The organism is Micromonospora sp. WMMD730 (assembly GCF_049178955.1).
Classification (GTDB): Bacteria; Actinomycetota; Actinomycetes; order Mycobacteriales; family Micromonosporaceae; genus Micromonospora; species Micromonospora wenchangensis.
The window spans coordinates 6,813,719-6,871,389 of sequence record NZ_JBMHML010000002.1; the positions used below are offsets into that span (position 1 = coordinate 6,813,719).

Below are 57,671 nucleotides of genomic sequence, written 5' to 3' on the forward strand. Positions count from 1 at the left end.
GCACCGGGAACGTCCCGAGATCGACCTGCGCGGCCAGGGCGGGGCACCGGTCTGCGTGGTGGAGGCGTCCACGGGGCGGCTGCTCGGCACCGTCGACGGTGGCTCGGCGCACTTCCTCGTCCACCCGGGGGCGGTCTACCTGCACCAGGGCGTCTCGTACGTGGTCGACGCGTTGGACCTCGACGACGGGTGCGCGCTGGTGCACGCCGAGGAGCCGGACTGGTCCACCCACGCCCGGGACGTCACCTCGCTCTCGGTGGTGTCGGTCCGCTCGTACCGGGACGCCGGCCCGGTCGGGCTCTTCCTCGGCGAGGTGGACGTCACCAGTCAGGTGGTCTCCTACCAGCGTCGCCGGATCGCCTCCGGCGAGGTGATCGACACCCGCCCGCTGGACCTGCCGGCCCGGGAGCTGCGGACCGTCGCGGTCTGGTTCACGCTCTCCCCGCAGTCGTTGGCGGCGGCCGGGGTCGAGCCGGCGGACGTGCCGGGGGCGTTGCACGCCGCCGAGCACGCCGCGATCGGGCTGCTGCCGCTGATGGCCACCTGCGACCGGTGGGACATCGGCGGGCTGTCCACCGCCCTGCATCCGGACACCGAGGCACCCACCGTGTTCGTCTACGACGGCCATCCCGGCGGGGCCGGCTTCGCCGAGCGGGCCTACCGGACGGCGGCGGCCTGGCTGGGTGCCACCCGGGACGCCGTCGTCGAGTGCGGCTGCGAGTCGGGCTGCCCGTCCTGCGTCCAGTCCCCGAAGTGCGGCAACGGCAACAACCCGCTGTCCAAGTCGGGCGCGGTCCGGGTCCTCGACGTGGTCCTGGCCAACCTGTCCACCACCACCGCGCCCGCCCAGCCCGGCCCGGCCGACCGGTAGCGGAGACCCGGCCGGCGGTCTCACTGCGTGGGGCGGGCCGCCATTGACTCCCGGGATCGTGCTTGAGCGGAACGACATCTGGGCATTGATGCATGGGAGCGCTTCCATCGATAATCGGAAGTGCCCCTCACCGCCGACCCTGCCGTTCATGCCGACCCGGAGGAGAAGCCGTGGCCGACACCATCGCCGAGACCGTCGACCTGCTCTACACGATCGACCAGGACAATCTCACCCCCGACCAGTTGATCGCGCTGGGTGCCGCCCTGGCCGGCCTGGCCCAGGCGGAACGCCTGGACCAGATCAACGAGCGGCTGCGGGGAATCCACCAGGTGCTCAACACCTGGGCGCTCAAGGCGACCGCCGACGGACGCTGACGGCGGGCGCTCTGCTCGTGGGGCGGCCGCCCGGCGACGCCGGGCGCTGACGGGGGTGGCCGACCGGCGACAGCGGGCGCTGGTCGTGGGGTTGTGCGAGACTCCGGCGCACCCTTCGGAGGAGTTCTCATGCAGTTGGACAGTTTGCAGGCACAGCACCAGTTCCACGTCCGGCAGCGGATCCGGATGATGGTCAACCAGTACGAGGTCCGGGCGGTGGCGGCGGACGGCACCGAGGGCGAGTTGCTGGCGTTCGCGCAGCAGAAGCGGCTCGCCTTCAAGGAGCAGGTCACGATCTACTCCGACGACTCCAAGCAGCACCCGCTGCTCGGTTTCAAGGCCCGTCAGCGGCTCGACCTCGGTGCCACGTACGACGTGACCGATCACGCCGGCACACCGATCGGGCTGTTCCGCAAGGACTTCGCCCAGTCGCTGCTCCGCTCGACCTGGCACGTCGAGCAGGCCGGCCTGCCGCCGATGACCGGCCAGGAGCGCAGCATGCCGGTGGCCCTGCTCCGCCGGTTCGTCGACTCGCTGTCCTGGCTGCCGTACCACTTCGACTTCACCGCCGGTGGTCAGCCGGTGTTCTCGGTGATCAAGAAGTGGGGGCTGCGGGACCGTTACGTCGTCGAGGTGCCGCACCCGCAGATCGACAGGCGACTGGTGATCGCCATGGCCATCGGTCTGGACGCGCTCCAGGGCCGCTGAGCCACCCGCCGCCCGGTTGCGGGTCGGGCCGGTCCATCCTGCTTCCAGGTTGGCCGGCCCGACCTGCTTCGGGGCGGCCCGCCTTGTTCCGGGGTTGGCCGCCCGCCCTTGTTCCGGGGCCGGGCGGCCCGCCCTTGTTGCGGGGCAGGCCGGCACGCCTTGTTGCGGGGCGGGCCGGCACGATCCGACCGGCCTCAGCACCGGACCGCGCTCAGACCAATCAACCACGGACCGGTCAGCCCCGGACCGGGCCAGCGCGGGCGGTGGTGGTGGCGTACCGCCGCAGCCCTGGCAGCGGGGTGACCGCCACCTCGACCGTCACCACCACGTCGAGCCCGTCCGCCCGGCAGGTGACCAGCCGGGCGGCATTGGCGCGGACGAACTCGTCGGCGGTCGCACAGGCCACCCCGGCACCCTGCGGCGCAACGCCGGCCCCCGCGAGGGCGCCGAAGTCGGCAGCGACCCGGGCCTGGTGCCGCGCCAGCCGGGCCGCGCCGATCGCCGCCCCGAACAGCCCGACCAGGACGAAGACCAGGCCGATGGCGAGCACCAGCACGGTGGCCCCACCCCGGTCGGCGACGCCACCGGGCCTCTCCCCTCCGGGACCCGTCACCCCGACTCGGCGAGTAGCGCGCTGGGGCCGGCAGTCGCGGCTCACGGGCCGGTTCCCCACTCGCCCGCCCCGGGTCCACCCTCATCCGGGACGGGCATATCCGGGGTTCGCGCGTCCAGGACTGGTACGGCCGGTTCCCCTACGCCACGTTGCGGCATTCCGGGCTGGGGTGCGCCAGGTCTCGGCGGGCCTTGCTGGGGTGCCTCCGGTTGCGGTGGGCCCAGTTCCGGCGTGGGCAGTTCCCACATGCCCGGCCGTGGTGCACCGGGCTGCGGTGCCCCGGGTTCGACGGCGGCGACCGTGCCTGCCTCGACGGTGAGTCGGGGCAGCCGGGCACCGAGCGCGCGGACCGGGGCGCGGACCGTCGCGGTGACCCGCCCCTCGCGCACCACGATCGACACGTCCGCCGCCTCCGGTGCGATCCGGGTGCCCGCGCCGGTCCCGTCCTCGCCCCGGGAGGCAGCGAGCGCCGCCTCCCGGGCCGCATCCAGGCAGGCCGCCTTCGTGGTGACCGCGTCGACGGCGGTGATTCCGGCGAACAGGAGCAGGAGCAGCGCCGGCAGACCGGTCGCCAGTTCGGCGGTGAACGAGCCCCGGTCCCGACCGGCCGGCCGGCGCGGTCTCACTTCAACGCCCGGTCGATGACCGCCGTCAGTGCCGCCTGCACGTTGCCCGAGGTGAGCACCTTGAGCAGGATGCCCGCGAAGGCGACGGCGGCGAGGGTGCCCACGGCGTACTCGGCGGTGTTCATCCCCGCGTCCCCACGCAGCCGGCTGAGGAGTTTGCGCATCGTTCGTTCCTTTCTCGATGTTGGGTCACAGCACATCGCCGAGGACGGCGACGATCACCGGCACCAGGCCGGCGAGAATGAAGGCCGGCAGGAAGCACAGGCCCAGCGGCAACACGATCAGCACGCCGGCCCGCCGGGCGGACGCTTCCGCCGCCGTGGAGCGGTCGGCCCGGAGATCGTCGGCGACGCGACCGAGGGCACCGGCCAACGCCGCCCCGCTGCGGGACGAGCGCAGTGCGGCGGCCACCATCCGGTCCGCCCCGGGCACCGGTGCCAGGTGGGCCCACGCCTCCGACGGCTCGCCGCCGAGCAGCAGCGTCCGCCCGATCCGAGCGAGGCGGGCGGCCAGTGGGCCGTCCAACGCATCGGCCACCGCGAGCACCGACCGGTCCACCGGGGCGCCGGCCCGCATCGCCGCCGCCAGCAGGTCAGCGGCGAGCGGCAGGTCAGCGGCCTCCCGAAACCGGCGCTTCCGCACTGCGGGCGGGGTGATCCGTCGCAGTAACCGGTCCGCCACCGGGGCGGTCACCGTGCCGCCCAGCACACCGGGCCAACCGCCCACCAGCAGCAGGACCGCCACACCCGCCAGGGCGGCCCCGAGCCGTATCCGGTCCGGCCACCAGCCCGGCCGGCTCCGGTCGGCACGCCGCCCGGTCAGGCCGTTCCACCGCCGGCCGGCCCGGTTGCCGCGCACCGCGACCAGTAACGCGGCCAGGACCAGGCAACCGGCCGACAGGTGATTCGGAGACATCACCCGCCTCCGCCGGGGACGGTGCCCAGCCGCTCGGCCCAGAGCAACCCGCCGGCCTGCAGACCCATCGCGACGAGGGCACAGCCGGCCCCGACCGGGGTGTGCAGCAGCACCGCCAGCGGATCGACGCCGATGCCGTAGCCGAGGGCGATGCCGCCGAGCGGAAGCGCGGCCAGCAGCAGCGCGGTGGCGTTGGCCCCTGCCGCCTGGGCGGCGGCACCGGCCAGGCCCCGGTCGAACGCCCGCGCGTCGGCCTCGACGCGTTCGAGGAGTTCGGCCAGGGGCGCTCCGGTCCGGTCGGCGAGCCGGACCGCCGACCGGGTCAGCCGGGCGAGCCGGTCCGTCCCGGCCGGGTCGTCGTTTGGACCCGCCGCCCCGGGTTCCGGGCTCGGCGCGGCTTCACGGGGAACGGGCAGGCCGGCCCGCAGGTCGGCGGCGAGCGCCCCGAGCCGGTCCAGGTGGCGGCGACGTTCCCGGCCGACCTGCCCGGCGAGCCGCCGCCGGTGCACGGCACGTGCCCCGAGCATCCCGTAGCCGGCCAGGAGGAGCGCGGCGACCGGCCCGGCTGCGAGGCCACCCGTACCGGCACCGACGAGACCGGCCAACAGCAGGATCCGCCTCGGCGGGCCGGACACCAGCCGGGTCAGCAGCCGTCGACCGGTTGCGGGCCGGTGGGGGCCGACAGGCTCCGCCACTGGGTGTCGCGGTGCGGGGAGCACGCTGCGGCGGCGGCGTCGGCTGCTGCGTACCGGCCAGGCGACCACCAGGGCCGCGCCGGTCAGTAGTGCCGCGACCAGCCACAACGACGACGTCATGCCCGCCCCGTCGCATCGGGTCGGGGTGCCCGCAGCAGGGGTGGCACCGACACTCCCCGGTCGCGGAGCAGGATCGCCAGACCGGGCCCGGCCGGACCGACGCCCTGCCCGCGTACCCAGGCGGGCACCACCGTCACCAGCCGGTCGGGGCCGTCGGCCAGCAGCAGGCAGATCGACTCCAGCAGCCGGCCGTCAGCGCCCCGACGTACCTGGACCAGCACCTGGAGCGCGGCGGTGACCTGTGCGTGCAGTGCCGCCCGGGGGAGTCCACCGAGCAACCCGAGCGCCTCCAGCCGGGCCGGCACGTCGGCCGGGGTGTTGGCGTGCAGGGTCCCCGCCCCTCCGTCGTGGCCTGTGTTGAGCGCGGCCAACAAGTCGACCACCTCGGCACCCCGGCACTCGCCGACGACCAGCCGGTCGGGACGCATCCGCAGTGCCTGCCGGACCAGCTCGCTCAACCCGATCACGCCCGCGCCCTCCACGTTGGCCGTCCGGGCCTGGAGACCGACCACGTGCGGGTGCACCGGGTGCAGTTCGGCGGCGTCCTCGACCAGCACGATGCGTTCCGTCGTCGGCACCAGGCCGAGCATCGTGTTGAGCAGGGTGGTCTTGCCCGATCCGGTGCCGCCGGTGACCAGGTAGGCCAGTCGGGCGGCCACCACCGCGGCGAGGACCGGGGCGACCTGCTGCGGCACGGTGCCCTGCCGGACCAGTTCGTCGAGGGTGAACGGCCGGTGCCGGAAGGTGCGCAGCGACAGGTAGGGCCCGTCGGTCGCCACCGGCGGCAGCACGGCGTGCAGCCGGGTGCCGTCGGGCAGTCGGGCGTCCGCGCAGGGCGAGCCGTCGTCGAGCCGACGCCCGGCCGCGGCGGTGAGCCGTTGGGCCAGCCGGCGTACGTCGTCGACCGTGCCGAGCGGCACCGCCACCTGGTGCAGTCCGGCACCCCGGTCGACCCAGACCCGGAGCCCGTTCACGAGCACGTCGGTGACGTCTGGATCGGCGAGCAGCGGGGCGAGTGGCCCGGCACCCACCAGGTCGTCGTGCACCCGGTCGGCGATCCGCAGCACGGCGGTGTCACCGAGGACGGCGGCGGACGGTTCGGCGCGTACGGCGGAGACGATCGCCGCCGGGGTGACAGGTGTCGTCGTGTCGGCCATTCGCTGCCGGACCCGGGCGGCGAACTCCTCGGGTCGCCCGGTCACGCCGCACCCGGCACGGGCAGCCCGGTCAGGTCGGTGACCAGTTGACGGCAGAGCGCGGCGAGCGGTCCCCGACCGGCGGCGGCCGGTGCCTCGCCGCGTTCCAGCCCCCGGCACAGGGCCGGCTCGGGGCGCAGCGTGCCGGCCAGCGGCAGCCCGAGGGCACGGGCCACCTCGGCCGCCCGCAGCCGGCCGGGGGCGGGACCCCGGACGATCACCCCCAGGGCGGCGCAGTGCGGAGCCGTCGCCGCGACCACCCGGGCTGCCGCGGCGGTCGCCCGCAGTTCGGCCGGCACCACCACGTACGTCTGGTCGGCGGCCTGGAGGGCGAGCACGGCCGCGTCGTCGAGCTGGCGCGGCAGGTCGACGACGACGAAGTCCCGACCCCGGCGGGCGGCGTCGAGGGTGGCGGCCATCGCCGGGGCGGGCAGGGCCAGCGGCTCGCCCCGGTCCCAGGAGAGGACGACCAGGTCGCCCCGGTGCGGCAGGGCACGGACCAGGGCCGGCGGGTCGACCCGACCGTCGGCGTCGGTGAGCGACGGCCAGCGCAGTCCGTCCAGGTCCTCCCAGCCGAGCACCAGGTCGAGCCCGCCGCCGAGCGGGTCCGCGTCGACCAGCAGGGTCCGCAGCTGGGCGCGGGCGGCGGTGACGGCCAGGCCACCCGCGAGGACGCTCGCCCCGGCCCCTCCCCGGCCGCCGAGCACGGCGACCGTCCGGGCCGGGGCCGCCGGTTCGCCGCCGGGCGCGCACTCGGTGAACCGGTCGACCAGCCATGGTTCGGCGGCGGGCAGGGTGGCGACGTGCTCGGCACCGATCAACTCGGCGATCTCCCAGCCCGGGTCGAGTTCCCCCGACCGTCCGACCAGCACCGTCCGGGGCCGTCGGGGCAACCGGGCCCGCAGGCAGGCCTGAGCCTGGTCACTGCCGATGAGGACCAGGGGCGCGGGGAGCCAACGGGACCGGGCGGCGGCCGGATCGGCAGCCACCTCCACCTCGGTGCCGCCCGCCGCGGCGAGCCGCAGCAACTCGTCGAGGAGGTCACCGTCTGACGTGACCAGCAGCGGCAGTCGTCGGTACGGCGGAAGGGAGGTACGGGGTGGCATCACGGCCTCCAGCGCTCGGGGTTGCTGGGACAGACCCTGCGCCGTCGTCGCCGGTGCGCGCCGCCGATGCCGCCTCACCTGTGGACGACGGGGCGGCCTGTGGACAACCCCCGCCACCGTCGGTGATCTGTTATGCGGCCCCGGTGGCGGGATGGCGGGTCATGCTGGTCGTCGGGGTGTCCCGGTCAGCCGTTCGACGTCTCCGTCGACCCGGCAGGAGGGGGTGACCTGCACCGGAGGCATGTCCAGCGCACCGCCCGGAGCGCCGGGACGACCGAACGACGCCGGCGGCAGCGGGACCGTCCGGGTGAAGAACGCGAAAAAATGTCCCGTTCACCCCGCCGGAGTGATTGACGGCATACCGCCTCGTACGCCGATAATCGTGACCGCCACCGCGAAGGTGGCATCCGCCGCTCTCGGAAACGGGGCCATGGCCGACTCATCCGACGACACACCCCCCACCCTGCGCATCGGTGGCTGGCTGCCGGCACCCCGGTACCGCCAGACGCTGCCGCCCTACCTCGTCCCCCCGGCCGGTCGGCATCTGATCGACGTCCCGGCGTCCGGGTCACCGGGCAACCCGTTGCCGTCCCCCGTGCACGCCGTCGAGCCCGCCGGCATCGGACGGACCCTGCTGTTGGCCGGAGTGGCGTTCGGCCTCGTCACCAGCCTCGTCCTGGCGCTGTCGCCGTTGTGGTCCGGGCCGAAGCGGAACGACGCCGCCCTCCCGATGACACCCTCGTGGGTCGCCGACCGCCCGGATCTCGCGGCCGTGGAGAGCCCCACCCCGGTCGCCGACTACTCGCCCGCCCCGGCCTCGATGGCCACCCGCGCCGCGACCCCGGCCGCACCGCCGCCGGCACCGCCCCGTCAGCCACACCAACCCGCCACGGGTACGACGTCCCGTCCCGCCGCGACCACCACGCCACCCCGGCCGACCCCGACGACCGCCGCGCCCCGCCCCACGCCGAAGCCGCCGACGAACCCGCCCGAACCGGCCGAGTTGACCCCGCTGCCGGGCTGGCAGGAACACTCGCTGCGGTCCACTTCGAACGGCCCCTCGACGTACGTCGAGTTCGTCAACGCCCGTAGTTCGCGGGTCGTCGTCTACTGGCTCGACCACCAGGGGCAGCGCCGTCAGTACAAGGTGCTCGACGCGGGCCGGTCCTACCGCCAGCAGACGTACGTGGGGCACCCGTGGGTGGTCACCGACCGGCACGGCCGGGCCCTGGCCTGCTTCCTGCCCGCCCGGACCACGATGCGGGCGGTCGTGCGGTAGCCAGGCCTGCTCCCACATCCCCTTATGGACGGCCGCCGAGCAGGGACTCTTCAGTTGAGCGGGTGTCAGCCACCCGACAGACAAATCGCGGGCCTTGTGCTATGCCGCCGCACGCGGGATGCTTGACCGGTCGATCGGCACAGCGCCGCCACAGCACAGCGGCGCCCGGCTGCAACCGGACGCCGCATTCGACTCGACCGCGTGCAACGGAAGGAGTCGGCTTGACTGTAACCCGTCGGGGCCGGGACTTTGAAGGGCCGGACAGCGGGGACGACGAGGGCCACGGCCACGTCGTCCCGGCGTACGCGCCGGAGCCCGACCGCGCACCCATCGTCTCCGGATTCGCCACCACCACCGGACCGGCAATTCGCTAGCGAAGCAGCCCCGTGCCCCGTTCCCGCGACAGGGACGGGGCTGTTTTCATCAGGTCGACCGGCCACGCACGGATATTTGCCGTCGACCAGCCACCCGGAGTCCTCGTGAAAAGGGACGACCCCCGTCGGGGGGAGACGGGGGTCGTCGAATGGTTCGGCTCCGGGGGGGTTGAGCCGAACCGGCCCGGCGGTCACGGGGGGTGCGACCGCCGAGGGTCTCTCAGCTTTCCGGTACATGAATCGTTGTCGTGGGGACAAGTCTGCCCGAGCGGACTGTTCACGTCGAGTGCTGTCGACCCCACTCATTGCGAAATTATGATCGGAGCGTGTGACTGCGATCACGTTGAGCATTCGCCGCCGGAGTGCTCCCGCAGGTCGAGGGGGTATTCACCCCAGGGCACCCGCCGACCCCGGAGCATCGGACTAGACTTGCGCGCCGTGGGCCGAAGTGCCGCTTTTTTCGATCTGGACAAGACCGTCATCGCCAAGTCGAGCGCCTTGGCATTCGGTCGGCCGTTCTACCGGGACGGGCTGATCACGCGACGGGACGTCGTGAAGTCGGCGTACGCGCAGCTGATGTTCCGGCTGGGCGGCACCGACGAGCAGACCATGGCCAGGACCAGGGATTACCTCGCCGCACTCTGCAAGGGTTGGCGGGTGGAACAGGTCCGTCAGATCGTCGCGGAGACGCTCCACGAGCTGATCAACCCCTACGTGTACGCCGAGGCCGCCGCGCTGATCGAGGAGCACCAGGCGGCCGGCCGGGACGTCGTGCTGGTCTCCGCCTCCGGCGAGGAGATGGTCCGGCCGATCGGCGCGCTGCTCGGGGTGACCGACGTGATCGCCACCCGGATGAGCGTGCAGGACGGCCGCTACAGCGGCGAGGTGGAGTTCTACGCGGCCGGGCCGAGCAAGGTCGAGGCGGTCAACGAGCTGGCCGCCGTCCGGGGTTACGACCTGGCCGACTCGTACGCCTACTCCGACTCGTACAGTGACCGGCCGTTGCTGGAGTGCGTGGGGCACCCGAGCGTGGTCAACCCGGACCGGGCACTGCGCCGGCTCGCGGTGGAGAACGCCTGGCCGGTGCTGGAGTTCCGGCACCCGATCCCGCTGGGCCGGCGGCTGCGGGAGCGCCCGGCCGTCCCGGTGGCCGCGGCGGCGCTCGGCGTCGGCGTCGGGGTGGCGATCGGCATCGCCTGGTACGGCCGGCACCGCCGCACCCGCGCCGTCCAGGCCGCCTGACGCCCCCGCCCCTTCGGGCCTCCCGACCCACCGCGACCGACTCCGCCCCTTCGGCACGCCTCCCGCTCACCGCGACCGGCTCCGGTCCCTCGGCCTCCTGACCCACCGCGACCAACCCGGGGCCACCCGGCACACCTCCTGCGTACCCCCCGATTGAGCGATCGCTCAAATCGCCTATGCTCGCTTTTGAGCATGTGCTCAAAATTGGGAGGTAGCGATGAACGAGCAGGATCGACCGCCCCGACGGACCGCCGCGAACTGGGTGCTCGCCGGCCTGATCTCGGCCTTCGGCATGATGGTGTTCGTCGCCACCGTGCTCGACGGGCGGGCCGACAGCGCCCTGCTCTTCGTGCTGCTCCCGACGGCCCTCGCCGCCACCCTCGCCCTGCTGCCCGGTCGCACCGCGCACGGCCGGGTCTTCGTGATCACCACGATCGCCCTGCTGCTGGCGGCGGTCGCGTTGCACGAGGGGGCGATCTGCGTCATCCTCGCCGCCCCACTTGTCTACGCGGTGTCCCACGGGACCACCGCCCTGATCCGCGCGCTGCGCGACGCCTCCCGCCCGTACGCCGTCATCGCGGTGCCGTTGCTGCTCCTGCCGGGGTTGGAGGGCAGCGGACCGGCACCCCGGATCGCACCCGACCAGTCCGTCGAGGTGGTCCGGGTGGTGGCCCTGCCGGCCGACCAGGTGGCCACCCGGCTCGCCGCCGGCCCCCGCCCCGTACCGGTGCGCTCGGTCCCGCTGCGGCTGCTCGGCGTGCCCACGCCCGGCCAGGTCAGCGGGGACGGGCTCGACGCGGGCGACAGGTGGATGTTCGGCTACCACGGCAGCGCGCACGGCCCCGGTGGTCACCTCCTCGCCGAGGTGGAGACGGTGGGGGTGCAGCGGGTCGGGTTCCGGTTCGTCGAGGACAGTTCGATCACCGCGCGCTGGTTCCGGTGGCGGCACGCCACGCTGAGCTGGCGGGCCGTCGACGGGCGGCACACCGAGGTGCGCATCCGGGTGGACTACACCCGGGGGCTCGACCCCTCCTGGTACTTCGGGCCGATCCAGCAGGTCCTGCTCGGCGCGGGAACGGGACACCTGCTGGACATGATGGCGCTGCGATGATCGTCGCCCGCTACCTCAGCCTGGCGGTGCCGTTGCTGGCCCTGCTCGCCGCCGCCCGGGTCGACCGGAGCCGCGCCGGGCGGGCGGGGGCGCTGCTGGCCTTCATCGCCACCGGCATCGGCATCGCCGCCCTCGACGAGGTGGCCCGGCGCACCGGCTGGTACACGTTCACCCCGGTCCGGGGAAGCTACCGGGGCATGCCGGTCGACCTGTGGATCGGCTGGGCCGTGCTCTGGGGTCCGCTGCCCGTGCTGCTGCGCCGGAGCCTCCCGTTGCCGGTGGCGCTGGGCCTGCTGCTCTGGGTCGACGCGGTGGCCATGCCCGCGCTGCACCCGCTGGTCCGGCTCGGCCCGGACTGGCTGGTCGGCGAACTGGTCGGGCTGCTCGTGGTGGCCCTGCCGGCGCAACTGCTCGGTCGCTGGTGTGCCGACCGGCGGCACCTGGCGGCCCGCACGCTGCTCCAGGTCGGGGTCTTCACCGCCCTGCTGCTGTGGTTCGTCCCCAGCCTGGCCTTCGAGGTCGGCGACGGGTCGTGGGCGACGGTGACCGAACTGCCCCGGCCCGTCCTGCTGCTCCTCGCCCAGGTGGCGCTGGTGCTGGCCGCCCCGGCGCTCGCCGCGGTCCGCGAGTTCGTCACCCACGGTGGCGGCACGCCGTACCCGTGGGACCCGCCCGTGCGGCTGGTCACCACCGGGCCGTACGCCTATCTGGCCAATCCGATGCAGACCTGCGCGGTGGCCCTGGTGCTGCTCACCGCCGCGCTCACCCGCAGTTCCGCGCTGGTGCTGGCGGCGGTGGTGGCGGTCGCCTTCAGTGTGGCGGTGGCCCGCCCGCACGAGGAACACGACCTGGCCGACCGGCACGGCGGGGCGTGGCGCGCGTACCGGCGGCAGGTCCGGGACTGGTGGCCGCGTCGGCGGCCGTACCACGTGGGGCCGGCGGCGGTCCTGTTCCTCGACGACGCCTGCGGTCCGTGCGCCGCGACCTGGCGGTTCGTCGCCCGTCGCCGCCCGGTGGGTCTGCTGGTACGTCCCGCCGCCGAGGCCGACGGGGTGCTGTGGCGGGCGGCGTACACCGACGGCGGCCGGTCGGAACGGGGGGTGGCCGCCGTCGCCCGCGCCCTCGGGCACCTGCACCTCGGGTGGGCGGTGGTCGGCTGGATCCTGCGGCTGCCCGGGGTCGGTTGGCTGGCGCAGCTGGTGACCGATGCGATGATCACACCGCCGCATCCGGCGGGCCCACGAGGAGGACGATGTCCGGCACCAAGCAGCGCCTCCTGGACGGCGCCATCACCGCCATCCGTACGCACGGCATCGCCGGTGTGTCCGCCCGCACCATCGCTGCGGCCGCCGGGGTGAACCAGGCGCTGGTCTTCTACCACTTCGGCACGGTCGACGACCTGCTGACGGCGGCCTGCCGGGCCAGCACGGCCGACCGGCTCGCGCACTGGTCGGACCGGCTGGCCGGGGTGGGCTCGCTGCGGGAACTGCTCGCCGTCGGGCAGGAGTTGCACGAGCAGGAACGCGAGCTGGGCAACGTCTCCTTCCTGGCCCAGATGCTGGCCGGGGCGCAGACCGACGAGCGGCTGGCCGGGCCCACCGCCGCCGCGCTGAAGCTCTGGGTGGACGAGATCGAGTCGGTGCTGCGCCGGCTGCTCGCCGGGTCACCCTTCGCCGAGATCGCGGACGTGCCCGGCCTGGCCCGGGCCGTCTGCGCCGCGTTCGTCGGGCTGGAACTCTACGACGGGGTGGACCGGGCGGGCGTACGGCAGGCGATGTCGGCGCTCGACCAGCTCGCCGTGCTCATCGAGATCGTCGACGACCTCGGACCGGTCGCCCGGCGGGCGCTGCGCTCGCGGGTGAACCGGGCCGCCCGCCGGGACTGACCGCACACCCGGCACCGGTCGGGGTCGGGTACGCGGACGGCCCCGGTCAGGCGGCGGCGATGATCTCGTCGCCGACGACGGTGAGCTGGTCCGCGCCGACCTCGACGGCGGTCAGGTAGTGCCGCAGCCAGGAGCGCAGGCCGTCGGGGGTGCCGGTGGCGAAGGCCCCGGCCGCGCCGACGTACTCGGGTTGCCGTTCCCGGTGGCCCACGTCGACGGCGACCAGGCCGCGCGGGTCGAACCCCCGGGACATCAGCACCAGCCGGGTGGCGGCGCGGGCCACCACCCCGGACGGGCCGGCGAACGGCCGTAGGTTGAGCAGTTCGCCGTGCACCACGGCGGCGAGGACCAGCGGGGAGACCGTCGTCCCGCCGGCGACCAGCCCGGCCAGCCCGTCGAGCCGGGCGGCCACCACCGGGTCGGCGACCGGACGCCCCAGCTCGGCCTCGGCGACCACGTCCCGGGCGGCGAGCACGTGCAGCCGGGCCAGCGCCTGCCGGGGGGCCTTCGGCCACAGCTCGGTCAACCCGGGCAGCGCCCCGGCCACCCGCAGCGACCCCTGGAGCACCGGTTCGGTGACGGTGCCGGCGCGGACCGCCTCGCGCTCGTGGTCGTACCCCTCCAGGGCGGCACTGGCCACCGCGCTGCGCAGGCCGACCTCGGCCGCGACCTGGCCGCCGTGGCGGCGCAGCGCGCGGTGCCGCATCGCCTGGTCGACCCGCTCGCGGGCCCGCTCGACGGCGGGGGCGATGTCGGCGAGCGCGAGCAGCGGGGCGAGCGGATCGGTGGTCACCCCGCCACGCTAACGACCGGGTGACTGCGGGGCGGACGCCACCCACCACCGGGGTGTCGGGTCCGATCCTGATCAGGGCGGCAGGGGTGGGCCGCCGAGCGCGCCGGGACGGCCGCTGAGCGCGCCGGACGGCATCGGGGGTGTCGCGGTCCCGCGCGGCCCGGACTAACCTCGGCCGGGTAGAGACGCAGGTCACCGACGAAGGAGTCACCGCATGAGCGAGGCCTTGGCCAACCTGCTGAACGAGACGCGCCAGTTCCCGCCGCCGGCCGCACTCGCCGCCCAGGCCAACGTCACCGCCGGCGCGTACGACGAGGCCGGCGCGGACCGGCTCGCCTTCTGGGAGCGGCAGGCCGGCCGGTTGGCCTGGGCCAGGCCGTGGGACGAGGTGCTCGACTGGTCGAACCCGCCGTTCGCGAAGTGGTTCGTCGGTGGCCAGCTCAACGTGGCGTACAACTGCCTGGACCGGCACGTGGAGGCGGGCCGGGGCGACAAGGTGGCGATCCACTGGGAGGGTGAGCCGGGCGACACCCGCACCCTCACCTACGCCGACCTGCACCGGCTGACCTGTCAGGCGGCGAACGCGCTGACCGACCTGGGGGTGGTCGCCGGGGACCGGGTGGCGATCTACCTGCCGATGGTCCCCGAGGCGGCGGTGGCGATGCTGGCCTGCGCCCGGATCGGCGCGACCCACAGCGTGGTCTTCGGCGGCTTCTCCGCCGACGCGTTGAGCAACCGGATCCAGGATGCCAGCGCCAAGGTGGTGATCACCGCCGACGGCGGCTACCGGCGGGGCAAGCCGTCGGCGTTGAAGCCGACGGTGGACGAGGCGGTGGCGAACTGCCCGTCGATCGAGCACGTGCTGGTGGTCCGGCGCACCGGCGAGGAGGTCGACTGGTCGGCGAAGGACCACTGGTGGCACGAGACCGTCGAGACGGCGTCGGCCGAGCACGTCGCGCAGCCGTTCGACGCCGAGCACCCGCTGTTCATCCTCTACACCAGCGGCACCACCGCCCGCCCGAAGGGCATCCTGCACACCACCGGCGGCTACCTCACCCAGGCCGCGTGGACGACGCACGCGGTGTTCGACCTGAAGCCCGACAGTGACGTCTACTGGTGCACCGCCGACATCGGCTGGGTCACCGGGCACTCCTACATCGTGTACGGGCCGCTGGCCAACGGCGCCACCCAGGTGATGTACGAGGGCACCCCGGACACCCCGCACAAGGGCCGGTTCTGGGAGATCGTCGACAAGTACAAGGTCAGCATCCTCTACACCGCGCCGACGCTGATCCGCACCATGATGAAGTGGGGCGAGGACATCCCGGCGGGCTTCGACCTGTCGTCGCTGCGCCTGCTGGGCAGCGTCGGCGAGCCGATCAACCCGGAGGCGTGGATGTGGTACCGCCAGCACGTCGGCCGGGATGAGCTGCCGATCGTGGACACCTGGTGGCAGACCGAGACCGGCGCGATCATGATCTCCCCGTTGCCGGGGGTGACCGCGGCCAAGCCGGGTTCGGCGATGACCCCGCTGCCCGGCATCGTCGCCGACGTGGTGGACGACCAGGGCCAGTCGGTGCCCAACGGCGGGGGCGGCTACCTGGTGCTGCGCGAGCCGTGGCCGTCGATGCTGCGCACCATCTGGGGCGACGACAACCGGTTCATCGAGACGTACTGGTCCCGGTTCGAGGGGATGTACTTCGCCGGGGACGGCGCGAAGAAGGACGACGACGGGCACATCTGGCTGCTCGGCCGGGTCGACGACGTGATGCTGGTGTCCGGGCACAACATCTCCACCACCGAGGTGGAGTCGGCGCTGGTGTCGCATCCGGCGGTGGCCGAGGCGGCGGTGGTCGGCGCGACCGACCCGACCACCGGGCAGGCGATCGTCGCGTTCGCCATCCCGCGTGGCACCGCCGACACCGCGGGCGAGGCGGGTGAGCAGCTCATCGCCGAGCTGCGCAACCACGTCGCGAAGACGCTCGGCCCGATCGCCAAGCCCCGGCAGATCATGCTGGTGCCGGAGCTGCCGAAGACCCGCTCCGGCAAGATCATGCGCCGGTTGCTGCGGGACGTGGCGGAGAACCGGTCGCTGGGTGACGTGACGACGCTCCAGGACTCCTCGGTGATGGAGTTGATCTCCTCCGGGCTCAGCGGTGGGAAGTCCGACGAGGACTGACGACAGCCGTACCCGACGGTGGGTGCCGGTCCGTGAGGGCCGGCACCCACCGTCTTTTTAGGGGTACGAATCGGTCGGTAGGCCGAGCCGACTCGGGCTGAACGGGCAGAGGCACCGTCGCCCCCTTCCGGGTGAGAACCCTTCTCATTTAGGTTCAGCGATATCGACTGGGTTCGACAGAGGTCTCACCGGCGATCCCTTTCCCATGCCCGAGAAACGGAGTGGCATGAACATTCTCCCGTCCACCAGGGCACGTCGACGGCTCCTCGTCGCGTTGCCCGCCCTCGCTCTCGTCGCCTCGTCACTGACCGTGACCGGCAGTGCGGCGGCCCAACCTGCCGGGCCGGCCACACCGACCCGGATCGGGGCCGACGAGCATTACCTCAACTACGCCGAGCCGGAGGTGCAGCCGGACACCGCGGGTAAGGAGGTCCGGGGCGCCGACGGGATCCGCACCCCGGCGGCGGACGAGGCCCGCGCGTACGACCGTAAGTTCGCCGGCGGCAACCCGGTGGCCGCCCGGGAGCTGGCCCGCAACGAGGCGCGGGCGATCCGGACCGGGCAGAGCCCGCGCGCGTTCAAGAAGGCCAAGAGCACCCAGACGGCCAAGCTGCTCACCCTGCTGGTCGAGTTCAACGACCAGGCCAACGACGACTTCACCGGGGTGATGGTCCCCAAGACGGTCTTCGAGGACCGTACCTGCGTGCCCGGCACCGTCCAGAACGGACCGAAGCACAACAACATCCCCAACCCGGCGACCCTGCCGCACGAGGACAACAACTCGATGTGGGTGCCGGACTTCTCCCCCGCCCACTTCGACAAGATGCTCTACACCAAGCAGGGCATCACCGAGCGGGTGCGTAAGGACCTCAAGGGACCGGACGGCAAGAAGGGCATCGACCTGTCCGGCCGCACCATGCACAACATGTACCTGGAGATGTCCAAGGGTGCGTACACGGTGGACGGGCAGGCCAGCCCGTGGATCACCGTGCCACACTCGGAGGGCTGGTACGCGGCCTCGCGCTGCTTCCAGGACGAGACCGGCGCCTGGGTCGCCGGCCGGCAGCAGGCGATGAACGGCCACCCGGACAACCCGCAGGGTGCGGGGCGACTCGCCACCGACGCGATCGACGCGCTGGCCGCGAGCGACCCCAACTTCCCGTGGGCCGACTACGACATCGAGGACCAGGGCGACCGCGACGGTGACGGCAACGTCAACGAGCCCGACGGCGTGATCGACCACCTGGTGCTGGTGCACGCCGGTCAGGGCAAGTCCCGGGGCGGCGGCGACCAGGGCGTGTACGCGGTCTGGGCGCACTCCTCGACGGTCGCCGGCGGCTACACCATCCCCGGCACCAACCTGAAGGTGTCCAACTACATCGTGCAGCCGGAGGACGCCGGGGTCGGCGTCTTCGCCCACGAGTTCGGTCACGACCTGGGCCTGCCGGACCTCTACGACACCTCGGGCAACGCCGACTCGGACGTCGACTTCTGGGACCTGATGGCGTCCGGCTCGCACACCGGTGAGATCTTCCAGGCCCTGCCCACCCACATGGGCATCTGGGACAAGTGGGTGCTGGGCTGGGCCGATCCGCTGACCATCGCCCCCGGCACCCGGACCCGGACGGCATCGCTCGGGCAGACCTCGCGGACCCCGGTGGGCACCCAGGACGGCATCAAGATCGACCTGCCGGACAAGGTGGTCACCCTCGCCCAGCCGCACAGCGGCACCGGCATGTGGTACAGCGGCGCCGACCAGGCGTGGGCGGACGTCAAGCTCAGCCGGCAGGTGGCCGTCCCGGCCGCCGGTGACGCGAAGTTCTGGATGTGGAACAACTACGTCATCGAGGAGGACTGGGACTACGGGTTCGTGGAGGTCTCCACCGACGGCGGGGCCACCTGGGCCGAGCAGAAGGTCTACGACGCGGCCGGCGCGCTGGTCTCCACCAACGACGGTTACGCCGACCCGAACGGCCGTATGGTCGACTTCGGCAACAAGAAGTACGGCCTGACCGGCAGCACCGACGGCTGGCGGCACGACTGGGTCGACCTGTCGGCGTACGCCGGGACGACCGTGCAGGTGCGGCTGCGGTACGCCACCGACGAGGCGTTCCAGGAGCGGGGCTGGTTCGTCGACGACCTGTCGGTCACCGGCGGCGGGGCCACCACGTTCAGCGACGACGTGGAGGGCGGCACGAACGGCTGGACGCAGACCGTCGGCACCTTCACCGACACCACGGGCGCGGGCTGGCACATCGACCCGGGCACCCAGGTCAAGGCGCAGTACTACCTGGCGGAATGGCGCAACTTCGACGGCTTCGACATGGGCCTGAAGTACGCCTACGACACCATCTACTCGCACGAGGCGTGGAAGGTGGACCGGATCTCGTACAACGCTCCGGGCATGCTGGTCTGGTACCGGGACACGATGCTGGGCGACGTCAACCACGTCACCGGGCAGATGACCGCGCTGCCCAGCTACGGGGCCAAGGGCGGGTTGCTGATCGTGGACTCGCACTACGACCCGCTGCGGCGTACCGGTGAGGCGGCGGCGAAGGACCCGTCGGTGCTGGACAACCTGCCGAGCCGGCCGCAGTCGGCGAACGCGGCGTTCTCGCTGAACCCGACGTACCCGTTCACCGAGTGCCTGGAGGCGGCCGACGAGCCGTACAGCGCGTACTGCACCAAGTTCCCGCGGCAGCACCCGGTGTCGGGCTTCAACGACGCCAAGGGCTGGTACCCGGGCATCGAGATCCGCGACGGCTCGCCGTACGCCCGGGACAACGACGCCTCGGTGGTCGTCCCGTCGCGGGGCAACAAGCCGTACACCACCCGGGTGGTGAACCCGGACGGCACGCCGGCCACCGAGTTCTACGGCGTGACGCTGGGCGGTGGGGCGATCGTGCTCGGCACCGGCAACCCGTCGGACTCGAAGGTCCGCAACGGGGTCTCCATCAAGATCGAGTCGGCCGCGCCGGACAACTCGTACGCGGTCGTCCGGATCACTCCGGCGAAGTACTGAAGTCACGCGCCGGGTACGCCCGGCGATGCGGTGGTAAGGGTCAGTAACTGACTGATTCGGTGAACGGTGGGCCGTCGGCGGACAAGCCGGCGGCCCACTGTTTCCCGCATCCCGGCAACGGAATCGAAATACATCACTACGATTCTCCGCCGGGTCGTCCGCGCTGCTCATGACCGTTGGTGAACATCCGGTGTGTGACGGTGAAAAGCGTTCCCATCAAAATCTTGCAACAAATCGACGCGGACATCTTCCCACCCGTCCCGGCAGTGTCTATGTTCACCATGGGTCCCACTAGTGGGACGTCCATGCCGGCCCGTACCCCCGTTGGGCCGGTTCCCTCACACCGGAGGTACCACGTGCGCAAAGTCGCAGTGGGTCTGCTCGGGCTCTCGCTGACGGCGACAGGTCTGGTGACGGGTACGTCCGCCAGCGCCGCGCCGACGCCGAAGCTCCCGTCGGCGGCCCCGTCGGTCGCGGAGCCCGCTAACGCGGACCACGATCTGCCCAACCCGCTCGAAACCAAGCGGCGGGCGCTGCGTCAGGAGGGCCTCAGCGAGGTCCTCTCCGGCAAGGCCAAGGCGCAGAAGATCAACGGCAGCACGGTCGTCAAGGTCGGCAAGACCCAGGCTGCGGGCAAGAACGCCCGGACGACGGCCTCGGGCGTCGCCCAGACGCAGGACCAGTACGTCGAGCTCGGCCGCGAGCGGACCGACAAGATCTTCGTCATCCTCGCGGAGTTCGGCAACGAGCGGCACCCGAGCTACCCGGACCAGGACACGGCCCCGGCCGTCCCCGGCCCGACCCGGTTCGACGGGCCGCTGCACAACGAGATCCCGGCCCCCAACCGGGCGGTGGACAACTCCACCGTCTGGCAGGCCGACTACAACGCCGACCACTTCCGGAAGCTGTACTTCGGCACCGGGCAGGGTGACGAGTCGCTGAAGCAGTACTACGAGGCCCAGTCCTCGGGTCGCTACAGCGTCGAGGGCGAGGTCACCGACTGGGTCAAGGTGAAGTACAACGAGGCCCGGTACGGCCGTTCCAACGGCTACCCCTGCGCCTCGAACGTCTGCAACAACACCTGGGCCCTGGTCCGGGACGCCGCCAACCAGTGGGTTGCCGACCAGAAGGCCGCCGGCCGCACCGACGCCCAGATCGCCGCCGACGTCAAGTCGATGGACGAGTGGGACCGGTACGACTTCGACGGCGACGGCAACTTCAACGAGCCGGACGGCTACATCGACCACTTCCAGATCGTCCACTCCGGCGGCGACCAGGCCGACGGCGACCCGATCCAGGGTGAGGACGCCATCTGGAGCCACCGGTGGTACGCCTTCGCCAGCGACCAGGGCAACACCGGCCCGGCGAACTTCCCGGCCGGCGGCACCCAGATCGGCAACACCGGCGTCTGGATCGGCGACTACACGATCCAGCCGGAAAACGGCGGCCGGAGCGTCTTCTACCACGAGTACGGTCACGACCTCGGTCTGCCGGACGACTACAACGTCATCAACAGCGGTGACAACAACAACGAGCACTGGACCCTGATGGCCCAGAGCCGGCTCGGTGCCAAGAACGACCAGGGCATCGGCGACCGGGGCGGCGACCTCGGCGCGTGGAACAAGCTCCAGCTCGGCTGGCTCGACTACGAGGTCGTGGTGGCCGGCCAGCAGAAGACCCTCAACCTGGGCCCGCAGGAGTACAACTCCGACAAGGCGCAGGGTGCCGTGGTCGTGCTGCCGCAGCGGGAGTACAGCTTCCAGAACGGCAAGCCGTTCGAGGGGACGAAGCAGTTCTTCTCCGGCAACGACGACGACCTGAACACCACGATGACGCGGACGATCGACCTCACCGGGAAGACCAGCGCCGCGCTCACCATGAAGGGTCGTTACTCGATCGAGGCGGACTACGACTACCTCTTCTTCGAGGCCAGCACCGACGGCGGCCAGACCTGGGCCACCCTGCCGGGTACCGCCAACGGCAAGGCCCTCAAGGAGATCTCCCCCGGGCGCTTCGCCCTGGACGGCTCCAGCAACGGCCAGTGGGTCGACGTCAACATCCCGATGAACGCGGCCGCCGGCAAGGTGGTGCAGTTCCGGCTGCGCTACCAGACCGACGGTGGCGTCTCCGAGGGCGGCTTCTACGGTGACGCGATCACCATCACCGCCGACGGGCAGACCGTGCTCACCGACGGTGCGGAGGCCGGTGCCGCCGGTTGGACCCTGAACGGGTTCAGCGTGGTCGCCGAGACCTACATCCGCAAGTTCGACAACTACTACATCGCCGGCAACCGGTCGTACGTGTCGTACGACCAGTACCTCAAGACCGGCCCGTACTACTTCGGTTACGCGAACAGCCGCCCGGACTACGTGGACCACTACGCGTACCAGGAGGGTCTGCTGATCTCCTACTGGAACCTCCGGTGGGCCGACAACGACACCTTCGACCACCCGGGCGAGGGTCGGAACATGATCATCGACGCGCACCCGGAGCCGCTGTACAACCTGACCGGCGCCCCGTGGCGGGCCCGCGTCCAGGTGTACGACGCGCCGTTCAGCCTGAAGAAGGCGGACTCGTTCACGCTGCACATCAACAGCGTGCCGCAGTACGTCCGCGGCCAGGCCGCGCAGCCGCTGTTCGACGACACCAAGCAGTACTGGTACCCGGAGCTGCCGAACCACGGCGTCAAGCTCCCGGCCACCGGCACCAAGATCAAGGTTGTGGAGCAGAACGGCACCTCGCTGAAGGTCCGCTTCTCCTGATCCGCTGATCAGCGCACCACCCGCTGTACCCGATGCCCGGGCAGGACTCCTGCCCGGGCATCGGCCCCTCCGGGGCCCCGACCGGATGCCGCTACAGCGTTGCCGTGGCAGGCTGGCTCTGCGCGTACCCGTGGCGGGTGCGCCGGGAACGGAGGCGACCGTGACCGACGACCGGACCCCCGCCGACCACCGGACCCCGACCACCGACCCGCCGGCCGGCATCCGACCGCCGGCCCCGCCCGCCGGCGCAGCAGCCCCGCCCGCCGGCCGGCCGGCACCGCTCTCCGCCGCCCCGCCGCCCGCCCCGCGCCGGCCCGCCGCACCCCCACGGCACCCCACCGACCGACGCCGGCCGGACCGGCTCGCCGGCCGGATCACCCGGGGCGGCGACGGCCCGTGCTACGGCCTGGTCACCGACGACGGCCACGAGTACGCGCTGCACGGCCCCGGCCTGGGCACCGTCGCCGCCGGCAGCACCGTCGTGGTCACCGTCGACCCGGCCGCACCACCGGCCGCCTGCGGCCCCGGCACCCCGGTCGGCGTCGTCCGGATCAGCGTCGTCCGCTGAGTCCGCTCAGCGCGCCGGACTCCGGTCCAACCCGGGTACGAGCACCCGGCCGGGTCGGCGGGGCGATCGACAGGCGCCGAGGTCCTAGGCTGTGCCCATGACCGAGCAGCGTGGCGGGCCCACCGACGAGTCCTGCGTCCTCACCGAGGGGCCGTGGACGCACCGGTTCGTCGGCGCGAACGGCAGCCGGTTCCACGTCGTCGAGGCGGGCACCGGGCCGATGGTGCTCTTCCTGCACGGCTTCCCCGAACACTGGTGGGCCTGGCACACGATGCTCCCCGCCATCGCCGACGCCGGCTTCCGGGCCGTCGCGGTGGACCTGCGCGGTTACGGCGCCAGCGACAAACCACCCCGGGGGTACGACGGTTACACCCTCGCCGCCGACGTCGCCGGCCTGATCCGCGCCCTCGGGGAGCGGTCGGCCACCGTGGTCGGCGCCGGCTCGGGCGGGCTGATCGGCTGGACAGCCGCCTCCTTCCACCCCACCCTGGTCCGCCGGCTGGTGGTGCTCGGCGCGCCCCATCCGCTGCGGTTGCGCGCGGCCATCTTCGCCGACCCGCGCGGCCAGTTCGCCGCCTCCACCCCGGCGCTGAAGTTCCAGCTCCCCCGGTACGAGCACGTGCTCACCCGCAACGACGCCGCCGAGGTGCAGCAGATGCTGAGCCGTTGGGGCGGCCCCCGCTGGGTGGCCGGCCCCGACTTCGCCGGGTACGCGCAGCGCTGCCGGGAGGCGATGCTCATCCCGCAGGCCGCCTTCTGCGCGCTGGAGGGCTACCGGTGGGCCTTCCGCTCGGTGCTGCGGCTGCACGGCTACCGGTTCGTCCGGCTGATGCAGAAACCCCTGGTCACCCCCACCCTCCAGCTGCACGGGGCGGCCGACGTCGCGTCCCTGCCGCGCACCGCGCAGGGCTCCGGCCGGTACGTCAGCGCCCCCTACGAGTGGCGGCTGCTCGACGGGGTGGGCCACTTTCCCCACGTGGAGGCCGGCGACGTGGTGCTCGGCGAGATCCTGCGCTGGACCAAGTCCTGACCCGACCGGCCCGGTCAACGGTCCCCTGCCGACGGTCCCGGTCGTGCCGGGGCCGGGCCTCCGGAGCCCGGTGCCGGGTCGGCGGTCAGACGCGCTGTTCGCGCAGATCGGCGACCTCGGTGGCCGGTGCCCAGCCCTGGTAGACGCCGAAGTCGAAGACCTCCAGCCCCATCGCCTGCGCCACCGGCCAGCGACCGCCCGTGTACTCGACCCGCAGCCACCCGTCGTGCTCGCCGAGCACGATGAACGGCTGCCCCTGCCAGGTGCAGGTGGTCCGCACGTACGCCAGGCCCTCGACCTCGCCGGCCGGCACCACCCGCACGTACCGGCCGGGGCGTACCTCCTCGAAGCCGTCGGCGGGTTCCGGCTGGTAGATCCGCACGTGCTCGCCGTCCGGGCTGACCTGGTACTCCCGCCCCTGCCAGCGGGCCACGTAACCGTCCCGCGTCACGGCTCGCCCACCCGTCGCCAGACCAGCGCGTCGGTGTCCAGGATGGCGATCACCCGTTCGGTGCCCTCCGTGCCGATCCGCCAGAGCTGCGCACCGTGCGGCAACCGGGCGCTGTCCACCTTGAACTCGGCCACCACGTCGCTGCTCTCCCCGGGCGCGAACCCGTTGCCCCGGAACGGCGCACGCTCGATCACCCAGCCTTCCATCGCCCGCATCGCCGCCTCGTTCTGCCCGCCGTACGGGATGCGGTAGAGACTCGGCCGGTACGCGGGCCAGCGCAGCACGTACGTGGCCTCGGCGTCGCGGGCGAAGGGAGAGTCGGGGTAGCCCAGCCCCAGGGCGTCGTGCAGTTCCGCCGGGGTGGTCAGGTGGGCCAGCTCGCCCGCCCGGTGCACGAACCCGGAGACCCGGTCGTAGCCGCGTTCCAGGTAGTAGGCGAGTTGGCTCGGGGCGACCGCCTTCTGCATCACCACCGGACGGGACGGGTCGGTGACCGGCGGGGCGTACCGGGTGCGTTCGGCGGGTGCCTCGGCGGCGGCCACCGGCTCCACGTCCGCCTCGTCACCGAGCCCGACCTCGGCCGCCCAGCTGGCCAGGGCCACGATCTGCTCACCGGGGAGCTTGGCCCCGACCGGGGTGCCCGGATTGACGGCGAACGCCCAGCTCGGGTCCGGCCACCGCCGGATCAGCTGCACGAAGCGCACCTCGATCGTCTCGACCGGCGGCACGTCGTGCTCGGCCAGCCGCTCCGGCGAGGTGTAGACCACCACGTACGTCTCCCCGTCGGTGGTCCCGGTACGCCACTGGAAACCGGGCTCGCCGGGGCGGCTGCCGACCGCCGAATCGGGGTTTACCGGAAGCAGCACCCGAGCCAGCAGCAGGGTGGAGAGGAAACCGTCGGTGCTGCCCGCGCCGACCGCGTCCAACAGGTTCTCCTCGACCTCGTTGGCCGGCAGGAACGGCTCGTCGGCGGTCGTCGGGGTGTCCGCACCGGCGGACGTCGACGGGGTACCGGGCGGCGTGCTGCCGGTCGGGGCCGGCTCGGCGGCCGGACCCGGTGCCGGTTCCGCCGGGGCGGTCGACGCGACCGGGGAGGGTGGCACGGTCGGGGAGGTCGGCGCGGCGGTGGTCGGTGCCGCCGGGGAGGTCTGCGCGGCCCGTTCGGCGGCGGGGGTCCACAGGTCGACCGGGGTGGAACGCGGGTCGACACCGTCCGCTTGCGGCGCGGCGACCGTCGGGGCGGCTCCGGCGGCAGGCCGGGCCGGCGCACCGTTGGTGACGGCACCTGCGGCGTCCCCCGTCGGGGTGGGGGCGACGGGCCCGGCCGCCGGGCTCCCGGCGGGAGCGCTGCCCGCCGGTACGGCGTCGGCTGTCGGAGCGGTCCACGCCTGCGCCCCCGCAGCCGGCCCGGTGACCGGTGCCGCCGGTGCGGACGGTGCCGGTGCTGATGTGGGCGGTGCCGGTGCGGGCGGAAGGACGGTTGGAGCGCTGACCGGCGGGGTCGCCGCCACCGGCGGGGCTGCCACGTCCGGTGGAGCCGCCGCCACCTCCGCTCGGGCCTTCGCGGCGGCCCGCTCGGCGGACGGGGTCCACAGGTCACCCGGAGCAGGGCGGGACCGGTCGCCCGGCGGCGGGCCGGCGGGCGACGGGGGAGCAGCGGACGACGGCGGGGAAACCGGCCCGGGTGCGGCCGGGCGGCCGGGAGCGCTCGACGGCCCGCCCGTCCCGTTCAGGTTGACCGTGTTGTCCTCGACCCCCGGGCCCCCGGCCGGGGGCGCTGCGGGCACGGGTGCCGACGTCGGTACCTGCGGCGGCGCGGGAGCAGCGGGGGGCACGAACGGCGCGGCGGCCGGCCGGGGGACGACCGGCGGCACGGGCGGGCCCTGGGCGGCGGACGGGGCCGGCGCGGGGGCGACCGGGAGGTCGCGGGACTCCAGGATCACACCCTCTATCACGATGGGCATGAACCCCCGGCGGGACACCGGCGGCGCGGAGACCGGCTCGGCGACGGAGGACGACAGCTCCTCCGCCTCGCCCCGGGCGGGCCCGGCCGGAGTGGCCGGGCCGGTCGGAGCAGTCGGACCGGTCGGTCTGGCCGGACCGGCAGCCGGGGCGGCGAACGGGTCGACCGGTGGGTGGGGCTGGCGCACCCCGGAGGAGGGCCCGTCCGGGGTGGGCTGCCGGCGGGGCAACGTCTGGGTGGCCTCCGCCGCCGGTGGTGGCGTACGGAAGGCGCGGGTCGCCTCCTCCTGCGCCGCCGGGCCGATGTGGAAGGCCCGGGTGGGCTCGCCACCGGACGGGTCCACCCGGAAGGCCCGGGTCGGCTCTTCGGCCAGCGGGTCCGGGGAGCGGCCGGCCGGGGGCATCCCGTTGCCGGGACCGGGCCGGGCCGGCGGATCGGTCACCCGGAACGCGCGGGCGGCTTCGTCCTCGCCTGGTTGGGTGGGTGCGGGGCGACGTCGGGGGAAGGGTTGACCGCCCATCCCGGGCCGGGTCGGTGGGGCCGCCCGCTCACCCGAGCGCAGCGGATTGTCCCGTGGCGACCGGGTGGCACCACGGGCGCTGGACGGCTCGAAGAACGAGGTGCGCCCGTTGGCCGGGCCGGCGGACTCCTCGCCCAGCAACCGGCGGCGGGGAACCGCCGGCCAGCCGGCATTGGTCGTCCCCGGCACGGCGGGGGGATCGGGGAAGGCGGGTCGGCCCTGCTCCGGCGGACCGGCGGTGGTGGTGCGCGGGCCACCACCGGGCGGGCCACCACCGGGCGGGGTGACCGGACGCCCCCGCTCGTCGGTCAGCGACGCGCCCGTCGCCGGGCGGATACCACCCCCGGCGGGTGGCGCGGCGGCGGACGACGCCGGCCGGGGCTGGCCCCAGCCGGCGGAGAGGTCGGCGGTCGGCTCGACGTCGGCCGGCCCGCCGGGCGTGGTCCGCACCGGCGTCTGGTCGGCCTCCCCCCGGGGACGCGCGCCCGGGGCGCGGCCGGGCAGCCGGACGTCACCCCGGGAGAGCTGCGAGACGAACCAGGCGGGCAGGTAGCCCTCGATCGGCAGCCCGGGGTTCACCGCCAGCCACCACTCGTGGTTGGGCCACTCGGCGGCCAGATCGGCGTAGCGGCTGCGCCGGTAGGGGCCGGCGGGGGATCCGAGACAGGCGTGCATCGCGGCGGCCGAGGTGAAGGCCAGCACGTGGGTGCGACCGCCGGTGGTCCAGGTGCCCCAGCCCATCGGCGTCGCACCGGCGAGGGCCTGACCGGAGACCGGGAGGAAAAGCTCCGAACCGGCCAGAATCCGGAAGTAGAACTCCTGGTCACCGGCGTGCAGCGCGTCCCGCATCGCCGTCTCGGCCTCGGTAGCCGGCTCCCAGTCGGTCACGGCCACCTCTCCTCCCGGATCAGGCCACAGGCGTCGCGTACAACCTACAAGGTGAAAACAAGATCACGATAAGTCGGTCACCGGCCGGGCGGCCTGGTAGCGGACCGGGCGCTAACATCCCGTTGCGGAGTCGACACGATACGGAGGCGGTCGATGTCCCGATCCGGCAGCCGACGACCGTTCGTCACCCTGGCAGCGGCCCTGCTCGCCGTGCCACCGGCGGCCGTCGTGGCGTCGGTCACCCCGGCCCGCGCCGCCCCCGCCTGCGCCACGTCGCCCGCGCCGGCCCGTCCGGTCGCCGCCGCCCCGTGGCCCCAGCGACGGTACGCCCCACAGCGGCTCACCCCGCTGGCCACCGGTGCCGGCGTCACCGTGGCGGTGGTCGACTCGGGCGTCGACCGGCGGCACCCCCAACTGCGGGGGCGGGTCCTCGACGGCGCGGACTTCCTCGACCCGGGCGGTGACGGCACCCGGGACTGCGCCGGTCACGGCACCGGGGTGGCCAGCATCATCGCCGCCCGGGAGGGCTCCGGGGTGGCTTTCCGGGGGCTCGCACCCGACGCCCGCATCCTGCCGGTACGGGTGAGCGAACAGCAGGTCGTCGAGGGGCGGGAGTCGGGGCGTACGGTCAGCGCCGCCGGTTTCGCCCAGGCGGTGCGGTGGGCGGTGGACCACGACGCCGACGTGCTCAACCTCTCCGTCGTCCTGTACGCCGATAATCCGGCCGTCCGCGAGGCGATCGACTACGCGCTGCGGCGGGACGTGGTGGTGGTGGCCGCCGCCGGAAACCTGCACGACGGCGGGGACCCGCTGCCCTATCCGGCGGCGTACGACGGGGTGCTCGGCGTCGGCGCGGTCACCCCGGACGGTGTACGCGCCTCGTTCTCCCAGATCGGCCCGTACGTCGACCTGGTCGCGCCGGGCGGCGACGTGCTGATGGCCGCGCCGGGGCAGGGTCACCGGCGGGCCGAGGGCACCAGTTACGCCGCCCCGTTCGTGGCGGGCACCGCCGCCCTGCTGCGGCAGTACCGGCCGGACCTGAGCGCCGCCGAGGTGACCCGCCGGATCGTAAGCACCACCGATCCGGCACCGGGCGGCCGGGAGGGCGGCTACGGTGCCGGCGTACTCAACCCGTACCGGGCGGTGGTGGAGACCGGTGGTGCTCCCCGGCCGGTCACCCGCCCGACGACGGTCCTGCCGGTGCCGCACGCCGACCCGGCGTCGCTGGCGCAGGGGCACCGGCGCGCGGCGGCCCGGCAGCGGGCGTTGCTGGTCGCCGCGGCCGTCGGCGGGACGGTGCTGGTGGCGGTGCTGCTGGCCGTGGTGCTTCCCCGGGGCGTCCGCCGCCGCTGGCGCCCGGCCGGCCCGGCCTGACGGTGACGCCCGACCGTCGGCCGGCCGGGCGTCACCACCGGGGAACCGCCGGCAGCGTCACCCTCGCGGAGCCGCCGGAGCCGCCGGAGCCGCCGGAGCCGCCAGGGCCGCCGGAGCCGCCGGAGCCCCGGAGATCCGCCGGGCGGCCCGCTCACTGGAAGAGGCCGGTGTTGCGCTTCTCCGTGTCGAGGTAGTCGGCGGCGGAGTCGTCCACGGCGAGTTTGATGTCCCGCAGCATCGCCTGGAGATCCTGCGACGCGGAGCGCCACCGCGCCTGCCGCTGCTCGTACGCCCGGCGGGCTTCGCCGTCCCAGCCGGCGACCAGCGGGGCGGCGTCCCGTTCGAGCTGGCCGAGCTGCGCGTCGAGGGTGTTCAGTGCCTTCTGGATGTCCGCGCCCGCCTGGTGCAGCGCGGCGAAGTTGACGACCAGCACACCGTGGTCCATCGGATCGTTCCTCCCCGGGGATCTGGTTAGAGCGGCAGTTGGATGCCGCCGCGACTGGTGCCGGCGACCCGGCCGGCGGCCTCGGTGTCCGAGGCGTCGTACTGGCGGCCGGCGGTCCGGATGGCCGCCGCGGTCTCCCGCAGCGCCCGTTGCAGCGCGGCCTGGTCCCGCCCCCACTGCTGTTTGACCTGCTCGAACGAGCGCCCACCGGCACCCCGCCAGGCCTGCTGCAACACCTCCAGCTCGGCCATCAGGCCGGTCAGCATGGCCTGCAACGACTGGTCCACCTGCTCGAACCTGGTGGCGGTGTGGTGCATCACCGCCGCTTCTGCCTGGGTCTGGGACACCCGGACGTCACCTCGTCTCCCCGGTCGGGGCCGACCGCCGGCCGTCCACCACGGACGCGCCGTCCGTCGGCATGGGACCGAACGGACCTGGTCGGCAGATCAGTCGCTGACGGTAGTCGCACCGTCGCCGTTGTGCTACCCCGCCCATCTCCCCTGTGGACAACCCGCTCCGACGCCGGACGGCAGGACCCCACCGGGCCGGGCAGGCCACTACGATGGGTCACACTCCCGTCGCGTTCCGGTCTCGGCCGCAGATTCCCGGCGGGGCACCCCACGGCCGGTGGCGGGTGGGCACACGGAGGAGATGCGGTGACGGCGAGCACGACCGACCGACCGCTCCGGCGGGCCACCGAGGGCCCGCCCCGGCCCCGCACCGGCACCGCCGTACACCCCGGTCAGGTCGTCGCCACGCAGGTCGCGCTCGCGTTACCGGTGGCCGCGTACGGTCGCGGGCCGGTGCCGGCGGTGCTCGCCGCGGTCGGTGCGGTGGTCCTGGCCGGTCTCGGCTGGGGGCGCTGGCGCGGGCGGTGGCTGTTCGACTGGTGGGGCACCGCCGCCGGGTTCCTCACCCGACGGCACGCCCTGCCCGCCGGCGCCGCCCCGGAAGCACTCCTGGGCCTGCTGCTTCCCGACGCCGCGCTGGCCGGCGTGGAGTTGGCCGACGGGCCGGCGGGGGTGGTCGACGACGCCACCGGGCTGGCCGTCCTGCTCGACCTGGGCGACCCGGGCGACCTGCTCGGCGACCGGTCCCACCCGCTGCCGGCGCCCGGCACGCTGCTGCCGCCGGCCGGGCCGGAGCAGCCGCCGGTGCGGGTGCAGGTGGTGCTGCACGCCGTGCCGGCCCCGGCGGCGGCCGGTGGCGCGGCCGGCACGTCGTACCGGCAGTTGACCGAGGGGCGGGTGCCGGGTCAGGAGCGGGCCCTGCTCGCCGTCCGGGTGCTGCGGGCACCCGGCTGGTCCGACGCGGACCTGCGCCGGGCGCTGGCCGGCACGGTGCGTCGGATCGTCCGCCGGGTGGGGCCGCTGCCGGCCCGTCCGCTGGGCGGGCACGCCGCGCTGCGGGTGCTGGCCGAACTCGCCCACCACGACCCCGACCGGCCGGTGCGCGAGAACTGGTCGAGGCTGTGCACCGGCGACCAGCACCAGGCCACCTTCCGGTTGGTCCGCTGGCCGGACGCCCGGGTCGATCCGGGTCGCCGGTTGGTGTCCCGGCTGCTGGCCCTGCCGGCGACCGCCACCACCGTCGCGCTCGGGGCCGGTCCGCGCGTCGGCGACGCCGCACCGGCGACGTGCCTGACGGTACGGCTGGCCGCCACCACGCCGGTCGCGCTGGAACACGCCGCCGAGGGGTTGTCCCGGCTCGTCGCCGACGCCGGTGGTGAGCTGCGTCGACTCGACGGAGCGCAGTTGCCCGGCCTGGCCGCCACGTTGCCGTTGGCGGTGCCCGGGGTGGCCACGCCCGGGGTCGAGCCGCCGGAGCTGACCCTCGGCGGGGCGGGACTGATGGTGGGGGCCAACCGGCAGGGCGGCGCGGTGACGGTCCGGCTGTTCCGCGCCGAGGGCACCAGGCTGGTGCTGGTCGGCGGGCTGGCGGCGGCCCAGTTGCTGGTGCTGCGGGCGTTGGCGCTGGGAGCCGGGGTGCTGGTGCAGACCGGTCGGCCACGCGCCTGGGAGCCGTTCGTACGCGGGGTCGGCGGGCAGCAGGGCGGGGTGGTGGTGGTCCCCAGCGGGCGGGCGGTCGGCGTCACCGGTTCCCCGCTGCGTCCGCTGCTGGTGGTGGCCGACGCGGGTACGGCTGCCGGCGAACCGCCGCCCGGGGCGGGGTGGGTGTCCACCCTGGTGGTCCGGGACGGGTTGACCCCGGCGGACGTCGACACCCTCGGCCGGGCCGACCTGGCGGTGCTGCAACCCCTCGACCCGCCGGAGGCCGCCCTGGCGGGCACCGCGCTGGGGCTGGGCGGTGCGGCGGAGTGGTTGACCCGCATCCGGGACGACATGGTCGCGGTGGTCAACCGGCGGGCGCTGCGCTGGGCGCTGCTCTCGCCCACCCCGATCGAGTCGCAACTGGTCGGTCGCCCCGGCCGGCGCTGACCGCACGGGTCACCGTGGGTTCCCTGGCTGGACGGCACGTGACACGATCCCGGCCATGGATTTTCTGAAGGGCCTTCTGATCCGGCTGGGCTCCACGGTGGTGGCTTTCTGGCTGGCGACGCTGCTCATCCCCGGCATCACGCTCGACACCGGCTCGGCCGGCGAGGCGATCGTCACCCTGGTGCTGGTCTCGGTGATCTTCGGCGTGGTGAACGCGGTGCTCCAGCCGATCATCAAGACCGTCGGCTGCGGCTTCTACCTGCTCACCCTCGGGTTGATCGCCCTGGTCGTCAACGGGCTGCTGTTCCTGCTCACCAGCTGGATCGCCGAGCAGGCGGACCTGCCGTTCCACGTGGACGGGTTCTGGCCCGAGGCGGTGCTGGGCGCGCTCCTGGTCGGCATCGTGACCTGGATCCTCGGGGCGATCCTCGACCGCGACTGACCCGGTGGCCGGCCGCCGCTCCAGCGGGGCGGTGGCCGGCCGACTCGCCCCGCCGGGACGGCCACCGGACGGGAATTGGCTGGCGGGACGGCCACCGGGTGGGGTTAGCGTGGCGGGGTGTTCTCGTTGACCCACCCCGACGGCTGGCAGCTCGACACCGACCCGGAGCGCATCGACCGGGAGCTGGTGCACCACTGGCTCTCCACCGACGCCTACTGGGCGCTGGGGCGCAGCCGGGAGACGACGGAGCGGGCCCTCGCCGGCTCGACCCCGTACGGCGTCTACCGACCGCAGGACGGCGGGCAGGTCGCGATCGCCCGGGTGGTCACCGACCGGGCCACCTTCGGCTGGCTCTGCGACCTCTACGTCGCCCCGCAGGTGCGGGGTCGTGGCGTGGGCAGCTGGCTGGCCGGCTCGATCCGCGACCATCTCGCCGGGTACGGCGTACGCCGGATCGCGCTGTCGACCGCCGACGCCCACGGGGTGTACGCGAAGCTGGGCTTCACCCCGGCCTCGGCGGCGCAGTGGATGGAGTGGGTGGGCGAGCGGTGACCCCGCTCACCGGAAAGGAGCCTGCTCCGGCCGTACCCCTTACGGTGGGATCGTGACTCCGCTACGGCTCGGCTACCTCTACGGCTTCGGCGCATACCTGCTCTGGGGTTTCATCCCGATCTACCTGAAGCTGCTCCGGCCGGCCGGGCCGATGGAGATCCTCGCCCACCGGATCATCTGGTCGGTGGTGTTCGTCGCGCTGCTGCTCGCCGCCCTGCGCAACGTCGGCTTCCTACGGTCGCTGGCCCGCCGCCCCCGGACGCTGGCCGGGATCGTCGTCGCGGCGGCGCTGATCGCGGTGAACTGGGGCACCTACATCTACGGGGTGAACTCCGCCCGGGTGGTGGAGACCGCCCTCGGCTACTTCATCAACCCGCTGGTGTCGGTGCTGCTCGGGGTGCTGGTGCTGCGGGAGCGGCTACGCCCGGCACAGTGGGTGGCGCTCGGGGTGGGAGCGGCGGCGGTCGCGGTGCTCACCGTCGACTACGGCCGGCTGCCCTACCTGGCGTTGATTCTGGCGGCCAGCTTCGCCGGCTACGGGCTGGCCAAGAAGCGGCTCGGGCTGCCGGCGGCGGAGGGGCTGTTCGTCGAGTCGGCGGTGCTGGCGCTGCCCGCCCTGGCCTACCTGGGCTGGTTGGCGAGCCGCGGCGGGTCGACGTTCGGCGAGGTCTCGGCCGGGCACACCGCGCTGCTGGTGGCGGCCGGGGCGGTGACGGCCGTCCCGCTGCTGCTGTTCGCGGGCGCGGCCAACCGGCTGCCGCTGACCGCGCTCGGCATGCTCCAGTACGTGGCCCCGGTCCTCCAGCTCGGCTGCGGCGTGCTGATCTTCCACGAGCCGATGCCGCCGGCCCGGCTGGCCGGTTTCACCCTGGTCTGGCTGGCCCTGGTGATCTTCAGCCTGGACGCGCTGCGCAACGGCCGACGCACCCGGGCCGCCGCCCGCGCCGCCGATCCGCTGCCCGCCGCCGCCCACTGAACCACCGGACCGCCGCGCGGCCTGCGGGGATCAGCGGACGTCGTAGCTGAGCACCAGCGTCCCGTCGGCGCGTAGCAGTTCGAGGCGGACCAGTTCGGCGTCGGTGAACCGGGTCGCCCCGCGCAGGTTCACGTCGTCGCCGGGGGCGGCCAGCCAGGAGGCGATCTGCTCCGTCGCGTCGTCCGGCCCCCGGGCCACCAACCGGAACGTGTACGCCTTGCCGTAGCCGGCCGTCGCGTCGTACCCGCAGTGCATGGTGACCTCGGTGCCCCACTTGGTGCCGCTCAGCCCGATCTCGGCGTGCACCGCCGGGGTCTTGGCCGCCACCGGCGCCATCGACACCATCCGTACCGCCTGGGCGGTCGGCGCGGTCGTCGGGGCCGGACGCAGGGCGGACGCCCCGGCGACGCCCAGCACCAGGGCGAACCCGGCGGCGACGAGGGCGGTCAGCGCGTACCGTCGGCGGCTGCGGGTCCGCTCCCGGCGGCGACGGTCCCGGGCGGTGGCGATCAGGTCGGGCACCCGGCTGACCTCGGGCGGTGGCGGAAGGAACTCCTCCAGCGTGGTCGGGTCGAGCCGGCCCAGCAGGCCCGGCAGCACGGCGATCTCGGCCACCGCGTCCCGGCACGCCGCGCACCCGGCCAGGTGCCGCTCGTAGGCGGCCCGGTCGGCGGGGGCGAGCGCACCCAGCACGTACGCGCCGTCGTCGTGTGCGAACTCGCAGCGGGTCATCCGGTCACCCCCATCTCGGCCAGGGCCAACCGTAGTGAACGCAGTGCGTAGTGGGTGCGGGACTTGACCGTCCCCGGTGGCACCCCCAGCCGGGCCGCCGCCTCGGCCACCGAACGGCCCTGGTAGAAGCACTCGACCAGCACCTCCCGGTGGGTGGGGCTGAGCCGGTTCAGCGCCTCGGCGATGGTCCAGGCCTCCACCGCGCGCTCCGCTTCGTCCACCGTCTCGGGCGGCTCGGGCAGGTCGTCGGTGAACACCTCGCCGACCCGGGTCGACCGCCGCCGCCAGGCGTCGATCGCCAGGTTACGGGCGGTCGTGAAGAGCCATGCGCGGACCGATCCGCGGCGCGGGTCCAGCGACTCGGGGTGCCGCCAGGCCCGCAGCAGGGTCTCCTGCACCAGGTCCTCGGCGCGGGTGCGGTCCCCGTTGACCAGTCGCAGCGCGTGCGCGTAGAGCGCCTCGGCGTGCTCGTCGTGCAGGGCGCGCAGCAGTTGGGCGTCGTGGTCGCTGATGGTGATCCCCTCGCTTCCCGCCCGACAGGTCCGGCGAAAACGTGTCCGCCGGTTATTACGCGCCGTGACCCCGAACGGTTCAGCGGTGACTGCTGTTCACATCCGGTTCACACCGAGTCCGGTGGCCGCTCACCCCGTCCTGGCAGCGTCCGGCCGGTACGCACGTCGCGCAGGTGACAACGGCGTGCCACCGACCTGCTTCCAGGAGGCTTTCTTCCATGAGCGACCGTCCCCGGCTGCTCCCGCTGCTCGGTACCACCCGGCACGGCAGCCGCGATGCGATGACCTGCCTGTACCGCTGCGGCAACGCCTGCGACCACCCGGTACCCAACACCTCCGACAACACCTACTTCGGCGACCTGGTCGAGGGGGAGGTGACCCGGCGGGGCGTGGTCCGGGCGGGCGCGGTGGGCGCGCTGGTGCTCGGCTTCGGCGGTGCCGCCGCCGGCGCGTTGGCCGGGGCCGCCCCCGCCGCTGCCGCGCCGGCCACCCCGGTGCTGCCGGAGGTGGCCGACCCGACCGCGCCGCAGCGCGGCGTCGGCAACGGCGCGCTGACCTTCAAGCCGATCCCGCCGAACCAGCTCGACACCCTGGTCGTCCCCAACGGGTACGACCACAGCGTGGTCATCCGCTGGGGTGACCCGGTGCTGCCCGGTGCGCCCCGGTTCGACCTGCACGGGCAGACCGCCGCCGCCCAGGCCAAGCAGTTCGGCTACAACAACGACTTCGTCGGGGTGCTGCCGCTGGACCGGCGGGGCAGGCGGGCGCTGCTCGTGGTCAACCACGAGTACACCAACGAGGACCTGATGTTCCCCGGCTTCACCGGCCTGGACAACCTCACCGTCGAGCAGCTGCGCACCGCGATGGCCGCGCACGGCATGTCCGTGGTGGAACTGGAGCGGGTCGACGGCACCGGGCAGTGGCGGCCGGTGGGTCAGGGCCGGCGGCCGTACAACCGGCGGGTCACCGCGTTGGCCACGAAGTTCGAGCTGACCGGCCCGGCCGCCTGCTCGGCGTGGCTGCGTACCGCCGCCGACCCGAAGGGCCGCACGGTCGTCGGCACCCTGAACAACTGCGCCGGTGGGGTCACCCCGTGGGGGACGGTGCTCTCCGGCGAGGAGAACTTCAACCAGTACTTCGTCGGCGCCGACGCCGCGCCCGCCGAGCTGAAGCCGAAGTTCGACAGGTACGGCATCACCACCGCCGCCCGCTACCCCAGCGGCAGCCGTAAGTGGGAGCGGGCCGACGAGCGGTTCGACCTGGCGAAGCACCCCAACGAGGCGCACCGGTTCGGGTGGATCGTCGAGATCGACCCGTTCGACCCGGAGAGCCGCCCGCGCAAGCACACCGCGCTGGGCCGGTTCAAGCACGAGGGCGCCAACGTCATCGTGGCCCGCGACAAGCGGGTGGTCGCGTACATGGGCGACGACGAGCGCTTCGACTACCTCTACAAGTTCGTCTCCGACAAGAAGTTCATGCCCGGTGACTCCTGGGTGGCCCGCAAGAACAACCTGACCCTGCTGGAGTCGGGCACCCTCTACGTGGCGCAGTTCACCCAGACCAGCGCCGCCGAGATCGACGGCTCGGGCAAGCTGCCCGCCGACGGCGCGTTCAACGGCACCGGCCGGTGGATCAGGCTGGTCAGCGGCAACCGCTCATACGTCGACGGGATGACCGCCGCCGACGTGCTCACCTTCACCCGGCTCGCCGGGGACAAGGTCGGCGCGACGAAGATGGACCGGCCGGAGGACGTCGAGCCGAGCCTGCTCACCGGCAAGGTGTACGTGGCGCTGACCAACAACACCGACCGGGGCAAGGCCGGCAAGCCGGCGGCCGACGAGATCAACCCGCGCAACCTCAACAAGCACGGGCAGATCCTGGAGCTGGTCGAGGACCGGGGCGACAACACAGCCGAGTCCTTCACCTGGTCGCTGCCGATCGTCGCCGGTGACCCGGCCGACCCGTCGACCTACTTCGCCGGGTACGACAAGACGAAGGTCTCGCCGATCTCCTGCCCGGACAACGTCGCCTTCGACGCCACCGGCAACCTCTGGATCTCCACCGACGGCAACGCGTTGGGCAGCAACGACGGCCTGTTCGCCACCGCCGTCGAGGGGCCGGAACGGGGGCACCTGAAGCAGTTCCTGACCGTGCCGCTGGGTGCGGAGACCTGCGGGCCGTTCATCACCGGCGACAACCGGTCGGTGTTCGTCGCCGTGCAGCACCCCGGTGAGATCACCGGCGCGTCGGTGGAGAAGCCGGCGTCGACCTGGCCGGACGGCGACTACGCCAAGCCGGGCGTGGTGGTCACCTGGCGGCTCGACGGCGGCCCGATCGGCAGCTGACGCGCCCGTCCCGGGTCGGCCCCGCCGGGCCGGCCGCGAAGGCCCTCTCCCGCTTCGGTCCGGGAGGGGGCCTTCGCCCGTACGCCGGGCGGCTCAGAGGTCGGCGGCGATGCCGTCGGCGACCGCGCGGGCGGCGGTGAGCAGCTTGGCGCGGACCACCCGGGCGGAGGTCATCATCTCGCTGGCCGGCAGGGCGCAGGCCAGCACCACCCGCCGTTCCATGTCCTTGTCCGGGGTGACCAGGACGGCGGCGCACGCCACCCCCTGCCGGAACTGCCCCAGCTCCAACTGCATGCCCCGCCGGTCGCCGGCGGCCAGATCCGCCTCGAACGCCTCGGGGCTGGTGAGGGTGGCGGTGGTGAACGGCCGCATGCCGTAGTCGCGCAGGTAGCGCAGGCGCTGCTCGGTGGTGAGGGTGGCCAGCAGCGCCTTGCCCAGGGCGGTGGCGTGCGCGCCCTCGTCGAAGCCGGGGACCATGTCCTCCAGGTACGGCGAGCGGGCCCCCTCGGCGACGGCGGTGACCGCCACCTGGCCGCCGACGAAGCGACCCAGGTAGTGGCTCCACCCGGTGTCGACGGCGGCCCGCCGCAGCGACTCGCCGACCGCCGCCGGGCCCCGGAACGCGGTGACCAGTTCCCGGTACCGGTCGGCGATCTCCAGGCCGACGATGTAGGTGCCGTCCTCCCGCCGGATCACGTAACCCTCATAGGCCAGGGTGCGGACCAGGTGGTACGTGGTGGCGACGGTCAGCTCGCACCGCCGGGCGATCTGCTTGACCGTCAGGCCCTTCGGGGCACGACCGACCGACTCGAGCACGCGTAGCGCGCGGGACACACTTCGGATCAGATCCGAAGGTTCCGCCAGGGGGTCACGCACAACCACCTCCGCAGCCGGGGACTTACACCATATGAAAAACCCGGCCAAGACGGAACGCCCGTTCGGGTGGGGGATGCCAGATCAGGCGGTATACGGCGGGTTCCCGGGCGACACGCCGAGCGTTGTCAGGAACACGACTCGCGTAGGTTGGGCCCACGATGACCGACACCGCCCTCAGCCGTACGCCGGCCGTACGTCCCCTGCGGGCCGGCGGCGGGGCGGTCGCCACCACCATCGCCAGCGTCCTGCCGGTCTTCCTGGTCGGCGGGCTCGCCGTGCAGATGGGCGACGACCTGGGCTTCTCCCCCGCCGGGCTGGGCCTGGCCGTGTCGGTCTACTTCGGCGTCAGCGCGCTCGCCGCGGTGCCGTCGGGCCGGCTGGTGGAGCGGGTCGGCCCGGCCGTGGTGGCCCGCGCCGCCGTCGGACTCGCCGCCGGCTGCCTGCTCGCCATCGCCGGACTGGCCCGCTCCTACCCGGTGCTGGTCGGCCTGCTCGCGCTCAGCGCCGCCGCCAACGCCCTCGGTCAACTCGCCAGCAACGCCGCGCTGGCCCGGCACGTGCCCGCCCGGCGGCAGGGCCTGTCGTTCGGGGTGAAGCAGGCCGCCATCCCCGCGTCCACCCTGCTGGCCGGGGCAGCGGTGCCGGCGATCGCCCTCACCGCCGGCTGGCGCTGGGCCTTCGTGGCCGCCGCCGGGGCCGCGTTGGCCGCGCTGCCGGCCGTACCCCCGCAGCCGGCCGGACCGGTACGGGAGCGCGCGGCGGAACGCGGCGGTGGGGCCACCACGGCGCTGGTGGTGGTCGGCGTGGCAGCCACCCTCGCGGCGGGCGCAGCCAACGCGCTGGGCACCTTCGTGGTCGACTCGTCGGTGCACCGAGGGCTCGCCCCCGGCCCGGCCGGACTGGTGCTCACCCTCGGCGGCGCGGTCTGCGTGGCGGCCCGGATCGGCGTCGGCTGGCTCGCCGACCGACGGGACACCGGTCACGTCGCGCTGATCGCCGCGATGCTGGTGGTCGGGGCAGTCGGGTTGGGGCTGCTGGCGGTGGCCGGGGCGGTGCCGCTGACCGTCGGGGTGGTGCTCGGCTTCGGGTTGGGCTGGGCGTGGCCCGGCCTGCTGAACTTCGCGGTGGTCCGGCTGCACCCGCAGGCCCCGGCCGCCGCCACCTCGATCACCCAGACCGGGGTGTACGCCGGCGGCTGCCTCGGCCCGCTCGGGCTCGGTGCGCTCGCCGGGGCCGGCGGCTACCCGGTGATGTGGCTGACCGCCGGGGTCGCGATGCTCCTCGCCGCCGTCCTCATGCTCACCGGCAGCCGGCTGCTGCGCCGCTCCGCCACGCCATGAGCGGACCGGACCCGGGCGGCGCGGGGTTCAGCTGGTGCGGTCAGCGATGTAGTCGCAGAGCGATTCCAGCGCCTGCCGGGCCGGAATCCGGGGCAACGGCGTCAACTGGGCGCGGGCGTCCTCGGCATAGCTGCGGACGGTCTCCCGGGCCCGCTTGAGCGCCGGGGACTCCCGGAGCAGGCCGAGCGCCTCGGTGTGCAGCGCGTCGTCGACCAGCGGGCCGGTGGCCAGGATCTCCCGCAGCCGCACCGAGGCCGCGTCGGAGTCGTCGCCGGCCAGCGCGTAGAGCACCGGCAAGGTCGGCACCCCCTCCCGCAGGTCGGTGCCGGGTGTCTTGCCCGACTGCATCGACTCGGAGGCGATGTCGAGCAGGTCGTCGGAGAGCTGGAAGGCCACCCCGATGGTCTCGCCGTAGCCGGCGAGGGCCTCGGTGTGCTCCTCGGTCGCCCCGCCGAACATGCCGCCGAACCGGGCCGAGGTGGCGATCAGCGAGCCCGTCTTGTCGGCGATCACCCGCAGGTAGTGGTCGACGGGGTCCGCCGTGCGGGGGCCGACGGTCTCGGCGATCTGCCCGTGCACGAGCCGGGCGAAGGTGCGCGCCTGGAGCCGTACCGCCTCCGGACCGAGGTCGGCGGCGATGTCGGCGGCCCGCGCGAAGAGGTAGTCGCCGACCAGGATGGCCACCGAGTTGGTCCAGCGGGAGTTCGCGCTGGGCGCGCCCCGCCGCACGGCGGCCTCGTCCATCACGTCGTCGTGGTAGAGGGTGGCGAGGTGGGTGAGTTCCATCACCACGGCCGCCGGCACCACCTGCCGGCCCCCCGGGTCGCCGAACTGCGCGCCCAGCGCCACCAGCAACGGCCGGAACCGCTTGCCGCCCGCCTCGACGAGGTGCCGGGCCGCCTCGGTGACGAGCGGGTCGGCGCTGGACACGCTGGCCCGCAGCTCCACCTCGACGTCGTCCAGCAGGCCCAGCACGGACGCCTCGACCCGCGGATCGGCCAGGTGCACGCCGAGCGCGCCGATCTGACCCGTGCCCGCCCGGCCCCGACGACCACCGGAGCCGACGGCACCTGAACGCTCCCCCGTCGGAATCACCACGCCATCAACCATGCCACACCCGTTCGACCTGCTCCGGACGGGGGATACGGCCGTGGGGCCGGCACGCCTGAGCGCACCGGCCCCACGGCCGAACGGAACGGATCACCTGACGAATGCTGCGGCGTCCGTCGCCAGGTCGAGCAGGGGCGCCGGCAGCACGCCGAGGATCAGGGTGGCGGCCACCCCGATCATCAGCGCGGTGGCGGTCAACCCGCCCGGCACCGCGACGGTCGGGGTGCTCTCGCCCGGCTCGGAGAGCCACATCATCACCACGACCCGCAGGTACGGGAAGGCCAGCACCATGCTGGTCAGCACACCGGCCACCACCAGCCAGGCGTGCCCGCTCTCCAACGCCGGACCGAAGACCGCGAACTTGCTCATGAAGCCGCTGGTCAACGGGATACCGGCGAAGGCCAGCAGGATGAAGGTGAAGACCCCGGCGTAGAACGGCGAGCGGCGGCCCAGCCCGGCCCAGCGGGACAGGTGGGTGGCCTCCCCGTCGGCGTCCCGGACCAGGGTCACCACGGCGAACGCGGCGAGCACCGAGAAGCCGTACGCGGCCAGGTAGAACATCGTGCCGGAGACGCCCGCGCCGGTCGGGGCGAGCACCCCGACGAGCAGGTATCCGGCGTTGGCGATCGACGAGTACGCCAGCAGCCGCTTGATGTCCGTCTGGGTGACCGCCAGCACCGCGCCGATCAGCATGGTGAGCACCGCCACCACCCCGAGGACGGGGGTGAAGTCCCAGGCCGCCTGGTCGAACGCCACGTGGAAGACCCGCAGCAGGGCACCGAACGCGGCCACCTTCGTGCAGGCCGCCATGAAGCCGGTGACCGGGGTGGGTGCGCCCTGGTAGACGTCCGGGGTCCAGACGTGGAACGGGGCGGCGGCGGCCTTGAACAGCAGGCCGATGGCGATCAGCGCCATCCCGGCGAACAGCAGCACCTCGCTGGCCGGGGACTCGTTCACCGCGGCGTGCACGGTGGCGAAGTCGACGCCTGCCGAACGGCCCGGGATGCCGGCGGTGAAGCCGTAGACCAGGGCCACGCCGAACAGGAAGAACGCCGAGGCGTACGCGCCGAGCAGGAAGTACTTCATCGCCGCCTCCTGGCTCAGCAGCCGCCGGCGACGGGCCAGCGCGCAGAGCAGGTAGAGCGGCAGGGAGAAGACCTCCAGCGCGATGAACATGGTCAGCAGGTCGTTCGCCGCCACGAAGATCAGCATGCCGCCGATCGCGAAGCTGGTCAGCGGGTAGACCTCGGTCGCCCCGTTGCGACCCTCGGCCTGCTGCCGGTCGTCGGCCGACTCGGCGGTCACCGCCGCCTGGGCGACGAACGCGCCGCCGCGCTCCACCGACCGCTCACCGATCAGCAGCAGCGCCATCGCGGCGAGCACCAGGATGGTGCCCTGGAGGAAGAGGGTGGGACCGTCCACCGCCAGCGCCCCGCCCGCCGTGACCCGCCGGACGTCGGCGCTGAGCACCACCATCACCAGCGCGGCGAGCACCGCCAGCAGGGACAGCGAGAGCTGCACCAGGTGCCGGCGGCGGCGCGGCACGAACGCCTCCACCAGGACACCGAGCAGGGCGACCCCCAGCATGATCAGGATCGGGGCGATCGCCGCGTAGTCGATCGACGGCAACTTGAGTTCGGTCACTGCGGATGCCGCCTTTCGTTCGCGACTGCGGGGCTCACTGCGCAGCCTCCTGGACGCTGCCGACCTCAGGGGCGGGATCGGTCTTGCCGACGTCCTGCATGGTCGCCTGGACGGCGGGGTTGATCACATCGGTGACCGGCTTGGGGTAGAAGCCGAGCAGCACGATCAGGGCGATCAGCGGGGCGACCACTGCCTTCTCGCGCAGGGTGAGGTCGCGGTGCATCGCCTTGACCTCGGTCAACTCCGGGTTGAGCGTGCCCTGGGTGGTGCGCTGCACCATCCACAGCACGTACGCCGCCGCCAGGATGATGCCCAGGGTGGCGATCACCGCGACCGGCTTGTTCACCGTGAAGGTGCCGATCAACACCAGGAACTCGGAGACGAACGGCGCGGTGCCGGGCAGCGCCAGCGAGGCCAGACCGGCGAAGAAGAGCACCCCCGCCAGCAGCGGGACCAGCTTGCCGGCCCCACCGAAGTCGGAGATCAGCGACGAGCCCCGGCGGGCGATGAGCATCCCGACGACCAGGAACAGCAGGCCGGTGGCGAGCCCGTGGTTGAGCATGTAGAGCACCGCGCCGGTACCCGCCTGCGTGGTGAAGGCGAAGATGCCGACCCCGATGAACCCGAAGTGCGCGATCGAGGTGTACGACACCAGCCGCTTCAGGTCGGACTGGCCGACGGCCAGCAACGCGGCGTACAGGATGCCGATCAGCCCCAGCGCCAGCGCCCAGGGGGCGAACCACTTCGACGCCTCCGGGAACAGCGGCAGGCAGTACCGCAGGATGCCGAACGTGCCGACCTTGTCCAGCACGCCGACCAGCAGCGCGGCGGCACCCGCCGGGGCGGCCCGACCGGCGTCCGGCAGCCAGGTGTGGAACGGGAAGAACGGCGCCTTGATCGCGAAGGCGAGGAAGAAGCCGAGGAACAGCCAGCGCTCGGTGCCGGTGGAGATGTCCACCTGGGTCAGCGTCTGCCAGTCGAAGGTCTTGCCGCCGACCACCCACAGGCCGATCACGGCGGCGAGCATGAACAGCCCGCCGACCAGCGAGTAGAGGAAGAACTTCACCGCCGCGTACTGCCGCTGGTGGCCGCCGTAGCTGCCGATCAGGAAGTACATCGGCACCAGCATGACCTCGAAGAACACGTAGAACAGGAAGACGTCGGCGGCGGCGAAGACGCCGATCATCGTGGATTCGAGGACGAGCAGCAGGGCGAAGTAGGCGGGCACCGACCGCTTCGACGCGTCGGCGTCGTGCCAGGACGCCAGGATCACCAGCGGCACCAGCACCGCGATCAGCATCAGCATGACCAGCGCGATGCCGTCGACGGCGAAGGTGAAGTTGACGTCCCAGGTGGGGATCCACGGGTACGACTCGCGGAACTGGAGCCGGTCACCGTCGGCCTGGAAGGAAACCCACATCACCACCGACAGCGCCAGCACCAGCAGCGACCAGCCGAACGCCACCTGCTTGGCCAGGTCGGGCCGGCGACGCGGCAGGAAGGCCACGACCAGGGCGCCGACCAGCGGTGCCACGGTCAGCACCGAGAGGAACGGGAAGTTGGACATTATGCGGCCTTACCTCCGTCGTGGATGCGGGGCCCGCCGGCGGGGGCGGTCGCATTGAGGTCGATCACGCCAGCCACCCCGCCTGCACCGCCAGGAACGCCGCCACCACGAGCAGCGCGCCGGTCAGGATCGAGGTGGCGTACGACCGGACGAAGCCGGTCTGCCACCGCCGGAGCCGACCCGAACCGCCCCCGACCCCGGCGGCCAGGCCGTTGACCAGCCCGTCGACGCCCCGGTTGTCGAGGAAGACCAGCGCCCGGGTGAGGAAGATGCCCGGCTTCTCGAAGACCACCTCGTTGAAGGCGTCCGTGTAGAGGTTGCGCCGGGCGGCGGTGACCAGCACCCCGGCGGGCTGCGGCGCGGTGACCGTGCCGTTGCGGAACAGCGCCCAGGCCAGCCCGGCACCGAGCACCGTCACCACCAGCGACAGCGTGGTCAGCAGCCAGTGCGGCAGCACCGCCGCGTGCTCGGCGTGCTCGCCGCCCAGCCCGGCGGTGGCGGTCAGCCAGTCCGGTACGGAGGTGGCGAGCAGGAAACCGGCACCGACCGAGCCGATCGCCAGCAGGATCAGCGGGATGGTCATCAGCTTCGGCGACTCGTGCGGGTGCTCGATGTCCTCGGTCCACCGCTTCGGGCCGTGGAAGGTCAGCACGAACAACCGGGTCATGTAGAAGGCGGTCAACCCCGCGCCGAGCAGCGCCGCCCCGCCGAACAGCCAGGCCGTCCAGCCCTCCCGTTCGAACGCGGCCACGATGATCGGCTCCTTGGAGAAGAAGCCGGAGAACGGGAACATGCCGATGATGGCCAGCCAGCCCATCATGAAGGTGATCCAGGTGATCTTCATGTACTTCGACAGCCCGCCGAAGCGGCGGATGTCCACCTGGTCGTTCATGCCGTGCATCACCGAGCCGGCACCGAGGAACATGTTGGCCTTGAAGAAGCCGTGCGCCAGCAGGTGCACGATGGCCAGCGCGTACGCCGCGCCGCCGAGGCCGACGCCGAGGAACATGTAGCCGATCTGGCTGACGGTCGACCAGGCCAGCACCCGCTTGATGTCGTCCTTGGCCGCGCCGATGACACAGCCCATCAGCAGGGTCAACGCGCCGACGCTGACCACCACGAGCTGGAGGGTCTCGTTGGCCGAGAAGATCGGGTTGGACCGGGCGATCAGGTAGACGCCCGCGGTGACCATGGTGGCGGCGTGGATGAGCGCCGACACCGGGGTCGGGCCCTCCATCGCGTCCGGCAGCCACGCCTGGAGCGGGAACTGACCGGACTTGCCGGCCGCGCCGAGCAGCAGCAGCAGGCCCAGCACCAGCACCGTGCCGCTGGCCAGCCCGCCGACGGAGGAGAAGACCTCGTCGTACTGGGTGGTGCCGAGGGTGGCGAACAGGATGAAGATGCCGATCGCCAGGCCGGCGTCGCCGACCCGGTTCATCAGGAACGCCTTCTTACCGGCGGTGGCCGCGCTCGGCCGCCCGTACCAGAAGGAGATCAGCAGGTACGACGCCAGACCGACGCCCTCCCAGCCGAAGTAGAGCATCACGTAGTTGTTGCCGAGCACCAGCAGCAGCATCGCGGCGACGAAGAGGTTGAAGTACGCGAAGAACCGTCGCCGGCCCTCGTCGTGCGCCATGTACTCGACCGCGTAGAGGTGGATCAGGAAACCCACCCCGGTGATCAGCAGGACGAAGACCGCGGCCAGCGGGTCGAAGAGCAGACCGAAGTCCACCCGCAGGTCGCCGACCGTGATGAAGTCCCAGAGGCTCAGCTCGACGGACTTGTTCTCCAGCCCGCGGAGCTGGAAGAACGAGGTGAGCCCCAGCACGAACGCGGCGCCGATCGCGGCCACACCCAGCCAGTGCCCCCAGCGGTCGGCCCGCCGGCCGAGCAGCAGCAGGATCGCCGCGCTCGCCAACGGGATCGCCACCAGCAGCCAGACGCTGCTCAGCAGCCCGTCCGCCGCCGCGTAGGTGACGGCGCCGGCCGGCTCTGCCTGGGCGTACGTCAGAATCTCATCCACCGCAGGGCCCCTTTAGTACTTCAGCAGGTTGGCGTCGTCGACGCTCGCGGAGCGCCGGGTCCGGAAGATCGACATGATGATCGCGAGCCCGACCACGACCTCGGCCGCCGCCACCACCATCACGAAGAACGCCATGATCTGTCCGTTGAGGTCACCGTTGATCCGGCTGAAGGTGACCAGCGTCAGGTTGGCCGCGTTGAGCATCAGCTCGACGCACATGAACAGCACGATCGCGTTACGCCGCACCAGCACGCCGACCGCGCCGACGGTGAACAGCACCGCGGCCAGGATCAGGTAGTAGTCGGGGGTCACCGGACCGACCTTTCGTTCGCGACTGCGGGGCTCCGCTTCGCTGCACTCCTCGCGCTCACCGAAGCCACGCCGCCGTTCGCGACTGCGGGGCTCCGCTTCGCTGCACTCCTCGCGCTCACCGTTCCGTCCCCTTCAGGGTGGTTTCCTCGGCGGTCAGCTCCCGCTGCGGCAGGATCGCCGGGGTGCTGCGGTCGGTCAGCCGGCCGTCGGGCAGCCGGGCCGGGGTGGCCACCGAGGAGGAGGTGGCGAAGACGCCCGGACCGGGCTTCGGGCCCGGGTAGTTGCCGGGGCGGAACCGGGCCTTCATCGTGGCGACCTGGTCCATCTTGTCTTCCTTGCGCCGCTCGATGTGCGCCAGCACCATCGCCCCGATCGCCGCCGTGATCAGCAGCGCGGAGGTCAGCTCGAAGGCCAGGACGTACTTGGTGAACAGCAGCCGGGCGATGCCCTGCACGTTGCCCTCCGCGTTGGCCTGGTCCAGGCCGACGGCGGTGACCCCGTTCAGCGCCCGGTACAGGCCGGTGCCGACCAGCCCGGCGAAGCCGAGCCCGAGCACCACCGCGGCGACCCGCTGGCCGCGCAGCGTCTCGATCAACGAGTCGGAGGCGTCCCGGCCGACCAGCATCAGCACGAACAGGAACAGCATCATGATCGCGCCGGTGTAGACGATGATCTGCACCATGCCGATGAACGGCCCGGCCTGGAGCACGTAGAACACGCCCAGGCAGAGCATGGTGAGCACCAGGAACAGCGCCGAGTGCACGGCGTTGCGCGCCCAGACCATGCCGATCGCGCCGATCAGCGCCAACGGGGCGAGGATCCAGAAGGTGGCCTCCTCACCCCCGGACACCTGGCCCGCCGCGGCGAGCACCGTGGACGTGTTCATGCTCCGGCTCCCTTGCCCGCCGCCCGCTGGGCCGCCTGCTCGGCACCCGGGAAGGTCACCCCGGGGTGCTCCTCGACCTGGTAGCGGCCGGGCCCCATCGGCGACTGCTCGGCACCTGCCGACGTGCCCGGGTTGGTCAGCGCGCCGACGTAGTAGTCCTTCTCGCTGTCACCGAGCCGCATCGGGTGCGGCGGCTGCTCCATGCCTTCGAGCAGCGGAGCGAGCAACTGCTCCTTGGTGAAGATGAGGTCCTGCCGGTTGTCCCGGGCCAGCTCGTACTCGTTGCTCATGGTCAGCGAACGGGTCGGGCAGGCCTCGATGCAGAGCCCGCAGAAGATGCACCGGGCGTAGTTGATCTGGTAGACGCTGGCGTACCGCTCACCCGGCGAGAAACGCTGCTCGTCGGTGTTGTCGCCACCCTCGACGTAGATCGCGTCCGCCGGGCAGGCCCAGGCGCACAGCTCGCAGCCGATGCACTTCTCCAGGCCGTCCGGGTGCCGGTTGAGGATGTGCCGCCCGTGGTAGCGCGGCGCCGAGACCGGCGGCTTGAACGGGTAGTCGGTGGTGACGACCTTCCTGAACATGTGCGAGAAGGTGACCCCGAAGCCCTTGAACGTTCCGGTGATCGTGCCCACGTCACACCTCCCTGGAGTCCGAGCCGGTGGCGATGTTGGCCGGCTCCCGCTCGGCGACCACGCGCTTGGTACGCGGGCTCGGTGGTACCTGTAGATCCAGCGGGGGCAGCGGGAAGCTGCCGTACGGCCGGTTGTCGGCCTGTTCCTGCGGGGTCGGCTTCGGGGCCGGCTTGCGGCTCGGCCACAGCAGCGTCGCCAGCAGCAGCACGCCCGCGCCGATGGCGGTGGCGAGCAGCCGGTCCCGCGACTGCCAGTCCTCGATGGAGCGCAGCCCGGCCAGGACGAGGATCCAGACCAGGTTGATCGGCAGCAGCACCTTCCAGCCGAAGCGCATGAACTGGTCGTAGCGCAGCCGGGGCAGGGTGCCCCGGAGCCAGACGAAGACGAAGACCAGCATCAGCACCTTGCCGAAGAACCAGAGCATCGGCCACCAGCCGGTGTTGGCGTCGGCCCACAGGGTGATCGGCCAGGGGGCCCGCCAACCGCCGAGGAACAGCGTCGTGGTGACCGCGGACATGGTCACCATGGCGACGTACTCGGAGAGCATGAACAGCGCGAACTTCAGCGAGCTGTACTCGGTCATGAAGCCGGCGACCAGCTCCGACTCCGCCTCGGGCAGGTCGAACGGCGCCCGGTTGGTCTCACCGACGGTGGCGATGAAGAAGATGATGAAGCTGGGCAGCAGCAGGATCGCGTACCAGCCCGGCGCGGGGATCTCGACGCCGCCGATGGTGAGCCGGGTGGCGTCCCCCTGGGCGGCGACGATCCCGCTGGTGGACATGGTGCCGGCGGTCATGAACACCGCGACGATGCTCAGCCCCATCGCGACCTCGTACGAGATCATCTGGGCGCTGGAGCGCAGGCCGCCGAGCAGCGGGTACGTCGAGCCGGAGGCCCAGCCGCCGAGCACGATGCCGTAGACGGCCAGCGACGAGCAGGCCAGCAGCACCAGCACCGCCACCGGCACGTCGGTGACCTGCAACGGGGTCCGGTGGCCGAAGATGCTCACCATCGGGCCGAACGGGATCACCGACAGCGCGGTGACCGCACAGACCACCGAGATGACCGGGGCGAAGAAGTAGACCACCTTGTCGGCGGCCTTCGGGAGGATGTCCTCCTTGAAGGCCATCTTGAGGCCGTCGGCGAGGGTCTGCAGCAGGCCGAACGGGCCGACCTGGTTGGGGCCGGGCCGGACCTGCATGTAGCCGACGACCCGCCGCTCGAACCAGACGCCGAGCAGGGTGGCGAGCAGACCGAAGACGAAGGCAAAGACGATCTTGATAAGGACCAGCCACCACGGGTCCCTGCCGAAGTCCGCCAGTGTCGGGTCCTGCGCCAGGAGGGTGTTCACTGTGCACCTCCGGAGATCCGGACCACCGTGCCGGACGCCACACCGAGGCTGCGCCGTACGGTCGAACCGGGCGAGTTGGTCGGCAGCCAGACGACGCCGTCGGGCATCTCGGTGATGGCCGCCGGCAGGGTGACCGCACCCCGGTCGGTGCCCACCGTGACCGGGTCACCGTCGGCCACGCCGAGCGTCTCGGCGGTGCCCTTGCCCAGCCGGACCACCGGCGGACGGGCCGTGCCGGCGAGGTGCTCGTCACCGTCGGTGAGGCTGCCCAGGTCGATCAGCTGGTGCCAGGTCGCCAGCACCGCCTCGCCCGCACCCGGCTGGGGCACGGTCGCCGGGGCTACCGACGGGCTGACCGGCCGGTCCGCCCGGGTCGGCGGCAGCGCGCCCAACTCCCGGCGGATGCTCGACACGTCGCCGGTGCCGAGCCGGACGTCGAGCTGCGCGGCGAGCGCGTCCAGCACCCGGGCGTCGGTCATCGCGGCGGTGTGCAGCACCGCCTCGAAGGTGCGCAGCCGGCCCTCCCAGTCGAGGAAGCTGCCGGCCTTCTCGACCACCGGGGCCACCGGCAGCACCACGTCGGCCCGACGGGCCACCGCCGAGTTGCGCAGCTCCAGGCTGACCAGGAAGGGCACCGCGTCGAGCGCCTGCTCGGCCAGCCTCGGGTCGGCCAGGTCGGCCGGGTCCACACCGGCCACCACCAGGGCGCCGAGCTGACCGTTCGCGGCGGCGGCCAGGATCTGGTCGGTGTCCCGACCGGCCTGGCTGGGGATCACCCCGGCCGGGATGTCCCACGCCTCGCCCAGCTCGGCGCGGGCCGACGGCTCGGTCACCGGACGCCCGCCGGGCAGCAGGTTGGGCAGGCAGCCCGCGTCGACCGCACCCCGGTCACCCGCGCGCCGCGGCACCCAGGCCAGCTTCGCACCGGTACGCCGGGCGACGTCCGCGGCGGCAGAGAGGCCACCGGGTACGCCGGCCAGCCGCTCGCCGACGAACAGGATCGCGCCCTCGGCGCTCAGCGCCTCGGCCACCGTGTCGTGCTCGGCGAGCACGCTCGCCTCCTCGCCCGGCACCACCCGGGCCAGCTTGGCCCCGAGCTTCTCCAGGCCCCGGGTGGCGAACGGGGCGATCGCGTAGACCGTCAGCTTCTTCTTCAGGTACGCCTTGCGCAGCCGCAGGAAGAGGATCGGGCACTCCTCCTCCGGCTCCAGCCCGACCAGCACCACCGAGGACGCCTTCTCCACGTCGGCGTAGGTCACGTCGGTGACCCCGGCGACGGTGCTGGCCAGGAAGTCGGACTCCTCGCGGGAGACCGGCCGGGCCCGGAAGTCGATGTCGTTGGTGTTCAGGGCGACCCGGGCGAACTTCGCGTACGCGTAGGCGTCCTCGACGGTCAGCCGGCCGCCGGTCAGCACCGCCGTGCCGCGACCCTCGTCGCGGGCGGCCCGCAGCCCGTCGGCGGCCCGGGTCAGCGCCTCGCTCCAGGACGCCTCCCGCAGCTCACCGGACTTCTCGTCGCGGACCAGCGGGGAGGTGAGCCGGTCGAAGGCGCGGGTGTACTGGAAGCCCCACCGCCCCTTGTCGCAGTTCCACTCCTCGTTGACCTGCGGGTCGTCCCCGGCGAGGCGGCGCAGCACCTTGCCCCGCCGCCAGTCGGTGCGCTGCGCGCAGCCGGCCGAACAGTGCTCGCAGACGCTCGGGCTGGAGACCAGGTCGAACGGGCGGGCCCGGAACCGGTACTGCGCCCCGGTGAGCGCACCGACCGGGCAGATCTGCACGGTGTTGCCGGAGAAGTACGAGTTGAACGGGACGTCACCCTCGTCGCCCTCCGCGCCGTACGCGTCGTCCCGGTAGATGTTGATCTCCTCGGCGGACGACCGGCCCATCAGGTCGATGAACTTGTCGCCGGCGATCTCCTCGGAGAACCGGGTGCAGCGCTGGCAGAGCACGCAGCGCTCCCGGTCGAGCAGCACCTGGGTGCTGATCTCCATCGGCTTCTCGTACTCCCGCTTGTGCTCGTGGAAGCGCGAGTCGGTACGGCCGGTGGACATCGCCTGGTTCTGCAGCGGGCACTCACCACCCTTGTCACACATCGGGCAGTCCAGCGGGTGGTTGACCAGCAGCAGCTCCATCACCCCCTCCTGCGCCTTCTTGGCGACCGGGGAGGTGAGCTGGGTGCGGACCACCATGCCCTCGGCGACGGTCTGGGTGCAGGAGGCGACCGGCTTGCGCTGCCCCTCCACCTCGACCAGGCACTGCCGGCAGGCGCCGGCCGGGGCCAGCAGCGGGTGGTCGCAGAACCGGGGGATCTCGGTGCCCAACTGCTCGGCGACCCGGATCAGCAGCGCCCCCTTGGGGGCGGTGACCTCGACGCCGTCGATGGTGAGCGTTACGGTCTCGGCGGCCTTCGCCACGTCGGTCATCAGTGGGCTCCAACCAGCTGCTTGTCGGAGAGCTTCGGCGCGGTACGCCCCTCGATGTAGTCGAGGTAGTCCTGCTTGAAGTACTGCAACGACGAGGTCACCGAGCTGGTCGCGCCGTCACCCAGACCGCAGAACGAGCGGCCGAGGATGTTGTCGCAGGTGTCGAGCAGGGTGTCCAGGTCCTCGTGGGTGCCCTGGCCGGCGAGGATCCGCCGGTAGACCCGGACCATCCAGTAGTTGCCCTCGCGGCACGGGGTGCACTTGCCGCACGACTCGTGGTGGTAGAACTCCAGCCACCGGTAGGTCGCGTAGACCGGGCAGTCCTGGTCGGAGAAGATCTGGGTGGCCGTGGTGCCCAGGATCGAGCCGGCCGCCGCCACCCCCTCGAAGTCCAGCGGCACGTCCAGGTGCTCGGCGGTGAGCAGCGGGGTCGACGAGCCACCTGGCGTCCAGAACCGGAGCTGGTGACCGGGCTGCATCCCGCCGGCCAGCTCGATCAGCTCGCGCAGGGTGACGCCCAGGCCGCACTCGAACTGACCCGGGTTGGCGATCCGGCCGGACAGCGAGTAGATCATCGGCCCGGACGACTTCTCGGTGCCCATCGACTTCCACCAGTCCGCACCGCCCAGCACGATGTACGGCACGCTGGCGATGGTGCCGACGTTGTTGACCACCGTCGGGCTGGCGTACAGGCCGTGGGTGGCCGGGAACGGCGGGCGGAGCCGGGGCTGACCCCGGAACCCCTCCAGCGAGTCCAGCAGCGCCGTCTCCTCGCCGCAGATGTACGCCCCGGCACCGGAGTGCACCACGAGTTCCAGGTCGAACCCGGTGCCCAGGATGTTGCGCCCGAGGTAGCCCTTGGCCTGCGCCTCGGCCACCGCGTTACGCAGCCGGCGGGCGGCGTGCACCGCCTCGCCCCGGATGTAGATGTAGGCCCGGCTGGCCCGGATCGCGTACGAGGCGATGATGACCCCCTCGACCAGCGAGTGCGGGTCGTGGGTCATCAGCGGCAGGTCCTTGCAGGTGCCCGGCTCGCCCTCGTCGGCGTTGACCACCAGGTAGTGCGGCTTGCCGTCACCCTGCGGGATGAAGCCCCACTTGAGGCCGGTGGGGAAGCCCGCGCCACCCCGCCCACGCAGCCCGGAGTCCTTGATCAGCTGGATCAGGTCGTCCGGGTGGGCCTTGAGGGCCTTACGCAGCGCGGCGTAGCCGTCGAGATTCTCGTAGGCGCCGATCCGCCAGGCGTCCGGGGAGAGCCAGCGGCGGGTCAGCACCGGGGTCAGCTTGGCCAGGGTCTCCGGCCGGGGAGTGGTCACTTCTTGGCCCCCGTCTCGCTCGCGACGGCGGAGCCCGCGCCCGCAGCGCCCGTTTCCGCCTCGGCTTCCTTGAGGTTGCGCTCCTGCGCGCCGGCCTCGTCGCCGGCGGGCTTGCCGTCACCGGCGGGGGCGTTCGCGGCCACCCCGGCCGCCTGCGCCGCCTGCGCGTCGCGGGTGGCCGGTGGCGCGCCGTCGGTCGGGACCCGGGTGCCGGGGGCGTCCGGCACGGCGGTGGCCGCGTCGGGCTGCCGGGTCTCGGCGGTACGCACCTGCGGCGACTTGTCGTCCGGGGCCTTCACGTCCGGCGCGGTGCTGCCGGTGACCTGCTCCGGCTTCGCCGCCGGGGCGGCCGGCGCGGGAGCCTTGGCGGCCTCGGCCTTCGCCTTGGCCTCGGCGGCGGCCCGGTCGGCCTCGGCCTTGCTGCGGATCGGGGTCTTCGGGTCGTAGCCCGGTGCCGTGATGCCGTGCTGTTCGGCCAGGCGCAGGCCACGCAGGGTGGCCTCGCCCGGTCCGCCGTCGGCGACCGCGCCCTCACGCTCGTCGGCGAAGCCGGCGAGCTGCACCGCCATCTCCTTGAGGGTGCAGAGCCGGGCACCCCGGGTCGGCATCGGCCGGCCCCCGGCGCGCAACTCGTCCACCACACCGACCGCGCCCTGCGGGTCGACGCCGTCGAAGAAGTCGTAGTTGACGGTCATCACCGGGCCGTAGTCGCACGCCGCCAGGCACTCGGCGTGCTCCAGGGTGATCTTCCCGTCGGCGGTGGTCTCGTCGTGCCCGACGCCGAGGTGCTCGGCGAGCGTGTCGTAGACCTCCTGCCCGCCGAGCACGTTGCACATCGTGTTGGTGCAGACGCTGACCAGGTAGTCACCGGTGGGCCGGCGCTTGTACATGGTGTAGAAGGTGGCCACCGCGCCGACCTGGGCCTTGTTCAGCCCCAGCACCTCGGCGCAGAACGCCACCCCGGCCGGGGAGACGTAGCCCTCCTCGGCCTGCACCAGGTGCAGCAGCGGCAGCAACGCCGAGCGGGACCGGTCGGCCGGGTACCGGGCGATGATCTCCCGCGCCCGGACCCGGGTCTCTTCAGTAAACGTCGTCATCGGTCACAACCACCCATCACGGGGTCCAGCGAGGCGCCACCGGCGATCACGTCGGCGATCAGGCCGCCCTCGGCCATCGCCGGGAGGGCCTGGAGGTTGACGAAGCTCGGCTCCCGGTAGTGCACCCGGTACGGCCGGGTGCCACCGTCGGAGACCGCGTGCACGCCCAGCTCGCCCCGGGGCGACTCGATGCCGACGTACACCTGGCCCGGCGGGACCCGGAAGCCCTCGGTGACCAGCTTGAAGTGGTGGATCAGCGACTCCATCGACTGACCCATGATCTTGGCGACGTGCTCCAGCGAGTTGCCCATGCCGTCCACGCCGATGGCGAGCTGCGCCGGCCAGGCGATCTTGCGGTCGGCCACCATCACCGGCCCCGGCCGCAGCCGGTCCAACGCCTGCTCGACCAGCTTGAGCGACTCCCGGATCTCGGCGAGCCGGACCAGGTAGCGGCCCCAGACGTCACCGTCCGGGTGGGTCGGCACATCGAACTCGTACGTCTCGTAGCCGCAGTACGGCATGGTCTTGCGCAGGTCCCAGGCCAGGCCGGCGGAGCGCAGCACCGGGCCGGTGACGCCGAGCGCGACACAGGCGGTCACGTCGAGCACCGCGACGCCCTGGGTTCGCTCGGTCCAGATCGGCTGCCCGGAGAGGAGGTCCTCGTACTCCTTGAGCTTCTTCGGCATCATCGCGAGGAACTCGCGGATCTTGACGATCGCGGCGTCCGGGACGTCCTGCGCCACCCCGCCCGGACGGACGTACGCGTGGTTCATCCGCAGGCCGGTGATGGTCTCGAAGATGTCGAGGATGTACTCCCGCTCACGGAAGCCGTACAGCATGATCGAGATCGCGCCCAGCTCCATGCCGGTGGTGGCCAGCCAGACCAGGTGCGAGGAGATCCGGTTCAGCTCCATCATCAGCACGCGGATCGTGGTGGCCCGCTCGGTGATGTCGTCGGTGATGCCGAGCAGCTTCTCCACCGCGAGGCTGTACGCCGTCTCGTTGAAGATCGGGGCGAGGTAGTCCATCCGGGTCACGAACGTCGAACCCTGTACCCAGTTGCGGTACTCCAGGTTCTTCTCGATGCCGGTGTGCAGGTAGCCGACGACCGAGCGGGCCTCGCGGACCGTCTCGCCCTCCAGCTCCAGGATCAGCCGGAGCACGCCGTGCGTCGACGGGTGCTGCGGACCCATGTTCACGACGATCCGCTCGTCGTTGATCGGGTCGGTGCCGGAGACGACCTGGTCCCAGTCCCCACCGGTGACGGTGAAGACCCGGCCCTCGGTGGTCTCCCGCTCGGTCGCGTAGTTGGACGTGGTCACTGCGCCAGCCTTCCGTTCGCGACTGCGGGGCTCCGCTTCGCTGCACTCCTCGCGCTCACTGGTACGACCTCCTGCGGTCCGGCGGCGGGATCTCGGCACCCTTGTACTCGACGGGGACGCCGCCGAGCGGGTAGTCCTTGCGCTGCGGGTGGCCCTCCCAGTCGTCGGGCATCAGGACCCGGGTCAGGTTGGGGTGGCCGTCGAAGATGACCCCGAACATGTCGTACGCCTCGCGCTCCTGCCAGTCGGCCGTCGGGTAGACGGCGGTGACGCTGGGCAGGTGCGGGTGCTCGGCGGAGACTGCCGCCTCCAGCCGGACCCGACGCCGGTAGGTCATCGAGGTGAGCTGGTAGACCACGTGCAGCCGGCGCTCGTCGGCACCGAGGTAGTCCACTCCGGACACCGAGGAGCACAGCTCGAAGCGCAGCGCGAGGTCGTCCCGCATCACCTGGCACACCTCGGCGATCCGCTCCGGGCGGACGTGCAGGGTCAGCTCGCCCCGGTCGACGACGACCTTCTCGATCGCGTCGCCGAACTGCGGGTACGCCTCCTCCAGCGCGTCGCGCACCTCGTCGAAGTAGCCCCCGTACGGCCGGGGGGCCTCCTCGATCGGGGTGCGGTGGCGGACCAGGCCGCCGTAGCCGGACACGTCGCCGGTGCCCTGCATGCCGAACATGCCACGCCCGGCGGGGCTGGACGGCGGCAGCTCGGCGGGAGCACCGCTGGTCGCACCGGCCGGGGTGACGGGTACCGGCACCCCGCCGTCGTTCTTCCTGTCGTTCGGCGCGGTCACCGTGCCTGCCCTCCGTTCGCGACTGCGTCGTCCCCTGCCCGCGACTGCGGGGCTCGCTCCTCGCGCTCCTCGCGCGGGCGGATGGGGCTCCGCTTCGCTGCACTCCTCGCGCTCACTTGGGGCCCCTCTGCGACTGGAGGTGGTTCTGGGCGTTCATCCAGTTCTCGATCCGCAACTGCTCCTCGCGCCCCTCGCGGACAGCCTTCGTCCACTCGGCACGGCGGGCCTTGTCGTTGCGGTACGACGACGGCATCGAGCCGTACGGCACCACGGGCACGTCGCCGCGTTCCAGGCGGGCCGCCTGCATCTTGCGGCCGTTCGGGCCCAGCGGCTCGTACATGATCTTCTCGCGGAGCTTGAGGATCGCGTCGATGAGCATCTCGGGGCGGGGCGGGCAGCCCGGCAGGTACATGTCGACCGGGACGACGTGGTCGACGCCCTGGACGATCGCGTAGTTGTTGAACATGCCGCCGCTGCTGGCGCAGACGCCCATGGAGAGCACCCAGCGGGGCTCGGCCATCTGGTCGTAGATCTGGCGCAGGACCGGGGCCATCTTCTGGCTCACCCGGCCGGCCACGATCATCAGGTCGGCCTGGCGCGGCGAGGCGCGGAAGACCTCCATGCCCCAGCGGCCCATGTCGTAGTGCGGGCCCCCGGCCGCCATCATCTCGATGGCGCAGCAGGCCAGGCCGAAGGTGGCGCCCCAGACGGACGACTTCCGCGACCAGTTGACCAGCTTCTCCACGGAGGTGAGCAGGACGCCGGCGGGGAGTTTCTCCTCGATGCCCATCTGACGTTCCTCCCTCAGTCCCAGTCCAGCCCGCCGCGCCGCCACACGTAGGCGTACGCGACGAAGACCGCGACGATGAACAGGACCATCTCCACGAAGCCGAAGATCGGCAGGGCGTCGAAGGAGACCGCCCAGGGGTAGAGGAAGATGATCTCGATGTCGAAGACGATGAAGAGCATCGCCGTCAGGTAGAACTTGATCGGGAACCGCCCCCCGCCCACCGGCTGCGGGCTGGGCTCGATCCCACACTCGTACGCCTCGAGCTTGGCCTTGTTGTAGCGCCGGGGACCGGCGAAGCGGGCGGCGGCCACGGAGAACAGCGAGAACGCCGCGGCGAGGGCGAACAGCCCGATGATCGGTGCGTAAGGCGAGAGCGACATCTTTTCTCCTGCTCGTCCTTCCCCTGCCCCAGGTGCTTGACAAAATTCACACTATTCACATCCACCGTGACGTCCGTCAGCGGGGGTCGATCTCTTGTCCCGCCCGCGACCGCCGTTGGCCTCGGGCGGGTCGGTCTAGACGGCCGGGGCCGCCTTCGTCATCGCGTTGATGACCCGGTCCATCGCGTCCCCGCCGCGCGGGTCGGTCAGGTTGGCCAGCAGCTTGAGCACGAAGCGCATCAGCATCGGGTGCGGCATGCCGTGCTTGGTCGCCATCCGCATCACCTCGGGCCGGCCGATCAGCTTGACGAAGATCCCGCCGAGCCGGTAGTAGCCACCGAACCGGGCCTTCAGCTCCTGCGGGTACGCGGTCAGCGCCCGCTCCCGCTCCGGGCCGGCCGGCCGGGCCAGTGCCTGCACGATGACCTCGGCGGCCAGCTCGCCGGACTCCATGGCGTACGCGATGCCCTCGCCGTTGAACGGGTTGACCATGCCGCCGGAGTCGCCGACCAGCAGGACCCCCCGGGTGTAGTGCGGCACCCGGTTGAAGCCCATCGGCAGCGCCGCGCCGAGGATCGGGCCGTCGGCGTTCGCCTCGTCGGTCATCCCCCAGTCCGCCGGGGTGTTGGCCAGCCAGTCGGTGAGCAGCCGCCGGTAGTTCGTCTTGCCGAACGCGGAGGAGGAGTTGAGCACGCCGAG

At 72.7% G+C, this 57,671-nt stretch carries 50 protein-coding genes and 1 pseudogene (2 of these 51 running past the window's edge); 20 read left to right on the forward strand and 31 right to left on the reverse strand.

The features are described 5' to 3' along the window. The 3 genes from ACN265_RS29090 to ACN265_RS29100 form a co-directional block, all read left to right on the forward strand. Positions 1-871: the 3' end of a DEAD/DEAH box helicase gene (locus ACN265_RS29090; protein ID WP_377682919.1), read on the forward strand. 1,535 nt of this gene lie to the left of the window's left edge; 871 of the gene's 2,406 nt are visible here — the last part of the coding sequence; the start codon falls outside the window, past its left edge; it ends in the stop codon at positions 869-871. Positions 872-1,041: 170 nt separating this feature from the next. Further along, positions 1,042-1,245 (forward strand): hypothetical protein, encoded by a 204-nt coding sequence (locus ACN265_RS29095; protein WP_204925801.1) that lies wholly within the window; start codon positions 1,042-1,044, stop codon positions 1,243-1,245. A gap of 129 nt (positions 1,246-1,374) precedes the next feature. After that, complete coding sequence (locus ACN265_RS29100; protein WP_088643463.1) at positions 1,375-1,953, forward strand: hypothetical protein; 579 nt, start codon at positions 1,375-1,377, stop codon at positions 1,951-1,953. A gap of 235 nt (positions 1,954-2,188) precedes the next feature. Here ACN265_RS29100 and ACN265_RS29105 read toward each other — a convergent pair whose 3' ends face one another. The 7 genes and pseudogenes from ACN265_RS29105 to ssd all read right to left on the reverse strand — a co-directional run bounded on the left by ACN265_RS29105 (position 2,189) and on the right by ssd (position 7,224). Further along, entirely contained in the window at positions 2,189-2,626 is a 438-nt protein-coding gene (locus ACN265_RS29105) for an Rv3654c family TadE-like protein (RefSeq protein ID WP_421410699.1), read from the reverse strand. A 221-nt stretch (positions 2,627-2,847) separates the two neighbouring features. After that, positions 2,848-3,192, reverse strand: a pseudogene (locus ACN265_RS29110) (TadE family type IV pilus minor pilin); the annotation flags it as partial. Next, positions 3,189-3,356 (reverse strand): DUF4244 domain-containing protein, encoded by a 168-nt coding sequence (locus ACN265_RS29115; protein WP_204925799.1) that lies wholly within the window; start codon positions 3,354-3,356, stop codon positions 3,189-3,191. The gene ACN265_RS29115 and the pseudogene ACN265_RS29110, both read right to left, overlap by 4 nt. 25 nt (positions 3,357-3,381) lie before the next feature. Beyond that, positions 3,382-4,107, reverse strand: a complete 726-nt coding sequence (locus ACN265_RS29120) for a type II secretion system F family protein (protein ID WP_204925798.1) — start codon at positions 4,105-4,107, stop codon at positions 3,382-3,384. Continuing rightward, entirely contained in the window at positions 4,107-4,922 is an 816-nt protein-coding gene (locus ACN265_RS29125; protein ID WP_421410700.1) for a hypothetical protein, read from the reverse strand. The genes ACN265_RS29120 and ACN265_RS29125 overlap by 1 nt, the downstream gene beginning before the upstream one ends. Then, positions 4,919-6,124 (reverse strand): TadA family conjugal transfer-associated ATPase, encoded by a 1,206-nt coding sequence (locus tag ACN265_RS29130; protein ID WP_421410701.1) that lies wholly within the window; start codon positions 6,122-6,124, stop codon positions 4,919-4,921. The genes ACN265_RS29125 and ACN265_RS29130 overlap by 4 nt, the downstream gene beginning before the upstream one ends. Next, positions 6,121-7,224: a septum site-determining protein Ssd gene (ssd, locus tag ACN265_RS29135; RefSeq protein WP_204925796.1), complete on the reverse strand. Its 1,104-nt coding sequence runs from the start codon at positions 7,222-7,224 to the stop codon at positions 6,121-6,123. The genes ACN265_RS29130 and ssd overlap by 4 nt, the downstream gene beginning before the upstream one ends. 430 nt (positions 7,225-7,654) lie before the next feature. On the opposite strand from ssd, the gene ACN265_RS29140 reads away from it, so the two are divergent. The 5 genes from ACN265_RS29140 to ACN265_RS29160 all read left to right on the forward strand — a co-directional run bounded on the left by ACN265_RS29140 (position 7,655) and on the right by ACN265_RS29160 (position 13,115). Next, positions 7,655-8,503, forward strand: coding sequence for a hypothetical protein (locus tag ACN265_RS29140; RefSeq protein WP_420115780.1), 849 nt, complete (start codon positions 7,655-7,657; stop codon positions 8,501-8,503). A gap of 803 nt (positions 8,504-9,306) precedes the next feature. Then, positions 9,307-10,119, forward strand: a complete 813-nt coding sequence (locus tag ACN265_RS29145; RefSeq protein ID WP_204925795.1) for an HAD family hydrolase — start codon at positions 9,307-9,309, stop codon at positions 10,117-10,119. A 217-nt stretch (positions 10,120-10,336) separates the two neighbouring features. Then, a complete protein-coding gene (locus ACN265_RS29150) occupies positions 10,337-11,230 on the forward strand; it encodes a hypothetical protein (RefSeq protein ID WP_421410702.1) in 894 nt (297 codons plus the stop codon). Further along, entirely contained in the window at positions 11,227-12,588 is a 1,362-nt protein-coding gene (locus ACN265_RS29155) for a methyltransferase (protein ID WP_421410703.1), read from the forward strand. The genes ACN265_RS29150 and ACN265_RS29155 overlap by 4 nt, the downstream gene beginning before the upstream one ends. Further along, entirely contained in the window at positions 12,483-13,115 is a 633-nt protein-coding gene (locus tag ACN265_RS29160; RefSeq protein WP_420115783.1) for a TetR/AcrR family transcriptional regulator, read from the forward strand. Before ACN265_RS29155 ends, ACN265_RS29160 begins: the two co-directional genes overlap by 106 nt. Before the next feature lie 46 nt (positions 13,116-13,161). Here ACN265_RS29160 and ACN265_RS29165 read toward each other — a convergent pair whose 3' ends face one another. Further along, the gene (locus ACN265_RS29165) at positions 13,162-13,908 is read right to left on the reverse strand and encodes an oxidoreductase (protein ID WP_421410704.1); all 747 of its coding nucleotides are present in this window, start codon (positions 13,906-13,908) and stop codon (positions 13,162-13,164) included. Positions 13,909-14,122: 214 nt separating this feature from the next. Here ACN265_RS29165 and acs point away from each other — a divergent pair, with 214 nt between their 5' ends. From acs to ACN265_RS29190, 5 genes are all read left to right on the forward strand, one after another. Continuing rightward, positions 14,123-16,087, forward strand: a complete 1,965-nt coding sequence (gene acs / locus ACN265_RS29170) for an acetate--CoA ligase (protein WP_357925502.1) — start codon at positions 14,123-14,125, stop codon at positions 16,085-16,087. 226 nt (positions 16,088-16,313) lie between these two features. After that, on the forward strand, positions 16,314-19,109 hold the full coding sequence (locus ACN265_RS29175) for an immune inhibitor A domain-containing protein (RefSeq protein ID WP_421410705.1): 2,796 nt from the start codon (positions 16,314-16,316) through the stop codon (positions 19,107-19,109). Between the two features lie 371 nt (positions 19,110-19,480). Further along, entirely contained in the window at positions 19,481-21,871 is a 2,391-nt protein-coding gene (locus ACN265_RS29180) for an immune inhibitor A domain-containing protein (RefSeq protein ID WP_204925973.1), read from the forward strand. Between the two features lie 160 nt (positions 21,872-22,031). Continuing rightward, on the forward strand, positions 22,032-22,439 hold the full coding sequence (locus ACN265_RS29185; protein WP_421410706.1) for a hypothetical protein: 408 nt from the start codon (positions 22,032-22,034) through the stop codon (positions 22,437-22,439). 97 nt (positions 22,440-22,536) lie between these two features. After that, positions 22,537-23,469 (forward strand): alpha/beta fold hydrolase, encoded by a 933-nt coding sequence (locus ACN265_RS29190; RefSeq protein WP_357925487.1) that lies wholly within the window; start codon positions 22,537-22,539, stop codon positions 23,467-23,469. Between the two features lie 85 nt (positions 23,470-23,554). On the opposite strand, the gene ACN265_RS29195 is transcribed toward ACN265_RS29190, so the two are convergent. Together ACN265_RS29195 and ACN265_RS29200 are read right to left on the reverse strand one after the other, a co-directional pair. Further along, the gene (locus tag ACN265_RS29195; protein WP_204925788.1) at positions 23,555-23,920 is read right to left on the reverse strand and encodes a hypothetical protein; all 366 of its coding nucleotides are present in this window, start codon (positions 23,918-23,920) and stop codon (positions 23,555-23,557) included. Then, complete coding sequence (locus tag ACN265_RS29200; RefSeq protein ID WP_421410707.1) at positions 23,917-27,291, reverse strand: SseB family protein; 3,375 nt, start codon at positions 27,289-27,291, stop codon at positions 23,917-23,919. Before ACN265_RS29200 ends, ACN265_RS29195 begins: the two co-directional genes overlap by 4 nt. 153 nt (positions 27,292-27,444) lie before the next feature. Here ACN265_RS29200 and mycP point away from each other — a divergent pair, with 153 nt between their 5' ends. Then, positions 27,445-28,665 (forward strand): type VII secretion-associated serine protease mycosin, encoded by a 1,221-nt coding sequence (gene mycP, locus ACN265_RS29205; protein ID WP_421410708.1) that lies wholly within the window; start codon positions 27,445-27,447, stop codon positions 28,663-28,665. 151 nt (positions 28,666-28,816) lie between these two features. Here mycP and ACN265_RS29210 read toward each other — a convergent pair whose 3' ends face one another. Continuing rightward, positions 28,817-29,110 (reverse strand): WXG100 family type VII secretion target, encoded by a 294-nt coding sequence (locus tag ACN265_RS29210; protein WP_088646135.1) that lies wholly within the window; start codon positions 29,108-29,110, stop codon positions 28,817-28,819. A 26-nt stretch (positions 29,111-29,136) separates the two neighbouring features. Beyond that, a complete protein-coding gene (locus ACN265_RS29215) occupies positions 29,137-29,457 on the reverse strand; it encodes a WXG100 family type VII secretion target (RefSeq protein WP_204925786.1) in 321 nt (106 codons plus the stop codon). A gap of 309 nt (positions 29,458-29,766) precedes the next feature. Between ACN265_RS29215 and eccE the strand changes: the two genes are divergently transcribed. From eccE to rarD, 4 genes are all read left to right on the forward strand, one after another. Then, complete coding sequence (eccE, locus tag ACN265_RS29220) at positions 29,767-31,548, forward strand: type VII secretion protein EccE (protein ID WP_421410709.1); 1,782 nt, start codon at positions 29,767-29,769, stop codon at positions 31,546-31,548. 55 nt (positions 31,549-31,603) lie between these two features. After that, the gene (locus ACN265_RS29225) at positions 31,604-31,990 is read left to right on the forward strand and encodes a phage holin family protein (protein ID WP_204925784.1); all 387 of its coding nucleotides are present in this window, start codon (positions 31,604-31,606) and stop codon (positions 31,988-31,990) included. A 117-nt stretch (positions 31,991-32,107) separates the two neighbouring features. Then, positions 32,108-32,542 carry a GNAT family N-acetyltransferase gene (locus tag ACN265_RS29230; RefSeq protein WP_421410710.1) on the forward strand — a complete coding sequence of 145 codons (435 nt, stop codon included), beginning with the start codon at positions 32,108-32,110 and terminating at the stop codon, positions 32,540-32,542. Between the two features lie 52 nt (positions 32,543-32,594). After that, complete coding sequence (gene rarD / locus ACN265_RS29235) at positions 32,595-33,518, forward strand: EamA family transporter RarD (protein ID WP_420118251.1); 924 nt, start codon at positions 32,595-32,597, stop codon at positions 33,516-33,518. A 30-nt stretch (positions 33,519-33,548) separates the two neighbouring features. On the opposite strand, the gene ACN265_RS29240 is transcribed toward rarD, so the two are convergent. Both ACN265_RS29240 and ACN265_RS29245 read right to left on the reverse strand, forming a co-directional pair. Next, a complete protein-coding gene (locus ACN265_RS29240; protein ID WP_204925781.1) occupies positions 33,549-34,250 on the reverse strand; it encodes an anti-sigma factor family protein in 702 nt (233 codons plus the stop codon). After that, positions 34,247-34,762: a sigma-70 family RNA polymerase sigma factor gene (locus ACN265_RS29245; protein ID WP_307826223.1), complete on the reverse strand. Its 516-nt coding sequence runs from the start codon at positions 34,760-34,762 to the stop codon at positions 34,247-34,249. Before ACN265_RS29245 ends, ACN265_RS29240 begins: the two co-directional genes overlap by 4 nt. Positions 34,763-34,980: 218 nt before the next feature. Here ACN265_RS29245 and ACN265_RS29250 point away from each other — a divergent pair, with 218 nt between their 5' ends. Next, on the forward strand, positions 34,981-37,107 hold the full coding sequence (locus tag ACN265_RS29250; protein WP_421410711.1) for a PhoX family protein: 2,127 nt from the start codon (positions 34,981-34,983) through the stop codon (positions 37,105-37,107). Between the two features lie 93 nt (positions 37,108-37,200). On the opposite strand, the gene ACN265_RS29255 is transcribed toward ACN265_RS29250, so the two are convergent. After that, positions 37,201-37,983, reverse strand: coding sequence for an IclR family transcriptional regulator (locus tag ACN265_RS29255; RefSeq protein ID WP_088646144.1), 783 nt, complete (start codon positions 37,981-37,983; stop codon positions 37,201-37,203). A gap of 158 nt (positions 37,984-38,141) precedes the next feature. On the opposite strand from ACN265_RS29255, the gene ACN265_RS29260 reads away from it, so the two are divergent. Further along, positions 38,142-39,323 carry an MFS transporter gene (locus ACN265_RS29260; protein ID WP_204925779.1) on the forward strand — a complete coding sequence of 394 codons (1,182 nt, stop codon included), beginning with the start codon at positions 38,142-38,144 and terminating at the stop codon, positions 39,321-39,323. Positions 39,324-39,350: 27 nt separating this feature from the next. On the opposite strand, the gene ACN265_RS29265 is transcribed toward ACN265_RS29260, so the two are convergent. From ACN265_RS29265 to ACN265_RS29340, 16 genes are all read right to left on the reverse strand, one after another. Continuing rightward, entirely contained in the window at positions 39,351-40,433 is a 1,083-nt protein-coding gene (locus tag ACN265_RS29265; protein WP_204925778.1) for a polyprenyl synthetase family protein, read from the reverse strand. A 90-nt stretch (positions 40,434-40,523) separates the two neighbouring features. Beyond that, the gene (gene nuoN / locus ACN265_RS29270; RefSeq protein ID WP_204925777.1) at positions 40,524-42,077 is read right to left on the reverse strand and encodes an NADH-quinone oxidoreductase subunit NuoN; all 1,554 of its coding nucleotides are present in this window, start codon (positions 42,075-42,077) and stop codon (positions 40,524-40,526) included. A 34-nt stretch (positions 42,078-42,111) separates the two neighbouring features. After that, on the reverse strand, positions 42,112-43,644 hold the full coding sequence (locus tag ACN265_RS29275) for an NADH-quinone oxidoreductase subunit M (RefSeq protein ID WP_204925776.1): 1,533 nt from the start codon (positions 43,642-43,644) through the stop codon (positions 42,112-42,114). A 64-nt stretch (positions 43,645-43,708) separates the two neighbouring features. Continuing rightward, a complete protein-coding gene (gene nuoL, locus ACN265_RS29280; RefSeq protein ID WP_421410712.1) occupies positions 43,709-45,667 on the reverse strand; it encodes an NADH-quinone oxidoreductase subunit L in 1,959 nt (652 codons plus the stop codon). Positions 45,668-45,679: 12 nt separating this feature from the next. Continuing rightward, the gene (gene nuoK, locus ACN265_RS29285) at positions 45,680-45,979 is read right to left on the reverse strand and encodes an NADH-quinone oxidoreductase subunit NuoK (RefSeq protein WP_067300503.1); all 300 of its coding nucleotides are present in this window, start codon (positions 45,977-45,979) and stop codon (positions 45,680-45,682) included. Positions 45,980-46,094: 115 nt separating this feature from the next. Further along, complete coding sequence (locus tag ACN265_RS29290; RefSeq protein ID WP_421410713.1) at positions 46,095-46,865, reverse strand: NADH-quinone oxidoreductase subunit J; 771 nt, start codon at positions 46,863-46,865, stop codon at positions 46,095-46,097. Beyond that, positions 46,862-47,500 (reverse strand): NADH-quinone oxidoreductase subunit NuoI, encoded by a 639-nt coding sequence (gene nuoI / locus ACN265_RS29295; protein ID WP_204925774.1) that lies wholly within the window; start codon positions 47,498-47,500, stop codon positions 46,862-46,864. Before nuoI ends, ACN265_RS29290 begins: the two co-directional genes overlap by 4 nt. 1 nt (position 47,501) lies before the next feature. Continuing rightward, the gene (gene nuoH, locus ACN265_RS29300; protein ID WP_204925773.1) at positions 47,502-48,851 is read right to left on the reverse strand and encodes an NADH-quinone oxidoreductase subunit NuoH; all 1,350 of its coding nucleotides are present in this window, start codon (positions 48,849-48,851) and stop codon (positions 47,502-47,504) included. Beyond that, positions 48,848-51,274 carry an NADH-quinone oxidoreductase subunit G gene (locus ACN265_RS29305; RefSeq protein ID WP_421410714.1) on the reverse strand — a complete coding sequence of 809 codons (2,427 nt, stop codon included), beginning with the start codon at positions 51,272-51,274 and terminating at the stop codon, positions 48,848-48,850. The genes nuoH and ACN265_RS29305 overlap by 4 nt, the downstream gene beginning before the upstream one ends. Next, complete coding sequence (nuoF, locus tag ACN265_RS29310) at positions 51,274-52,590, reverse strand: NADH-quinone oxidoreductase subunit NuoF (RefSeq protein ID WP_363650146.1); 1,317 nt, start codon at positions 52,588-52,590, stop codon at positions 51,274-51,276. The genes ACN265_RS29305 and nuoF overlap by 1 nt, the downstream gene beginning before the upstream one ends. After that, on the reverse strand, positions 52,587-53,687 hold the full coding sequence (gene nuoE, locus ACN265_RS29315; protein WP_204925770.1) for an NADH-quinone oxidoreductase subunit NuoE: 1,101 nt from the start codon (positions 53,685-53,687) through the stop codon (positions 52,587-52,589). The genes nuoF and nuoE overlap by 4 nt, the downstream gene beginning before the upstream one ends. Further along, positions 53,684-55,009, reverse strand: a complete 1,326-nt coding sequence (locus ACN265_RS29320) for an NADH-quinone oxidoreductase subunit D (protein ID WP_204925769.1) — start codon at positions 55,007-55,009, stop codon at positions 53,684-53,686. Before ACN265_RS29320 ends, nuoE begins: the two co-directional genes overlap by 4 nt. 55 nt (positions 55,010-55,064) lie before the next feature. Beyond that, the gene (locus ACN265_RS29325) at positions 55,065-55,802 is read right to left on the reverse strand and encodes an NADH-quinone oxidoreductase subunit C (protein WP_363650140.1); all 738 of its coding nucleotides are present in this window, start codon (positions 55,800-55,802) and stop codon (positions 55,065-55,067) included. Between the two features lie 112 nt (positions 55,803-55,914). Then, positions 55,915-56,592, reverse strand: coding sequence for a NuoB/complex I 20 kDa subunit family protein (locus ACN265_RS29330; RefSeq protein WP_088646158.1), 678 nt, complete (start codon positions 56,590-56,592; stop codon positions 55,915-55,917). Positions 56,593-56,606: 14 nt separating this feature from the next. Beyond that, positions 56,607-56,972: an NADH-quinone oxidoreductase subunit A gene (locus tag ACN265_RS29335; RefSeq protein WP_067300536.1), complete on the reverse strand. Its 366-nt coding sequence runs from the start codon at positions 56,970-56,972 to the stop codon at positions 56,607-56,609. Between the two features lie 135 nt (positions 56,973-57,107). Next, positions 57,108-57,671, reverse strand: the end of a protein-coding gene (locus ACN265_RS29340; RefSeq protein ID WP_421410715.1) for a geranylgeranyl reductase family protein. The gene runs 711 nt beyond the window's last position; only the last 564 of its 1,275 coding nucleotides appear in the window; the start codon falls outside the window, past its right edge — the gene reads right to left on this strand; the stop codon is at positions 57,108-57,110.

Coding starts and splice junctions, on each gene's coding strand:
- ACN265_RS29210 (WP_088646135.1), bottom strand. CDS start 29,110: ATGGACCACGGTGTGCTGGTCGTCAACTTCGCCGCGCTGCACCAGGCG.
- ACN265_RS29225 (WP_204925784.1), top strand. CDS start 31,604: ATGGATTTTCTGAAGGGCCTTCTGATCCGGCTGGGCTCCACGGTGGTG.
- acs (WP_357925502.1), top strand. CDS start 14,123: ATGAGCGAGGCCTTGGCCAACCTGCTGAACGAGACGCGCCAGTTCCCG.
- ACN265_RS29100 (WP_088643463.1), top strand. CDS start 1,375: ATGCAGTTGGACAGTTTGCAGGCACAGCACCAGTTCCACGTCCGGCAG.
- ACN265_RS29120 (WP_204925798.1), bottom strand. CDS start 4,107: ATGTCTCCGAATCACCTGTCGGCCGGTTGCCTGGTCCTGGCCGCGTTA.
- ACN265_RS29335 (WP_067300536.1), bottom strand. CDS start 56,972: ATGTCGCTCTCGCCTTACGCACCGATCATCGGGCTGTTCGCCCTCGCC.
- ACN265_RS29115 (WP_204925799.1), bottom strand. CDS start 3,356: ATGCGCAAACTCCTCAGCCGGCTGCGTGGGGACGCGGGGATGAACACC.
- ACN265_RS29175 (WP_421410705.1), top strand. CDS start 16,314: ATGAACATTCTCCCGTCCACCAGGGCACGTCGACGGCTCCTCGTCGCG.
- ACN265_RS29125 (WP_421410700.1), bottom strand. CDS start 4,922: ATGACGTCGTCGTTGTGGCTGGTCGCGGCACTACTGACCGGCGCGGCC.
- mycP (WP_421410708.1), top strand. CDS start 27,445: ATGTCCCGATCCGGCAGCCGACGACCGTTCGTCACCCTGGCAGCGGCC.
- nuoE (WP_204925770.1), bottom strand. CDS start 53,687: ATGACGACGTTTACTGAAGAGACCCGGGTCCGGGCGCGGGAGATCATC.
- ACN265_RS29265 (WP_204925778.1), bottom strand. CDS start 40,433: ATGGTTGATGGCGTGGTGATTCCGACGGGGGAGCGTTCAGGTGCCGTC.
- ACN265_RS29150 (WP_421410702.1), top strand. CDS start 10,337: ATGAACGAGCAGGATCGACCGCCCCGACGGACCGCCGCGAACTGGGTG.
- ACN265_RS29140 (WP_420115780.1), top strand. CDS start 7,655: ATGGCCGACTCATCCGACGACACACCCCCCACCCTGCGCATCGGTGGC.
- ACN265_RS29290 (WP_421410713.1), bottom strand. CDS start 46,865: ATGAACACGTCCACGGTGCTCGCCGCGGCGGGCCAGGTGTCCGGGGGT.
- ACN265_RS29260 (WP_204925779.1), top strand. CDS start 38,142: ATGACCGACACCGCCCTCAGCCGTACGCCGGCCGTACGTCCCCTGCGG.
- ACN265_RS29190 (WP_357925487.1), top strand. CDS start 22,537: ATGACCGAGCAGCGTGGCGGGCCCACCGACGAGTCCTGCGTCCTCACC.
- ACN265_RS29155 (WP_421410703.1), top strand. CDS start 11,227: ATGATCGTCGCCCGCTACCTCAGCCTGGCGGTGCCGTTGCTGGCCCTG.
- ACN265_RS29330 (WP_088646158.1), bottom strand. CDS start 56,592: ATGGGCATCGAGGAGAAACTCCCCGCCGGCGTCCTGCTCACCTCCGTG.
- ssd (WP_204925796.1), bottom strand. CDS start 7,224: ATGCCACCCCGTACCTCCCTTCCGCCGTACCGACGACTGCCGCTGCTG.
- ACN265_RS29160 (WP_420115783.1), top strand. CDS start 12,483: ATGTCCGGCACCAAGCAGCGCCTCCTGGACGGCGCCATCACCGCCATC.
- ACN265_RS29275 (WP_204925776.1), bottom strand. CDS start 43,644: ATGTCCAACTTCCCGTTCCTCTCGGTGCTGACCGTGGCACCGCTGGTC.
- ACN265_RS29250 (WP_421410711.1), top strand. CDS start 34,981: ATGAGCGACCGTCCCCGGCTGCTCCCGCTGCTCGGTACCACCCGGCAC.
- ACN265_RS29240 (WP_204925781.1), bottom strand. CDS start 34,250: ATGACCCGCTGCGAGTTCGCACACGACGACGGCGCGTACGTGCTGGGT.
- ACN265_RS29305 (WP_421410714.1), bottom strand. CDS start 51,274: ATGACCGACGTGGCGAAGGCCGCCGAGACCGTAACGCTCACCATCGAC.